56 protein-coding genes and 1 tRNA gene are annotated in these 55,308 nt (G+C 63.5%); 20 read left to right on the top strand and 37 right to left on the bottom strand.

The window, feature by feature from the left end:
• The first annotated feature begins 269 nt into the window (after positions 1-269).
• Complete coding sequence (locus ABDW49_RS00285; protein WP_343608809.1) at positions 270-3,287, top strand: TonB-dependent receptor; 3,018 nt, start codon at positions 270-272, stop codon at positions 3,285-3,287.
• A gap of 408 nt (positions 3,288-3,695) precedes the next feature.
• Here ABDW49_RS00285 and rpmB read toward each other — a convergent pair whose 3' ends face one another.
• Positions 3,696-3,986 (bottom strand): 50S ribosomal protein L28, encoded by a 291-nt coding sequence (rpmB, locus tag ABDW49_RS00280; RefSeq protein WP_343608807.1) that lies wholly within the window; start codon positions 3,984-3,986, stop codon positions 3,696-3,698.
• A 164-nt stretch (positions 3,987-4,150) separates the two neighbouring features.
• On the opposite strand from rpmB, the gene ABDW49_RS00275 reads away from it, so the two are divergent.
• Positions 4,151-4,609, top strand: coding sequence for a nucleoside deaminase (locus ABDW49_RS00275; RefSeq protein ID WP_343608806.1), 459 nt, complete (start codon positions 4,151-4,153; stop codon positions 4,607-4,609).
• Positions 4,610-4,806: 197 nt separating this feature from the next.
• Here the strand turns inward: ABDW49_RS00275 and nadC are convergent, their stop codons facing one another.
• The 15 genes from nadC to pstS form a co-directional block, all read right to left on the bottom strand.
• Positions 4,807-5,670 (bottom strand): carboxylating nicotinate-nucleotide diphosphorylase, encoded by an 864-nt coding sequence (gene nadC / locus ABDW49_RS00270; protein WP_343608805.1) that lies wholly within the window; start codon positions 5,668-5,670, stop codon positions 4,807-4,809.
• 296 nt (positions 5,671-5,966) lie between these two features.
• A complete protein-coding gene (locus ABDW49_RS00265) occupies positions 5,967-6,767 on the bottom strand; it encodes a LytTR family DNA-binding domain-containing protein (RefSeq protein WP_343608804.1) in 801 nt (266 codons plus the stop codon).
• A 25-nt stretch (positions 6,768-6,792) separates the two neighbouring features.
• The gene (locus ABDW49_RS00260) at positions 6,793-7,935 is read right to left on the bottom strand and encodes a histidine kinase (protein WP_343608803.1); all 1,143 of its coding nucleotides are present in this window, start codon (positions 7,933-7,935) and stop codon (positions 6,793-6,795) included.
• A gap of 59 nt (positions 7,936-7,994) precedes the next feature.
• Positions 7,995-8,765 carry a DsbA family protein gene (locus tag ABDW49_RS00255; RefSeq protein WP_343608801.1) on the bottom strand — a complete coding sequence of 257 codons (771 nt, stop codon included), beginning with the start codon at positions 8,763-8,765 and terminating at the stop codon, positions 7,995-7,997.
• Between the two features lie 10 nt (positions 8,766-8,775).
• A complete protein-coding gene (locus ABDW49_RS00250; RefSeq protein ID WP_343608799.1) occupies positions 8,776-10,176 on the bottom strand; it encodes a M48 family metalloprotease in 1,401 nt (466 codons plus the stop codon).
• Positions 10,177-10,233: 57 nt separating this feature from the next.
• Positions 10,234-11,673, bottom strand: a complete 1,440-nt coding sequence (locus ABDW49_RS00245; RefSeq protein WP_343608797.1) for a hypothetical protein — start codon at positions 11,671-11,673, stop codon at positions 10,234-10,236.
• Positions 11,674-11,755: 82 nt separating this feature from the next.
• A complete protein-coding gene (locus ABDW49_RS00240) occupies positions 11,756-12,556 on the bottom strand; it encodes a sterol desaturase family protein (protein ID WP_343608795.1) in 801 nt (266 codons plus the stop codon).
• A 480-nt stretch (positions 12,557-13,036) separates the two neighbouring features.
• Positions 13,037-13,531: an MmcB family DNA repair protein gene (locus ABDW49_RS00235; RefSeq protein WP_343608793.1), complete on the bottom strand. Its 495-nt coding sequence runs from the start codon at positions 13,529-13,531 to the stop codon at positions 13,037-13,039.
• Positions 13,532-13,574: 43 nt separating this feature from the next.
• Complete coding sequence (locus tag ABDW49_RS00230; RefSeq protein WP_343608791.1) at positions 13,575-13,940, bottom strand: hypothetical protein; 366 nt, start codon at positions 13,938-13,940, stop codon at positions 13,575-13,577.
• 195 nt (positions 13,941-14,135) lie between these two features.
• The gene (locus ABDW49_RS00225; protein ID WP_343608789.1) at positions 14,136-15,563 is read right to left on the bottom strand and encodes a hypothetical protein; all 1,428 of its coding nucleotides are present in this window, start codon (positions 15,561-15,563) and stop codon (positions 14,136-14,138) included.
• Between the two features lie 225 nt (positions 15,564-15,788).
• Positions 15,789-16,496, bottom strand: a complete 708-nt coding sequence (gene phoU / locus ABDW49_RS00220) for a phosphate signaling complex protein PhoU (protein WP_343608787.1) — start codon at positions 16,494-16,496, stop codon at positions 15,789-15,791.
• A gap of 12 nt (positions 16,497-16,508) precedes the next feature.
• Positions 16,509-17,321, bottom strand: coding sequence for a phosphate ABC transporter ATP-binding protein PstB (gene pstB, locus ABDW49_RS00215; RefSeq protein WP_343608786.1), 813 nt, complete (start codon positions 17,319-17,321; stop codon positions 16,509-16,511).
• The gene (gene pstA / locus ABDW49_RS00210; RefSeq protein WP_343608784.1) at positions 17,318-18,175 is read right to left on the bottom strand and encodes a phosphate ABC transporter permease PstA; all 858 of its coding nucleotides are present in this window, start codon (positions 18,173-18,175) and stop codon (positions 17,318-17,320) included. The genes pstB and pstA overlap by 4 nt, the downstream gene beginning before the upstream one ends.
• Positions 18,172-19,158: a phosphate ABC transporter permease subunit PstC gene (gene pstC, locus ABDW49_RS00205; protein WP_343608783.1), complete on the bottom strand. Its 987-nt coding sequence runs from the start codon at positions 19,156-19,158 to the stop codon at positions 18,172-18,174. Before pstC ends, pstA begins: the two co-directional genes overlap by 4 nt.
• 19 nt (positions 19,159-19,177) lie before the next feature.
• Positions 19,178-20,188, bottom strand: coding sequence for a phosphate ABC transporter substrate-binding protein PstS (gene pstS, locus ABDW49_RS00200; RefSeq protein WP_343608781.1), 1,011 nt, complete (start codon positions 20,186-20,188; stop codon positions 19,178-19,180).
• A 185-nt stretch (positions 20,189-20,373) separates the two neighbouring features.
• Here pstS and ppk2 point away from each other — a divergent pair, with 185 nt between their 5' ends.
• Positions 20,374-21,297, top strand: coding sequence for a polyphosphate kinase 2 (ppk2, locus tag ABDW49_RS00195; protein ID WP_343608780.1), 924 nt, complete (start codon positions 20,374-20,376; stop codon positions 21,295-21,297).
• 265 nt (positions 21,298-21,562) lie between these two features.
• On the opposite strand, the gene ABDW49_RS00190 is transcribed toward ppk2, so the two are convergent.
• The 4 genes from ABDW49_RS00190 to ABDW49_RS00175 all read right to left on the bottom strand — a co-directional run bounded on the left by ABDW49_RS00190 (position 21,563) and on the right by ABDW49_RS00175 (position 25,509).
• Positions 21,563-22,348: a CorA family divalent cation transporter gene (locus tag ABDW49_RS00190; RefSeq protein ID WP_343608779.1), complete on the bottom strand. Its 786-nt coding sequence runs from the start codon at positions 22,346-22,348 to the stop codon at positions 21,563-21,565.
• Complete coding sequence (locus ABDW49_RS00185) at positions 22,281-22,562, bottom strand: hypothetical protein (RefSeq protein WP_343608777.1); 282 nt, start codon at positions 22,560-22,562, stop codon at positions 22,281-22,283. Before ABDW49_RS00185 ends, ABDW49_RS00190 begins: the two co-directional genes overlap by 68 nt.
• A gap of 20 nt (positions 22,563-22,582) precedes the next feature.
• On the bottom strand, positions 22,583-24,190 hold the full coding sequence (locus tag ABDW49_RS00180) for an inorganic phosphate transporter (RefSeq protein WP_343608776.1): 1,608 nt from the start codon (positions 24,188-24,190) through the stop codon (positions 22,583-22,585).
• Positions 24,191-24,351: 161 nt separating this feature from the next.
• Positions 24,352-25,509: an MFS transporter gene (locus ABDW49_RS00175; RefSeq protein ID WP_343614072.1), complete on the bottom strand. Its 1,158-nt coding sequence runs from the start codon at positions 25,507-25,509 to the stop codon at positions 24,352-24,354.
• Positions 25,510-25,944: 435 nt separating this feature from the next.
• Here ABDW49_RS00175 and istA point away from each other — a divergent pair, with 435 nt between their 5' ends.
• The 3 genes from istA to ABDW49_RS00160 all read left to right on the top strand — a co-directional run bounded on the left by istA (position 25,945) and on the right by ABDW49_RS00160 (position 28,645).
• On the top strand, positions 25,945-27,465 hold the full coding sequence (istA, locus tag ABDW49_RS00170; RefSeq protein ID WP_343608774.1) for an IS21 family transposase: 1,521 nt from the start codon (positions 25,945-25,947) through the stop codon (positions 27,463-27,465).
• Positions 27,455-28,234, top strand: a complete 780-nt coding sequence (istB, locus tag ABDW49_RS00165; protein WP_343608772.1) for an IS21-like element helper ATPase IstB — start codon at positions 27,455-27,457, stop codon at positions 28,232-28,234. The genes istA and istB overlap by 11 nt, the downstream gene beginning before the upstream one ends.
• Before the next feature lie 174 nt (positions 28,235-28,408).
• Positions 28,409-28,645: a hypothetical protein gene (locus ABDW49_RS00160; RefSeq protein WP_343608771.1), complete on the top strand. Its 237-nt coding sequence runs from the start codon at positions 28,409-28,411 to the stop codon at positions 28,643-28,645.
• Positions 28,646-28,916: 271 nt separating this feature from the next.
• Here ABDW49_RS00160 and ABDW49_RS00155 read toward each other — a convergent pair whose 3' ends face one another.
• The 3 genes from ABDW49_RS00155 to ABDW49_RS00145 all read right to left on the bottom strand — a co-directional run bounded on the left by ABDW49_RS00155 (position 28,917) and on the right by ABDW49_RS00145 (position 30,000).
• Entirely contained in the window at positions 28,917-29,198 is a 282-nt protein-coding gene (locus ABDW49_RS00155) for a DUF3761 domain-containing protein (RefSeq protein WP_343608770.1), read from the bottom strand.
• Positions 29,195-29,644 (bottom strand): hypothetical protein, encoded by a 450-nt coding sequence (locus ABDW49_RS00150; protein WP_343608769.1) that lies wholly within the window; start codon positions 29,642-29,644, stop codon positions 29,195-29,197. Before ABDW49_RS00150 ends, ABDW49_RS00155 begins: the two co-directional genes overlap by 4 nt.
• A gap of 143 nt (positions 29,645-29,787) precedes the next feature.
• Positions 29,788-30,000 carry a helix-turn-helix domain-containing protein gene (locus ABDW49_RS00145; protein ID WP_343608767.1) on the bottom strand — a complete coding sequence of 71 codons (213 nt, stop codon included), beginning with the start codon at positions 29,998-30,000 and terminating at the stop codon, positions 29,788-29,790.
• 1,045 nt (positions 30,001-31,045) lie between these two features.
• Between ABDW49_RS00145 and ABDW49_RS00140 the strand changes: the two genes are divergently transcribed.
• Together ABDW49_RS00140 and ABDW49_RS00135 are read left to right on the top strand one after the other, a co-directional pair.
• Positions 31,046-32,599: an anti-phage dCTP deaminase gene (locus ABDW49_RS00140; protein ID WP_343608766.1), complete on the top strand. Its 1,554-nt coding sequence runs from the start codon at positions 31,046-31,048 to the stop codon at positions 32,597-32,599.
• Positions 32,592-32,750 carry a hypothetical protein gene (locus ABDW49_RS00135; protein WP_343608764.1) on the top strand — a complete coding sequence of 53 codons (159 nt, stop codon included), beginning with the start codon at positions 32,592-32,594 and terminating at the stop codon, positions 32,748-32,750. Before ABDW49_RS00140 ends, ABDW49_RS00135 begins: the two co-directional genes overlap by 8 nt.
• A gap of 219 nt (positions 32,751-32,969) precedes the next feature.
• On the opposite strand, the gene ABDW49_RS00130 is transcribed toward ABDW49_RS00135, so the two are convergent.
• The 3 genes from ABDW49_RS00130 to ABDW49_RS00120 all read right to left on the bottom strand — a co-directional run bounded on the left by ABDW49_RS00130 (position 32,970) and on the right by ABDW49_RS00120 (position 34,702).
• Entirely contained in the window at positions 32,970-34,085 is a 1,116-nt protein-coding gene (locus tag ABDW49_RS00130; protein ID WP_343608762.1) for a Fic/DOC family N-terminal domain-containing protein, read from the bottom strand.
• A gap of 258 nt (positions 34,086-34,343) precedes the next feature.
• A tRNA-Ser gene (locus ABDW49_RS00125) sits at positions 34,344-34,435 on the bottom strand.
• Complete coding sequence (locus tag ABDW49_RS00120) at positions 34,397-34,702, bottom strand: hypothetical protein (RefSeq protein ID WP_343608760.1); 306 nt, start codon at positions 34,700-34,702, stop codon at positions 34,397-34,399. The genes ABDW49_RS00125 and ABDW49_RS00120 overlap by 39 nt, the downstream gene beginning before the upstream one ends.
• Before the next feature lie 54 nt (positions 34,703-34,756).
• Here ABDW49_RS00120 and ABDW49_RS00115 point away from each other — a divergent pair, with 54 nt between their 5' ends.
• Positions 34,757-35,560: a DUF1134 domain-containing protein gene (locus ABDW49_RS00115; RefSeq protein ID WP_343608758.1), complete on the top strand. Its 804-nt coding sequence runs from the start codon at positions 34,757-34,759 to the stop codon at positions 35,558-35,560.
• A 117-nt stretch (positions 35,561-35,677) separates the two neighbouring features.
• Entirely contained in the window at positions 35,678-36,856 is a 1,179-nt protein-coding gene (locus ABDW49_RS00110; RefSeq protein ID WP_343608756.1) for an amino acid aminotransferase, read from the top strand.
• A gap of 260 nt (positions 36,857-37,116) precedes the next feature.
• Here the strand turns inward: ABDW49_RS00110 and ABDW49_RS00105 are convergent, their stop codons facing one another.
• The 6 genes from ABDW49_RS00105 to ABDW49_RS00080 are packed head-to-tail and all read right to left on the bottom strand — an operon-like array spanning position 37,117 to position 40,998.
• Entirely contained in the window at positions 37,117-37,734 is a 618-nt protein-coding gene (locus ABDW49_RS00105; RefSeq protein WP_343608754.1) for a riboflavin synthase, read from the bottom strand.
• Entirely contained in the window at positions 37,719-38,714 is a 996-nt protein-coding gene (gene ribD / locus ABDW49_RS00100) for a bifunctional diaminohydroxyphosphoribosylaminopyrimidine deaminase/5-amino-6-(5-phosphoribosylamino)uracil reductase RibD (RefSeq protein ID WP_343608752.1), read from the bottom strand. Before ribD ends, ABDW49_RS00105 begins: the two co-directional genes overlap by 16 nt.
• Positions 38,711-39,166: a hypothetical protein gene (locus ABDW49_RS00095; RefSeq protein WP_343608751.1), complete on the bottom strand. Its 456-nt coding sequence runs from the start codon at positions 39,164-39,166 to the stop codon at positions 38,711-38,713. The genes ribD and ABDW49_RS00095 overlap by 4 nt, the downstream gene beginning before the upstream one ends.
• A 56-nt stretch (positions 39,167-39,222) precedes the next feature.
• Positions 39,223-39,981, bottom strand: coding sequence for a SprT family zinc-dependent metalloprotease (locus ABDW49_RS00090; RefSeq protein WP_343608749.1), 759 nt, complete (start codon positions 39,979-39,981; stop codon positions 39,223-39,225).
• Positions 39,965-40,453 carry a YcgN family cysteine cluster protein gene (locus ABDW49_RS00085; protein ID WP_343608747.1) on the bottom strand — a complete coding sequence of 163 codons (489 nt, stop codon included), beginning with the start codon at positions 40,451-40,453 and terminating at the stop codon, positions 39,965-39,967. The genes ABDW49_RS00090 and ABDW49_RS00085 overlap by 17 nt, the downstream gene beginning before the upstream one ends.
• On the bottom strand, positions 40,441-40,998 hold the full coding sequence (locus tag ABDW49_RS00080; RefSeq protein ID WP_343608745.1) for an SCO family protein: 558 nt from the start codon (positions 40,996-40,998) through the stop codon (positions 40,441-40,443). Before ABDW49_RS00080 ends, ABDW49_RS00085 begins: the two co-directional genes overlap by 13 nt.
• A 215-nt stretch (positions 40,999-41,213) precedes the next feature.
• On the opposite strand from ABDW49_RS00080, the gene ABDW49_RS00075 reads away from it, so the two are divergent.
• The 5 genes from ABDW49_RS00075 to ssb all read left to right on the top strand — a co-directional run bounded on the left by ABDW49_RS00075 (position 41,214) and on the right by ssb (position 45,498).
• Positions 41,214-41,816 carry an ankyrin repeat domain-containing protein gene (locus tag ABDW49_RS00075; RefSeq protein WP_343608743.1) on the top strand — a complete coding sequence of 201 codons (603 nt, stop codon included), beginning with the start codon at positions 41,214-41,216 and terminating at the stop codon, positions 41,814-41,816.
• Positions 41,816-42,481, top strand: a complete 666-nt coding sequence (locus tag ABDW49_RS00070) for a COQ9 family protein (protein WP_343608741.1) — start codon at positions 41,816-41,818, stop codon at positions 42,479-42,481. The genes ABDW49_RS00075 and ABDW49_RS00070 overlap by 1 nt, the downstream gene beginning before the upstream one ends.
• An 83-nt stretch (positions 42,482-42,564) precedes the next feature.
• On the top strand, positions 42,565-42,831 hold the full coding sequence (locus ABDW49_RS00065; RefSeq protein WP_343608740.1) for a FeoA family protein: 267 nt from the start codon (positions 42,565-42,567) through the stop codon (positions 42,829-42,831).
• Positions 42,832-42,843: 12 nt separating this feature from the next.
• Positions 42,844-44,745 (top strand): ferrous iron transporter B, encoded by a 1,902-nt coding sequence (locus ABDW49_RS00060; protein ID WP_343614070.1) that lies wholly within the window; start codon positions 42,844-42,846, stop codon positions 44,743-44,745.
• Positions 44,746-44,889: 144 nt separating this feature from the next.
• The gene (gene ssb, locus ABDW49_RS00055; protein ID WP_343608739.1) at positions 44,890-45,498 is read left to right on the top strand and encodes a single-stranded DNA-binding protein; all 609 of its coding nucleotides are present in this window, start codon (positions 44,890-44,892) and stop codon (positions 45,496-45,498) included.
• Positions 45,499-45,574: 76 nt separating this feature from the next.
• Here the strand turns inward: ssb and ABDW49_RS00050 are convergent, their stop codons facing one another.
• Positions 45,575-46,102 carry a DUF177 domain-containing protein gene (locus ABDW49_RS00050; protein ID WP_343608737.1) on the bottom strand — a complete coding sequence of 176 codons (528 nt, stop codon included), beginning with the start codon at positions 46,100-46,102 and terminating at the stop codon, positions 45,575-45,577.
• On the bottom strand, positions 46,099-46,632 hold the full coding sequence (locus ABDW49_RS00045) for a ubiquinol-cytochrome C chaperone family protein (RefSeq protein ID WP_343608736.1): 534 nt from the start codon (positions 46,630-46,632) through the stop codon (positions 46,099-46,101). Before ABDW49_RS00045 ends, ABDW49_RS00050 begins: the two co-directional genes overlap by 4 nt.
• Positions 46,633-46,803: 171 nt before the next feature.
• Between ABDW49_RS00045 and bamE the strand changes: the two genes are divergently transcribed.
• From bamE to ABDW49_RS00020, 5 genes are all read left to right on the top strand, one after another.
• Positions 46,804-47,343: an outer membrane protein assembly factor BamE gene (gene bamE / locus ABDW49_RS00040; RefSeq protein ID WP_343608734.1), complete on the top strand. Its 540-nt coding sequence runs from the start codon at positions 46,804-46,806 to the stop codon at positions 47,341-47,343.
• Between the two features lie 57 nt (positions 47,344-47,400).
• The gene (gene hslV / locus ABDW49_RS00035; RefSeq protein ID WP_343608733.1) at positions 47,401-47,961 is read left to right on the top strand and encodes an ATP-dependent protease subunit HslV; all 561 of its coding nucleotides are present in this window, start codon (positions 47,401-47,403) and stop codon (positions 47,959-47,961) included.
• Positions 47,962-47,967: 6 nt separating this feature from the next.
• On the top strand, positions 47,968-49,269 hold the full coding sequence (gene hslU, locus ABDW49_RS00030) for an ATP-dependent protease ATPase subunit HslU (protein WP_343608732.1): 1,302 nt from the start codon (positions 47,968-47,970) through the stop codon (positions 49,267-49,269).
• Between the two features lie 312 nt (positions 49,270-49,581).
• Complete coding sequence (locus ABDW49_RS00025; RefSeq protein ID WP_343608730.1) at positions 49,582-49,773, top strand: DUF1737 domain-containing protein; 192 nt, start codon at positions 49,582-49,584, stop codon at positions 49,771-49,773.
• A gap of 216 nt (positions 49,774-49,989) precedes the next feature.
• Entirely contained in the window at positions 49,990-50,787 is a 798-nt protein-coding gene (locus ABDW49_RS00020; RefSeq protein WP_343608728.1) for a TorF family putative porin, read from the top strand.
• A gap of 105 nt (positions 50,788-50,892) precedes the next feature.
• Here the strand turns inward: ABDW49_RS00020 and ABDW49_RS00015 are convergent, their stop codons facing one another.
• From ABDW49_RS00015 to ABDW49_RS00005, 3 genes are all read right to left on the bottom strand, one after another.
• Positions 50,893-52,719, bottom strand: coding sequence for an ABC transporter ATP-binding protein/permease (locus tag ABDW49_RS00015; protein ID WP_343608727.1), 1,827 nt, complete (start codon positions 52,717-52,719; stop codon positions 50,893-50,895).
• Positions 52,720-52,826: 107 nt separating this feature from the next.
• Positions 52,827-53,765, bottom strand: coding sequence for a retroviral-like aspartic protease family protein (locus ABDW49_RS00010; protein ID WP_343608725.1), 939 nt, complete (start codon positions 53,763-53,765; stop codon positions 52,827-52,829).
• Positions 53,766-53,952: 187 nt separating this feature from the next.
• Positions 53,953-54,954, bottom strand: coding sequence for a glycosyltransferase (locus ABDW49_RS00005; RefSeq protein ID WP_343608723.1), 1,002 nt, complete (start codon positions 54,952-54,954; stop codon positions 53,953-53,955).
• Positions 54,955-55,308: the final 354 nt, after the last annotated feature.

Genomic DNA, 55,308 nt, shown 5'->3' with positions numbered 1-55,308 from the left:
GGATCGCCCTTTGCGCCAAATTCATGGCTCCTGTGTTTTCTGGGTGTCGTTGTGACAGTTTCGCAACATTGTGACTGTTTTTTGCTTACAACCATGTCAGCATCTTTTCGCGCCACACCGGCTTTGCCATGAATGCACATCGTTTTCACGCGGCTCCGGCCGCTTCGACTCCCAGGAAAGGGGGCGAGGCGAGGGCAACCGGAACCATAAGATCGTGAGAACCACAAAGTGAATGGCAGGGGCGCCATTCACTGGAACAGGGGTGAAACATGAAAGTAGCATTTAGCAATGCGCTGCTGATGAGCGCTGCGCCGCTGGTTCTGGGCGCTTGCCTGGCTTCCGGCACGGCTTTCGCACAAACTGCGGGCAAGCCGGACGAACCCAAGGCCGAAGAAAGCCAGACCATCGTGGTGACCGGCTCGCTGATCAAGCAGCGTACCGCCACCGAAACCATCTCGCCGATCACCACCGTCACCGCCGAGCAGCTCGATGCCCGCGGCATCAGCACGGTTCAGGAAGGCCTGCAGACGCTGGCCGCCAACAACGGCCCGGCGCTGACCAACAGCTTCACCGCCAATGGCGCTTTCGCCGCTGGTGCCTCGGCCATCTCGCTGCGCGGTCTCTCCACCAACTCGACCCTGGTGCTGTTCGACGGCCTGCGCGCTGCCTATTATCCACTGGCCGACGACGGTTCGCGCAACTTCGTCGACCTCAACACCATTCCCGATGACATCATCGAGAAGGTCGACGTTCTGAAGGACGGCGCCTCCTCGGCTTACGGTGCCGACGCCATCGCCGGCGTGGTCAACATCAAGACCAAGCGCCAGTTCAAGGGCGTGTCGCTGCGCGCCGAAGGCGGCATCTCGAGCCGCGCCGACGCCGGTTCGCAGCGTCTGAGCCTGACCGTGGGCAAGGGCGACATCGAGGAAAACGGCTACAACGCCTATTTCAGCACCTTCTACTTCCACCAGAATGCGCTGTATAACCGCGATCGGCCCTATCCGTTCAACACGCAGAACTATGCTGGCCTGGGTAACAACACCAATGCCGTGTATGGTGGCGTCAACGCGGACGGGACCTACACGCAGGGCACGCCGACGAACTCGATCTTCTACGTTCGTCCCTATGATGCGACGAACTCCACCGCGCAGGCAAGCCGCTTCACCGCGCTGAATGCCGCGCAGTGCCGTGGCAGCAGCTATACGCTGAACGCAGCGGATCTGGCTCGCAGCGCCAATGCCAATGCGCCGAGCTCGGTCTGCGCGACCGATTACACGGCGGCCTATGGCGTGATCCAGCCCGAGATCAAGCGTTTCGGTGGTTCGGCCAAGGTGACGGCCAAGGTCAACGACACGATCGAGGCCTATGCGGAATTCAACTTCCTGCAGACCACGACCGATTACACCGGATCGCCTGCCGTGATGCGCAGCACCGCGCCCGCTGGCATTTACTATCCGCAGTTCGCCACCTCGACCTCGGGCGGTATCTACGTGCCGGGCTCGGGCATTCTGGCGCTGCCGGTCTATGTCTGCAACCGCAACGGCGTTGCGGCGACCATGGTCAACGGCGTTCCCACCGTGCCGGGCTGCAATGCCAGCAACGGTACGCTGAACCCCAACAACCCCTTCGCCGCGCAGGGTTATGTCGCCCGTATCCAGGGCCGCGACATCAGCAGCACGACCTACAACGAAACGCGTAACCGCACCTATCGCGGCGCCTTCGGCGTGTCGGGCCAGATCACCGACACCATCACCTTCGACGTGGGTGGCACCGCCATGCATGACGATCTGCGTCGTACGCAGAAGGGTTATGTCTACATCCAGCATCTGCTGGATGCTGTCGCGGATGGTTCGTACAACTTCATCAATCCCTCGGCCAATTCGCAGGCTGTGAACGATTATGTGAAGCCCGACGCCATTACCAACGCCACCTCGGACCAGGTGCAGATCCAGGCCAACCTGGGCTTCAAGGTTGCCGATCTGCCCGGCGGTCCGCTGCAGGTCGCCATCGGCGGTTCGGAACGTTACGAAGCGGTTGACGCCCCCAGCGGCAACAGCGACATCAACGGCCCGACCCAGCGCTACTTCACCCTGAACGCCTTCGGCACCAAGGGTCATCGCTGGATTGGCTCGGCCTATGGCGAAGTCTCGGTGCCGGTGATCAAGGAACTCGAGCTGACGGCAGCGGGTCGTTATGACAGCTATTCCAGCGGTCAGAACGCCTTCTCGCCCAAGGCCGGCTTCAAGTTCAAGCCTGTCAAGCAGCTGATGATCCGCGGCACCTGGTCGAAGGGCTTCCGTATCCCGTCCTTCGGTGAGGCCAACTCACTGCCGACCACGGGCTATGTGGGCAACACCCAGGGCGTGTTCAACGACAAGTACCTGGCGCAGTACGGCTGTTCGGTGGCGACTTTCTCCACCTGCCCGAGCTATCTGACGGCGGGCAGCTATGGTTACACCCAGCTTGCTACCCCGACCCTGAAGTCGGAAAAGTCGCGCAGCTTCACGCTGGGCGCGGTGTTCGAGCCGGTGCGCAACCTGTCCTTCACCGTCGACTTCTACGACATCAAGAAGGACCAGCTGATCACGGCGCCTCTGGCCGCTCCGGCTCTGACGGCTTACTATGCCGGTGGGGCGATCCCCGCGGGCTACACCGTGACGGCTGACGCTCCCGATCCGAACTTCCCCAATGCGACACCCAAGGTTGCGCTGGTGCTGGCCAATCTGATCAACGCCAACAGCCAGACGGTGCGCGGCATGGACTTCGAGGCGGAGTTCCGTCACAAGTTCAGCAGCAATGTGACCTGGACCAGCTCGGCTGAGCTGGACTGGATCATGCTGCTCGAAACCAAGTTCGACGACGGCCATGTCGAGCGTTACGACGGCACGCTGGGTAACTACAACCTGACCGCCGGTTCGGGCACGCCCAGCGTGAAGGCCACCTGGATGAACACGCTGGAAATCGGCAAGTTCAAGATCACCGACACGCTGAACTACATCAGCGGCTACAACCTGTCGGCGATGGATCAGGGCGGCACCTACAAGGATTGCAGCCTGAAGCCCACCTATTGGGGGCCTTGCAACGTGAAGGGCTTCATCACCACGGACGTGAACGTGCAGGTGAAGGTCAACGACCAGTTTACCGTTTACGGCACGATCAACAACCTGCTCGACAAGATGCCTTCGATCGATCCGGTGACCTACGGCGCGCATGGCTACAACGCTGTGCAGGGCGGTACGGCCATTCTGGGCCGCTATTTCAAGGTTGGCGCGAAGGTGAACTTCTAAGGTTCGCTCTCAGCGTTGAAAGAATGGGGGGTGGCCTGAAAGGGTCGCCCCTTTTTCTTTTGGGGTTTGAAGGGATTGCAGCAGGGGGGCGCCCGCCCCCCCTGCACCCCCGTTACGTCTCCCGAGGATAGGGCAGTGGTTCCGCATCGAAGTGCGCCACCTCTCCACCTGCGCAAGGCCAAGGTGCGATTCATCGATCATACTGAATGTCAGCGTATTAAAGCCTGCTGCGGGGCGACATTGCTCCAAGGCTGAACCCGATGCGCAACGTAGACATGAACGGGAGCGCGAGGGGATAATCCCCTCGCTTGTCTGCTTGTTCTTCCGGAAGCCAGACACGCAAAAAGGCGCGGCAGGATCGAACCTGCCGCGCCTTTTGTGCCGGTGCTGAAACCTGCGTCAGGCCGCTTAGGCGGCGGCGACGGCAGCCTTCTTCACTTCGCGCTTCACCTTGAGGGCGTTGCGGCTCAGCTTGCAGTCGGCCGTCTTGAGCAGCCAGTTGTCGAGGCCGCCGACGTGCTCGACCGAGCGCAGGCCGTGCGTCGAAACGCGGAACTTGAAGCCACGATCCAGGGCTTCCGACAGCAGCGTGACGTTCTGCAGGTTGGGCAGGAAGACGCGCTTGGTCTTGTTGTTGGCGTGGCTGACATTGTGGCCAACCTGACGGCCCTTGCCAGTCAGTTCGCAAATACGGGACATGATTCTCGCCTTCGAATTTCGTTACCGTTGCCGGATGAATGGGCGCGCATAGCGATTCTTCCCGGCTTGGTCAAGGTTATGCACAGGCGAAGAATCGATTCGGTCCTCACGCCGCTGGTGCGCGCTCTTGCCATGATGGTGGCGCCCGCGCTAGCCCCCTTGGCATGACTCAATGGCCGCTTCCCGAACCCATGGCGCTGGCGCTGGAACAAGCTCGCCTGGGCGCGCAGGCCGGGGAAGTGCCCATCGGCGCCGTGGTGATGCGCGAGGGCAAGGTGATCGCTGCCGCCCACAACCGCCCCCGCGCCCTGTGCGATCCCACCGCCCATGCCGAGGTGCTGGCCATCCGTGCGGCTGCTCAGGTGCTGGGGCAGGAGCGGCTGGAGGGCTGCGACCTGTGGGTCTCGCTCGAGCCCTGCCCGATGTGCGCGGGGGCCATCGCCCATGCGCGAATCGCCCGGCTCTATTACGCGGCCAGCGATCCCAAGGGCGGCGCGGTGGAGCATGGGGCACGGGTTTTCGACCATCCGCAGTGTCTGCACCGGCCCGAGGTTTACAGCGGGCTGGGAGGGGATATGGCGGCAGAGATGTTGCGAGAGTTTTTTAAAGAACGAAGGGGGTGAATGCGAGGGGGTTACCCCCTCGCGCTCCCGGAACGTCTTCCGACGATAGGGTGGTGGCACCGCATCGTGGCGCCAAAACTATCCACCTGCGCACCCTATGGCGCCGCAAACTGTGCGCAAGGCCGAACCCAAGGCGCCAAGGCTGACAATAAAGGGAGCGCGAGGACGATGGCCCTCGCATCTTCTCTTTCCTTCAATCAGGCCAGAACGAAATCCAGCCCGATATCCGCCGCCGGGGCGCTTTGAGTCAGCCGCCCGACCGACACATAATCCACCCCGCTCGCCGCAATCGCCCCGATGGTGGAGAGGTTCACCCCCCCGCTTGCCTCGCAGGGTACGCGGCCAGCCACCAGCGCCACGGCCTCGCGCAGCATATCGGGCCCCATATTGTCGAGCAGCAGGTGAGTTGCCCCCGCAGCCAGCGCAGGCGCGATCTGGTCGAGGCGGTCCACCTCGCAGATGATGGTGGCCACGCCCGCCGCCCGGGCGCGCGATACCGCCTCGGCCACGCCGCCTGCCACGGCGACATGGTTGTCCTTGATCATCGCCGCATCCCACAGGCCCATGCGGTGGTTCTGCGCGCCGCCCATGCGGGTGGCATATTTCTCCAGATGGCGCAGGCCGGGGATGGTCTTGCGGGTGTCGAGCAGGCGCGCCTTGGTCACGCCCATGGCGTCCACATACTGGCGCGTCAGCGTAGCAATGCCCGAAAGGTGCTGCACCGTGTTCAGCGCCGAGCGCTCCGCCGTCAGCAGAGCGCGCGCCTTGCCGGTGATGCGTAGCAGATGCGTGCCCGGTGCGACCTGATCGCCATCCTGCACCAGAGTCTCGATGGCGATCTCCGGGTCGAGGTGGCGGAAGAAGGCCACCGCAATCGGCAGGCCCGCCACGGTGATCGCATCGCGGCTGTCCATCACGCCGGTGAAGCGCGCATCCGCGGGGATGACGCTCTCGCTCGTCACATCATGGCCGCCACCGGGGAGGCCTTCGCCGAGATCCTCGGCAAGGGTTTGCGTGACGAAAGTGTCGAGGTCGAAGGCGGGGAGGGTGAATTGGGTCATAAGGTCTGAGGTATAGGGGAGTGGGAAGAAGGGGGAAGGAGAAAAAGCGAGGGGGTTACCCCCTCGCGCTCCCATAACGTCTCCCGACGCGCGGGCAGTGGTCCCGCAACGCGGCGCTCAACCTCTCCACCTGCGCAAAGCATAGCGCCGCAGGCAGTGTTTTAATGTCATGGAGTGGTGCCTGCGTTTTAAAGCCTGCGGCGCGGCGGCGTTGCTCCAAGGCTGAACCCGATGCGCAACGTAGACATTCATGGGAGCGCGAGGGTGTAACACCCTCGCACCTTCCCTTTCATTCCTTAATGAACAAACCGAGCGACCACATCGCGATAGGACCGCGACACCTTCACATCGGCGCCCGATTCCAACACCAGGAAGCATTCGCCATTGGTATGCGGCTTCACCTGGCGTACCAGGTTCAGATTCACGATCCACGAGCGATGCACGCGCTGGAACACGCGCGGGTCCAGTCGGCGCTCCAGATCCTTCATCGTCTCGCGCAGGATCAGCGAATTGTCGGCGGTATAGATACACATGTAATCGCCGGCGGCTTCGATGCGCTCGATGGTGTCGACATCGACGCGGAAGATCTGGCCGCGATCCTTGATGTTGATGAGCTTCTCGAAACGGCCCGCATTGGGGTCGCTTGGTTCCTCATCCATGGCATCCATGGCGTCGGGTGCGACTTCGGCGAGCACGCTTTTCAGCTTCTCGGCCTCTTCCACCAGCTTCTTGTCCGACAGGCGCTGGCGCACGCGGTCCAGCGTGTCGGCCAGCTTGTCTTCATCGACCGGCTTCATCAGATAGGACACGGCGTTGGCCTCGAAGGCGCGCACGGCGTGTTCCTGATAGGCGGTGCAGAAGACGAAGAGCGGGGGTTCGATCTCCATCACGCCCTTGACCACGGAGAAGCCGTCGAAGCCGGGCATCTGGATGTCCAGAAACACCAGATCGGGCTTCTCGGTCTTGATCTTGCGGATGGCTTCGCGCCCGTTGGCGCAGGTATCGATGATTTCGATGTCGGGGAATTTCTGGAGCCGCAGTTGCAGGCCCTGGATGGCCAGTTTCTCATCGTCGACGAGGATGGTGCGGATGGTCATTGGGGCGTTTGCCTTCTCGCGTCAGTCAGGTTGCAGTGGCGGTGGCGGGGATATCCGCGTCGCGCCGCTCAAAGGGTATTTCGATGGTGACGGCAAAGCCGCCCTCAGAAGGTTCATAAGTCTCGAAACGATGGGCAGGTCCATAGGCCTGCGCCAGACGATCGCGAATATTTGCCAGCCCGACTCCGGTCGAAACCGTCTGCCCCCCGTCGAAACTGACGGCATTCAATCTGTGGTCGCCATCCTGGTTCTGCAAGCCGGGACCGGTATCGGAGACGGTGATGCGAAGGTTTTGCCCGACCAGTTGAGCGGCGATGGTGATTTCCGCGCCGCTCTCCTGAGTCGAAACGGCATATTTGATCGCGTTTTCAACAAGCGGCTGCAGCAGCAGCGAGGGCAGCAGGCCTGCCTCGACCGGCTCGTCGATGCGGAATGTGGTGCGCAGCCGCTCCTCGAATCGCATCCGTTCGATGTCGAGGTAGAGTTTGAGCGTCTCGACCTCCTTGGCCACCGTCACCCGCCCCTCGGGTTCGTTGACCAGCGTGTAGCGCAGGAAGGAGGACAGCCGTGTCAGCATGGCATTGGCGGGCTCGGTCTGGCCCAGCAGCACCAGCGTGGAGATCGAGTTCAGCGTGTTGAACAGGAAATGCGGGTTGAGCTGATAGCGCAGCATGGCCAGTTGCGCGCTGGTGGCCTGGTTCTCCAGCCGCAGCAGCGCATCGTTCTGCTCTTCCACCCGCAGGAAGAAGTTGATTGCGTAATACAGCGCCGACCACGCCCCCAGCAGCGCCGCATCATAGAAGAACACCTGCACGAAGAGCTGAGGAAAGCCCGATGTGCTGTCGGGCCGCGACAGATCGACCACCCAGGCGTCCATGAAGGCATAGAGGCACACCGCCAAAGGCAGCACCACCGCCGTCACGCCCCAGGTCAGCAGCGCCCTTTGACCCATCAACTGGCGATAGATGACCGCCAGCAGCAGGCTGATCGAAAAACCGTTGATGATCGCCACCACCACCAGCGCCAGCGACGACAAGGGCTGGCTTGCGGCCAGCAGCGACATGGTGCGCAGCACCATCGCGCCGAGCCAGCCCAGCAGTTGCAGCCGCCAGAAAGCGCGATTCTTGTTGGCGAAGAAGGGAGTGGGTTGGAAGGGAAGCACGGCCATGGCGGGGCTTTAACCCAAAAGCGCCATGGCTGCGATGGTTTTCCCGGTCCCCCGCGCCATCATCCCTTGGGCGTCTCCAGACCCTTTTTCAGCGCATCCTTGCCCACCGCGCCCAGCAGCAGATGGCCATTGGCGAGGAAAGTGGGGGTGGAGTTGATGCCCAACTGCTTGGTCAGTTCCAGATTGGTGGCGATCTCGGTCTTCACCGGCTCGCTTTCGGCGTCCTGTTTGGCGCGGGCCATATCAAGCCCGGCGGCCTTGGCGGCGGCCTGAATGCCGGTCTCATCGGGGCGTTCCTGCGCATACATCGCATGGTGGAAGGCGGGGAACTTGCCCTGTTTCGCGGCGGCCAGACCCATGGCTGCGGCCACCCGGCTGCCGGGCGAGAGGATCGGCAACTGCCGGATCACCACCTTCAGATCGGGATCGGCGGCGGTCAGGGCGATGATGTCGGCCTCGCTCTTGCGGCAGTAACCGCAGGCATAGTCCATGAACTCGACCAGCACCTTGTGGCCATTGGGGTTGCCCAGCACCGAGCCGGGGAAGGGCGCCTCGACCAGTTGGCGGACCTGACCGATCTGCGCCTCCGCCTCGCGCTGGCGCAGCACGTCCATGGCTTCGGGCAGGATTTCGGGATGGGCCATGATGTAGTCATGGATGGCTTTGTCACCGGTACCATGGCCGATGGGCAGCAGGCCCGAGACGATCAGCGCCGCCCCCGCCACGCCGCCCAGCAACCCCGCGCCAAAACCCGCAAGCAAACCGCGCAGGCGGGAGGGGGCGGCATGGGTGATGGCAGGGGGGGCGGGCTGGTTCACAATCTCGTTCATGCGCTGGCGCTTACTTGCGTTTCTTGCTCTTGGCCATGGCGGAGCGGGCCTCCATCGCAATGTCCTGAGCGCGCAGCCAGTCGGGCGTGCCCTGCTTCAGCCCCAGGGCAGCGGCTTCGGCATTGCGCAGCGCGCCGCCGACATTGCCGTTCAGCTCCTGCTGTTCAGCGCTGGCCAGTTCGGCATGGGGCGTGTCGCCCTGCGCGGCATAGACCATGCCCAGCACATACCAGGCGAAGGGATTCTCGCGGTCGCGCGACAGGGCGGCCTTCAGCACGCGCTCGGCCTCGGCCATATGCGGGTGCTTGGGGTCGCCCTCATCCTCGGCCAGCAGGGCATGGCCGAAGGTGGTGGCGATCAGCGGCTGATTGTTGGTCAATTGCGTGGCGCGGCGCAGCGGATCGATGGCATCGGTGGGCTTGCCCGCTTCCAGCAGGATCTGGCCCTTCAGCTCCAGGAAATAGGGATCGTCCGGCGCGTCTTTCAGCAAGGCGTCGGTCTCGCCCATCGCCTTGTCGAGGAAACCCTGCTTGTGCCAAGCATAGGCGCGGGCATAGCGCGCGGGCACGCCGGTCATATATTCGGGAAAGGCCTTGAGCGTGTCGGCAGGCTCGGCCAGATAGCCGTAAAGCTTGGCCTTCACGCGCTTGAAGCGTTCCTCCAGCACCGGATCGCTGGGCTTGTTCCAGGCCGGGTCCTTTTCATAGGTGTCCTGCAGGAACTGGATACGGTCGTCGGTCAGCGGGTGGGTCGACCAGAAGGCGGCCTCATCCCCGCGCGTGATGCCATAGCGGTTTTCCATCACCAGCAGCTTGTGGAAGAACTCCACCGAGCCGCGCCCGGACAGACCCGCACCTGAAAGGAACCGCGCGCCGGCGGCGTCCGCCGCCTCTTCCTCGCCGCGCGTGTAGGAGAGATAGGTGCCCATGGCGGCCTGCTGCCCGGCCATGAAGATGCCCATCGCCGCCTCGCCGCCGCCCGCCGCCGCAGCGGCTCCGGCCAGCAGCAGCGACAGGATCGAGATGTTGCTGGCCTGCTTCATGCCGCGCGTGTCGATGGCATGGCCGCCCACGACGTGGCCGAGTTCATGCGCCACCACGCCCTGCACCTCCAGCGCGGAATCGGCGGCGTTGATCAGGCCCGAATTGACATAGACCGCCTGACCGCCCGCGACGAAGGCGTTGATCTCCGGGTCGTTGACCAGAACGACATCGACATTGCGCGGGTCCAGCCCGGTCTGCTGCACCAGCGGTTGGGCCATGTCGCGAAACAGGGCTTCGGTTTCGGCGTCGCGCAGCACCGATTGCGCGCTGGCTGGCACCGCGACCAGCGCCAAGCAAAGCGTCAGCGCGCTGGCGAGAGAGTGCCGGATTCGGCGTCGTTTGGGCGAGAAGGGGGCAAGGTCACGCATGATTCAGCCAGCAGGCTAGCATGCCTGCCGCTGAACCATGCATGAAGAATGACGCGCCTAGTTTTTAACGCTGTCCTGCTCAAGAAGCGGCCGCAGCAGGCGCGACAGCGAGGCAGGCGGCGGGGTCAGCGTGCCCAGCGGTTCGATGCGGCCCTCGCGGCGGCGCACCAGCACCAGCGAGGCATCCTCCTCGATCACCAGATCGTCCCAGTCGCGCGCCTGCATGCGATCGAGCGCTTCGGCCTCGGGCAGCGGGGCGCGGCGGGGGGCGGCGCTGTTGCTGCGACGATGCGCGCGCTCGGCGGCGATCACCGCTTTCAGCCCGCCCGGCGTCGCGGTGAGGTAGGAGGGCAGCGCCCCCTTGCCCAGACCCAGACGGCGGGCATGCGCCAGCACCGAGGCATATTCGGTCAGCCGCGTCTTGTCATGCGCCGCGCCGAACACCAGCTTGACCACCGGCAGATCGGGCACGCGCGGCTGGGGCGCCAGCCCCTCGGCGGCGAGCAGCGCGGCGAGGCGTTCGGGCGCCTCGGCCCCGGCCAGCGCCAGATCATGCGCCGCGCCGATGGCGGCATAGAGCGCATGGTGATCGCGCGCGGGCGACAGGCGGGCGCCATCGACCAACTGCCGTGCAATCTGCAGCAAGCCGTCGAGGGAGCGCCCCGGAGCCCCCGGCGTCGAGGGCCAGAAGGACGGATCGGCGGGCTGGGCAAAGCCTTCCTCGCCCTGCGGCCACAGCGGATGGCGCGTGGGAGCGGGCTGAGCGACGGGATCGCGCCCGCCGGGCCCATCGGCCCAGCCCTGACGGCGCCATGGCTGGTCGGCCAGCTCTGCCGTCTCCAGCCGCGAGCGCGCACCGGGCGGCGGCACCGGGCGGGCCAGCGTGCCGGGCGCGGGGACGGAGGCCAGAGCGTTGCGCATCTCGTCCATCAGCTTCTCGCTGGACTTGGCGTCGAGCCGCTCCTTCCAGTTGATGACCCCCAGAATCTGGCTGATCTGGGCGCAATGGCTGGAATCCGGATCGTCGGAAAAGGGCAGCAGAATGCCGCGATAGAGCATGGTGGTGCCCGCGGGCGTGTCGAACTCCGCCTCGAAACCGATCGGCGCGCGGTTGGCGAAGATCTGCGCATAATGCTCGATAAAGCGCGAGAGCAGCGTGCCGCCCGGCACGGCCTTCAACGCGCGCGGTGCGGTGTCGATCCCTGCCTGATCGGCGAGCCTCTTGCCGATATGCGACAGATTGGGCGCCCCATCCGGGCCGGTGAACTCGATCAGCACCGCGCTGGGCGCGAAATCGGGCAGGGCATCCAGCTTCAACTGGCTGATCGAGGGAAACTCGCGCGAGCCCAGCAGGCTGGCCCAGTGATTATACGCATGGACCTGCATGCGCCGCTCATCGCGACCCGGCGTGACGGGCAGGATATCGCCCCCGACTTCATCCTCGTCGTAAGCGGAGGCGTGGCGGCTTTCGGCATAGGGGCTGCGCATCGTGTCCATGGGATGGCTCTCGCAATCGGGGAGGCGGCGGGGACTGCCGGTGATTCTGCGAGGATGATGGCGCAACTAAGTAAAAGGCCGGTTAAGTTGCGCCAGGGCTTCCCTGTGGATAATTGCGGGGGTAACCCGGTGGACGACCTTCAGCCTCAAAGCTTCCCAGCCCCTTGTCGGTGCCGCAAAGCCGGTCCCACACACGAAAATAAAGGCCGTAGTTGCAGCGATAGAGCTCATGATGCCGCTGATGATGCGTGGCCGTAATCAGCCAGCCGCCCAGCGGTCCCTCCACGAGTCGGCGTGGGAACACCTCCCACCCCATATGGTTGGTGACGCCCATCACCGTCATGATCGTCAGCACCAGCGCCAGCACGCCGACATGGATCGGCACGATGAACACCAGCGCCGGGATGATGACCGCGCCGGTCAGCGCCTCGATCGGGTGGAAGCTCATCGCCGCCCAGGCGGTCGGCGGTCGGCTGGCGTGGTGCACGCCATGGGCGAGGCGAAAGATGCGCGGGCGGTGCATCCAGCGATGCGTCCAGTAGAACCATGTATCATGCGCCAGCAGCACAATCACCAGCGACACCGGCATCCACCACAGAGGCATGGCATGCGGATCGCGATAGATCCGCGTCCACCCATGCACCTGCCAGCCCCAGGCAATGATGCCCGCAGGCAGGCCGAAAATCGCGCAGGAGAGCAGCGACCAGCCGATCTCGGCGCGAATCTGGCGGTTGAGCGGTTGGTAAAGGCCGGGCTTCTTCAGCGCCGTCGCCAGAGCAAAACCGCCGCTGGAGAGCAGATAGCGCAGGGCCACGATGGCGCTCATCACCAGCGCCGACAGGATTGCGGCTGTGAGCGTGGGCTGGGAGGTCAGCGAGGCCATGGGCGGGACTATAGGGCTTTGCGGCGGGATGGCCAGTTGCCGTGGCGCGCTGGCTGTGCTTGGCGGGGGCGATGAGCGATGATGTGCCTTCTCCCTGCGTGAATCTGTGCCGGATCGAGCGGGTCGGCGGGCTGTGCGCGGGGTGTTGGCGCAGTCTGGACGAGATCGCCGGGTGGGCGACGATGACTGGGGCGGAAAAGCTGGAAGTTTGGGGGAGGATTCGGGAAAGAAGGAAGTAGAAAGATGCGAGGGGGTTACCCCCTCGCGCTCCCATGACGTCTTCCGACGATGGGGCAGGGATGCCCGATCCTTGCGCCAAAGCTCTCCACCTGCTGGCGCCGCAGGCAGTCATCCTTTAAACGATGGGCTGTGCTGGAAAACCTAAAGCCTGCGGCGCGGCAAACCCAGCGTAACGTCGAACCCGATGCGCAACGTAGACAGTAAAGGGAGCGCGAGGGCGATGGCCCTCGCATCTATCTTCTAAAACCCTTCCCCACCCCACATTCCGATCCCAGGATCAGCCGCCACGGTCTGCCGCCGCAAGGAAGCGCGGGCCAGCCTCTCCACCTCGACCTTGCGGCGCGCGGCGGGAAGCGCATGCAGCGGCGCGGGGCGCAGCACTTCGGCGTCATAGCTGTCGGCCACGATCAGCCCGCAGCGTCCGGGCAGGAAGGCTTCGGTGTCCATGCAGGTGCGATCGAGATGGCTGGCCAGCCCCCAGTAGAATCGGTCGCAATGGTCGAGATAGTCGGTCCATTTGGCATCGCCCATCAGGTCGGCGCGGGCGACCTTGATCTCGACGATGATGACATGGCCCTTGGCGTCGATGCCCATCAGATCGGCGCGGCGACCGCCCCGCAGCGGCATTTCGGGCAGGCACCAGATGTCGTTGCGGGCGAACATGCGGGCGATGCCGCGCAGCGTGGCGGCGGCGTCAAGCTTCAGGGCGGTGTCGGACGACTCGGGCAGATCCATGCTCGCAAGGATACGAACAGATCGAGAACTTTCAAGGGGCGCGTCAGACCAGCGGGGCCAGCGCGGCCAGTCCATCCTTCGCGCGCAGGAACTCCTGCCACAGCGCCATGGCGGCTGGCGTGGTGACGCCCCCGCGCTGATGCACATTGAGCAGGGCGGTGAGGCCGGGCTCCATCACGGCGAGGAGGTCATCGATGGCCTGATCGACCAACGCCTGCCGTTTGCCGCTGGCCAGCGACAGGGCGAGGGGCGGGGCCACGGCCAGTTCGATCTCGCTCTGGCGGGAGAGGCCTGCCAGTTGGGCGATGATCCGCGCCGCGCCGGCCAGCGCTACCCAGCGCTGGGTGAGCGCGCCGGTCTCGACCGGAGCGCTGAAGGCGGCGTGAAAATCGGGCGGCATGGCATTCATGGTGGCGCAGCCTAGGCGGTCATGCCTTTCCAAATTGCTAACCATATCTTCGCGGGATCGCCCGGAGCAGGCACAAAAACGCGCCCGGACCATGAGGGGCGGGCGCGTCGGAGGTGTCGGGCCAATCGAAAAAGGGTGGTGGCCCGGATGGAGTGGCAGGCCCGATTCCTCGGGCCCGCCATGCCGTGTTCTCGATCAGAAGCGGATCTGACCGAAGATGCCGACTTCGTCGTAGGTGCCGTTGCAGGGCGCCGCCACCGTGGTGCCGCAGCCGATGCCGGTGGTGTAGGTGGGGCCATAGGAGCCGTTGTTGGTGGCGAAATTGCCGTTGTTGACGGTGTCGCGCTTGTAGACCAGCGCGATGTCGACGATCTTGATGGGCTCATACTGGATGCCCACGTTGAAGTAGTTCTGGCGCAGGGCAGGGTTGGTCCAGACGTTGGGCTGCACCCACTGATGCTCGCCGAACACCGACCACTTCTTGGCAAGGTTGACGCTGCCGAAAGCGGTGTAGCCCTTGGCCGAATCCTCGCCCGCGACGTTCACATTGTTCCAGTCCTTGGCGTAGAAATATTCGCCGCCCAGCGTGAACAGGTCGTTCTTGAAGCCGGCCATGGCGTTGAGGCGCTTGGCGGTGTGATAGATCGGCGTGCCTTCGATGGCGAGGCCGCGCTTGCCGACATAGCCGCCGATGGCTGCGAAGAAGCCGTTGTAATTGGTGCCGATACGGCCTTCGAAATCGACGTCCTTGCTGACCTTGACGTTGCGGTAGCCCGCGCCGTTCACAGCCGAGACCTGATAGTCGAAGTGCTTGCCCAGGTTACCCAGCACATGGACACCCCAGTCGGCCGAGGTGCCGAAGGGACCGTCGATGATGGTGTTCTCGATGTGGCGGTAGCCGTAGATGTTTTCATCATAGGGCACCCAGGGCATGTCGGCCGCACCGGCGCGGATGATCAGGGCCGGGTCGAGCTTGGCTTCCAGATAGGCCTTCTTGATGTAGAGGCCGCGACCCACCGGCGAGCCGAAGGTCGTCGGGTTGGCGTAGTTGTAGTTCGAGGTCGAACCCACGACGTTGCTGATGTCGGTCGTCACGTTGAACGCGAAGATGTCGTTAAACTTGTGATCGATGCCGATGTACAGACGCTTGATGTCGAAGCCGGTGCCGGTGCCGGTGGTCTTCTGACCGCTGGCCGACTGGTTCACATTGCTGAAGTTGAAGTACATGCGGCCCGAGATCTTGGTCTGGCCGGCCCAGCTCATCGCGGAGACGTTCTTCTCGGTCTTGGCTTCGGCGGTCTCGGTCTTGGCGGCGAGGGCCAGGGCCTGATCGGCCTTGGTGCTGGCGACCTGGGTCTGCTCCTGCTGGGCGGCGACCTGGGTCTGGGCCTGGGCGACCTGAGCCTGCTGGGTCACCTGGGCCTGCTGCTGGGTGGTCACGGCGTCATGCAGGGCGGCGACTTCGGCCTTCAGCGCGGCGATTTCGCTGCGCAGCTCGGCGCTGCTGTCGTGGGCGACGGCGCGATGCTTGACGGGGTGGTGCTTGGCTGTGGCGGCCTGGGCGGTAGGCACAACCAGACCGCCGGCAGCGACCGCTGCCAACAACAATACTTTCCGACTCATGAAATGTCCCCTGATGAGGTCTTGTGATCTGAACGCCCTCGGGGATTAAAAATATGCTATGACAGTTTCGAGACACTGACATAGTTTTTTGATAAAGTTTTTATTACATTGAAAATCAATATTTTCCTGCGGCAAAATAGCAACAAGGGCAGGAGGCGATGATGCCTTCTGCCCTTGTCTTTGTCACAATTGGCGGATCGAAGAATCGGTCCGCACGAATAGGGATCACACCGTGCCAGCGGTCGCCCTTGCGCCCATCGAGATGCCGGTGAGGCTGTAATAGGTGATCTCGGCAATGTTGGTGGCGTGGTCGCCCACGCGCTCCAGATTCTTGGCCACGAAAAGCAGATGCGCGCCATGGGCGATGCGCTCGACCTGATCGGCGCCGGTTTCGGTGATGTCCTGCAGGATCGCGCGCGACAGGGCGCTATAGGCCTCGTCCACCACGCCGTCGCGTTCGATCACATCGCGGGCCAGATCGGCGTCGCGCTCAATATAGGCGCGGATCGCATCCTCGACCATCACCGAAACCATGTCGGCGATGGTGGGAATGTCGCCTTCGGAGGGCGCCACCGGCGCCTCGGCCAGGGCGACGGTGCGCTTGGCGATGTTCTTGGCGTAGTCGCCCACGCGCTCCAGATCGCCGACGATCTTGATGGTCGAGAACAGCTCGCGCAGATCGTCGGCCTGGGGCGAACGGCGCGAGATGGTGTTGATCGCATCCAGCTCGACCGCCGACTGCAGGGCATCGAGCTGCCCGTCATTGGCGGCGATCTCGGCGGCGGATTCGATGTCGCGGCGCACCAGGGCTTCCACGGCATCGCTGATCTGGCGGGCGGCCAGATCGCCGCTGGTGCGGATCAGGTTGCGGATGCGCGAAATGTCGCTGTCGAAGGCGCGCAGCGTGTGCGGAGGCAGAATCTCTTCGCTCATGGTGCTGGTTCCTTAGCCGAAGCGACCGGTGACATAGTCACGGGTGCGCGGGTCATGCGGGTGGATGAACATCTGCTCGTGCGGGCCGACCTCGACCAGATCGCCGTTCAGCATGAAGGCGGTCTGGTCGGCGATGCGCGCGGCCTGCTGCAGGTTGTGAGTCACGATCACGAAGGTGAAGTTGCGGGCCTGTTCCAGCACGAACTCTTCGATGCGCGCGGTCGACTGCGGGTCGAGCGCCGAGGTGGGTTCGTCGAGCAGCACAACTTCGGGGCGCACGGCCAGGGTACGGGCGATGCACAGACGCTGCTGCTGACCGCCCGAAAGGGCGAGAGCCGAACGGTCCAGCTTGTCCTTGACCTCGTTCCACAGCGCGGCCTGAGTCAGCGCGATCTCGACGCGCTCCTGCATCTCGGCTTTCGACAGCTTCTCGTAATGGCGCAGCGGGAAGGCCACGTTTTCGAAGATCGACATGGCGAAGGGCGTGGGCTTCTGGAACACCATGCCGATGCGCGCGCGCAGATTGGCCAGCGAGTAATTGCTGGCCAGCACATTCTCGCCGTCCAGCAGGATCTCGCCGGTGGACTTCTGTTCGGGGTAGAGCTCGAACATGCGGTTGAAGGTGCGCAGCAGCGTGGACTTGCCACAACCCGAAGGGCCGATCAGCGCCGTGATGGCGTTGGCGGGCACATCGAAGTTGACGCCATGCAGGGCACGGGTCTTGCCATAGAAGAACTCAAGGTTGCGGACGGAAACCTTGGTGGGGCGCTGCGAGAGGTCTTGCGACCCGGTCTGCGCCGGACGATCGGTGATAAGAGCGCTCACTTGAAACTCCTTGGCCGCAGGAACAGGCGGACCGCAATGCTGAGGGCAAGAACGAAGGCTGTCACGACAAAGGCACCGGCCCAGGCAAGGGCGTGCCAGCTGTCATAGGGGCTCATCGCGTATTGGAAGATCACGACCGGCACGTTGGCCATCGGGGCCGAGAGGTCGGTGCTCCAATACTGGTTGTTGAGGGCGGTGAAGAGCAGGGGCGCCGTTTCGCCGCTGATGCGCGCCACGCCCAGCAGCACGCCGGTGGCGATGCCGGTCGATGCGCTGCGGTAGATCACATAGCCCACGACCTTCCACTGCGGCAGGCCCAGGGCCAGCCCGGCCTCACGCAACTGGTTGGGGATCAGGCGCAGCGCCTCGTCGGTGGTACGAACCACGACCGGCAGCAGGATCATGCCCAGCGCCAGACCGCCCGCATAGCCCGAGAAGTGGCCGGTCGTCGTCACCACCAGTTCGTAGATGAACAGGCCGACCACGATCGAGGGCGCGGAAAGCAGGATGTCGTTGATGAAGCGGATCGTCTCGGCCAGCGCCGAGGTCTTGCCGAATTCGGAGAGATAGGTGCCGGCCAGAATGCCGATGGGCGTACCCACCACAATGGCCAGCACGATCATCACCGCGCTGCCGTAGAAGGCGTTGAGCAGACCGCCCTCCTCACCCGGAGGCGGGGTCATCTGCGTGAAGAGCGCCGGGCTCAGCGCCGAGGCGCCCTGGGTGATGGTGGTCCACAGGATCCACACCAGCCACAGCAGGCCGAACAGCGTGGCGCCGGTGGCCAGCACCAGCGCGATGGCATTGGTGATCTGGCGACGGCGAACGATGGGGTTCATGGGTTGACGGCTCATCGACCCTTCCTTTCGATGCGGAGCAACATGAACTTGGCAATCGCCAGCACGATGAAGGTCACGACGAAGAGCAGGAAGCCAAGCGCGATCAGCGCGGAGTGATAGATCGGCGAATCGGCTTCGGTGAATTCATTGGCGATGGCCGCGGCAATCGAGTTGCCGGGCATCAGCAGCGAGAGCGAGAAATCATGGGCGTTGCCCAGCACGAAGGTCACGGCCATCGTCTCGCCCAGCGCGCGGCCCAGGCCCAGGAAGATGGCGCCCATCACGGCGGAACGCGTGTGAGGCAGGGTGACCTTGCAGACCACTTCCCACGGCGTGGCGCCCAGCGCAAAGGCCGATTCGCGCAGCGCGGGCGGGATCGCCTGGAACACGTCGCGCATCACCGAGGAGATGAAGGGGATCGTCATGATGCCCAGGATGATCCCGGCGGTCAGCATGCCGATGCCGATCGGCGGGCCGTCGAACAGCACGCCGACGAGGGGCAGGGTGGCCCAGTGCTCGGTCAGCCAGGGTTCGACATGCTCGCTCATGAAGGGCGCGAAGACGAACAGGCCCCACATGCCGTAGATGATGCTGGGCACGGCGGCCAGCAGCTCGATGGCCATGCCGATGGGGCCGCGCATCCAGCGCGGGGCCACTTCGGCCAGGAAGGTGGCGATGCCGAAGCTGATCGGCACGGCCACGATCATGGCGATCAGCGAGGAGACGATGGTGCCGTAGATCGGCACCAGAGCGCCGAACTGATGGCCGACAGCGTCCCAGTCCTTGCTGGTGATGAAGCTCCAGCCGAAGGTCTGGAAGGCCTCGCGGCCTCCCCATGCCATCGAGCCGGCGGCTCCCAGCAGCAGGATGAGGACCAGCCATGCCGCTCCGCCCGTCAGCAGCCGGAAAAGCCTGTCGCCAAGGGCGGCGGCGGGTTGTCCGGCACGGTCTGGCTGGGCCAGACCGTCCTGATCGGACGTGTGTAGAGCGGTTGACATTGCTGGTCCTCTGTCCGGCTTACTTGATGTTGGCGGCCATATAGGTTTCGATCTGCTTCACCAGCGCGCTGGGCAGCGGAACGTACTGCAGGTTGATCGCCTGCTGGCCACCATGCTCAAGCGCCCACTTGAAGAACTTGATCGCCGAGGCCGACTGGGCGGGGTTCTTGGGGTGCTTGTACATCAGCGCGAAGGTGGTCGCGGTGATCGGGTAGGAGGTGGCGCCCGGCGCGTTGGTCATGACAAGGTAGAAGTCCTTGGCATGGGCCCAGTCGGCGTGGCTGGCAGCGGCCTGGAAGCTGGCGCCATTGGGCGACACGAACTTGCCGGCGGCGTTCTGCACCTGCGTGTAGACCATCTTGTTCTGCACGACATAGGCATACTCGACGTAACCGATCGAGTTGTTGACCTGGTTCACGTAAGCGGCGACGCCTTCGTTACCCTTGCCACCGATGCCGGCGGGCCAGGAAACGGCGGTGCCGTCCTTGCCCTTCCACTGCGGGCTGACCTGGCTGAGGTAGTGGGTGAAGTTGAAGGTGGTGCCCGAACCGTCCGAACGGTGCACGACGGTGATCGCGGCGTTGGGCAGGTTGACGCCGGGGTTCAGCGCCTTGATCTTGGGGTCGTTCCAGCTCTTGATCTGGCCGCCATAGATGTCACCGAGCACCGAGCCCGAGAAACGCAGCTGGCCGGGGCGGATGCCCGCCAGGTGAACCACGGGAACCACACCGCCGATGACGACGGGGAACTGGGCCAGACCGGCAGCGTCGAGCTCGCTGGCTTCCAGCGGCTTGTCGGTGGCGCCAAAGGTCACGGTGCCGGCCTTGATCTGGGCGATACCGCCGCCCGAACCGATCGACTGATAGTTGATCTTCTCGCCGCCGTGGCTCGAATAGTCAGCCGACCACTTCGACAGGATCGGATAGACGAAGGTGGAACCGGCACCGGTGATGTCGGCCAGGGCTGCCCCGCCCGTGGCCAGCGCGGCGACCGCGGCAACGACCGTCAACGACTTGGAAAACTTGTTCATCGAAACCCCCATGGGTGAAAGGCGCAAAGCGCCCGCTCGGACGACACGATTCCGTCCTCACCAGCCGCCCTAGATTTGCTTCGTGACAGATTGGTGACACTTGTCACGATCGGGCAAAGATGCATTTAAATTGGCTGATTTCCGCCTGTCACGGTTCGGACACAAGGGGGCGATAGGCTGCCTGCATGACAGACTATGTGACAGACATCGCCCGGATCAAGGCCGAACTTGCCGACAGCTTCGATGAAGAGCTGGAGATGGAGCTGGAAGAGCGCCGACTCGATGCCTTGATGGAGCAGATGCCCTCCGAGCAGGATGGCGAGGTGATGGACCGGGCGCTCGACCGCCGCATCTATTTCCGCGAGCTGTTCCGCCTGCAGCACGAACTGGTGCGCCTGCAGGACTGGGTGCAGAGCCAGGGCCTGAAGGTCGTGGTGCTGTTCGAAGGCCGTGACTCGGCCGGCAAGGGCGGCGCGATCAAGCGCATCACCCAGCGCCTCAATCCGCGCGTCTGCCGCGTCGCCGCTTTGCCCGCCCCCAACGATCGCGAAAAGACGCAGTGGTACTTCCAGCGCTATGCCGCGCATCTTCCAGCGGCTGGCGAAATCGTCCTCTTCGACCGTAGCTGGTACAACCGCGCGGGCGTCGAGCGCGTGATGGGCTTCTGCTCCAAGGACGATGTCGAGGAGTTTTTCCGCTCCGTGCCGGAGTTCGAGCGCATGCTGATCCGCTCGGGCATCATCCTGATCAAATACTGGTTCTCGATCACCGACGAGGAGCAGCAGTTCCGCTTCAACATGCGTATCGAGGACCCCCTCAAGCAGTGGAAGCTCTCCCCCATGGACGTGGAATCGCGCCGCCGCTGGGAGGACTACACCGCCGCCAAGGAAGAGATGCTGGAGCGCACCCATATCCCCGAAGCCCCGTGGTGGGTGGTCGAGGCCGTGGACAAGAAGAAGGCCCGCCTCAACTGCATCGCCCATCTGCTGGAGCAGATCCCCTATGGCGACGTCGAGCGCGCGCCGGTGGTGCTGCCCCCGCGCGTGAGACATGACGATTATGAGCGCCATCCGGTGCCGCGCGAGATGTATGTGCCGGAGCGGTATTGAGGGTTTAGGGTAGGAAGAAAGATGCGAGGGGGTTACCCCCTCGCGCTCCCATAACGTCTTCCGACGAAGCGGCAGTGGCGCCGCATTGTGGTGCCCAGCCTCTCCACCTGCGCATGATCAGGCGCCGCAGGCAGGAAAGCATGGCGCCTGATCTGTCGTTTAATGCCTGCGGCGCGGCAAGCTGGGCGCAAGGCTGAACCCGTAGTGCTGAGGCAGACATTAAAGGGAGCGCGAGGGCGATGGCCCTCGCATTCTCTTTTCAGCCTTACTTCCGCCTGACCAACCCCATAATCCGCAACAGCCACCAGGTCAGCGCACCGGCCAGCAGGGCCACCAGCGTGGCCATAAACGTCCCGGATGGCCCTTGGGCGAAAGGCAGTCCCCCGGTGTTCATCCCGAAGAAACCGGTCACCAAAGTCGCGGGCATCATCAAAGCCGTCAGCACCGAGAGCAGATAGACGTTCTCATTGGTGCGCTGAGCCGCCTGCAGGTCCAGCTCATCGCGCAACTGGCGCAGATGGAGCTGCGCCGCGACGATATCGGTGTCCATATCCACAATCCGCGGCAGCAGATCGCGCGCGATGGCGCAGACCGCTGGGGGCAGGCGGGGTTCGCGCTCCATGCGCTGCATGGTGGCGCGCAGGCCCACGGTCATGCGGTGGAGCTGGGCCGAGAGGCGGCGCGCGCTCATCAGCTCGCGGGAGTCGGGCATGTGATCATGCTCCATCAGCTCGGTCTCGGCTTCGAGGAGCTGGGTGCCCAGGTCCGCGACCAGCCCGGCCATGCCCTCGACATAGGTGTCGAGCAGCAGAGACAGGGCATCCACGGCATTGTCCAGCGGATCGCTCTGTTCCAGCCGGGCGCGCACCAGATCGGCGCCGCGCAGGGGGCGGGTGCGGCCGGTGATCAGCAGGCCGGGGCGCATCAGCACATGGAGCGCGCCGACGCGGTTGCTGATGTTCGCGCCGAAATCGCGCTCGAAATCATGGATGGTGAAGGCCATCGCATCGCCGACCACATCGAAGCGCGGCGCGCCCTCGCGGCCATGCATCACCGACAGCAGGGGGGGCGGGCAGGTCGGCCTGCGTGTCGAGCCAGCGCAGGCTGCGCTGGTCGGCCAGATTGAGGTGGAGCCAGCGGAAGGGCAAATCGGCCGAGGGCTCGCGGTGGTCCAGCTTTGGAACGCCTTGGGCGGTCTGGCTGTAACACCAGACCGCCCCCGGTTGCCGCACGGTTTCGTGCAGCGTTTCGTAGTCTTCGCTCATGCGTCTTGGCGGCCTAACCTTTAGAAGATGGCCGACAGGATAACATAAAGCACGCCCGCGATCACGATCGAGGCGGGCAGGGTCAGGATCCAGGCCAGCGCCATGTTGCGCAGCGTGCTGGCCTGCAGGCCCGAGCCGTTGGCGGCCATGGTGCCGGCCACGCCCGAGGACAGGACGTGGGTGGTGGAAACCGGCAGGCCGAAGGCGTCGGCCATGCCGATGGTGGCCATGGCGGTGATTTCGGCGGCGGCGCCCTGAGCATAGGTCAGGTGGGTCTTGCCGATCTTTTCGCCCACGGTGACGACGATGCGCTTCCAGCCGACCATCGTACCCAGGCCCAGCGCGAGGGCGACGGCGACCTTCACCCAGGTGGGAATGAAGCGCGTGCCCTTGTCGAGCGAGCCCTTGTAGCCGGTGAGGGCCTTGGTCTCGGCGTCCGAGAAACCGAGGCTCTTGTCAGCGGTGATCAGCTTGAGGCCTTCGGAGGCCAGATACATGTCGTTGCGCATGTTGCGGGTGGCGGTGGCCGGCACGCGCGACAGCGAGCCATAGCCCTTCACCTGATTGTCGATGTCGCTGACCAGAGCGCCCAGCGAGGCGACAGTGTCGGGGGCCTTTTCCTTGGTGGCGATATAGGCCTCGATGGCCTTTTCGCTGTTGGCGGCGGGCTTGGCCCCACCGGCATGGGCGTTGAGGGCGGCGGCGGCGGCGGCCGAGCCGGTGTGGAACTGCGCTTCATAGGCCGAGGGCACGGCGCGGTTCAGGGCATAGGCGGTGGGGACGGTGCCGATCAGGATCAGCATGATCAGGCCCATGCCCTTCTGGCCGTCGTTCGAACCGTGGAAGAAGCTGACGCCGGTGCAGGTGCCGATCAGCAGCACGCGGATCCACAGCGGCGGCGGGTTGCCGTTCTGGGGCTCGCGGTAGAGGGCGGGGACGCGCACCAGGGCGCGGGCCAGGAAGAACAGCGCGCCGGCCATGATGAAGCCGATGATGGGCGAGAACAGCAGGGCGCGGCCGATGTTGGCGGCCTGCGACCAGTCCACGCCCGAGGTGCCGCTGCGGCCATGCATCAGGGCGTTGGCGACGCCGACGCCGATCACCGAACCGATCAGCGTGTGCGAGCTGGAGTTGGGGATGCCGAAGAACCAGGTGGCCAGGTTCCACAGGATCGCCGCGATCAGCAGGGCGAAGACCATGGCAAAGCCCTGACCCGCGCCGACCTGCAGGATCAGCTCGACCGGCAGCAGCGAGATGATGCCGAAAGCCACCGTGCCGGTGGAGACCAGCACACCCAGAAAGTTGAAGAAGCCCGACCACACCACAGCCACATTGGCGGGCATGGAGTTGGTGTAGATCACCGTGGCCACGGCATTGGCGGTGTCGTGGAAGCCGTTCACGAATTCAAAGCCCAGCGCGATCAGCAGGGCGAGGAACAGCAGCGCATAGGGCAGGAAGGCGGTGGCATGAACGCCCGCCGCGCTGGCATCGGAATAGACGCTGGTGGCGACATAACCGATGCCGACCAGAACGGCGGCCAGAAAGCCCAGCTTTCCGGCGGTGCCCAACCCCTTGTCGAGGTCGGCACGCGCCACGGGCGTGGTTGGGGTGGCTAGGGTGGCATTCATCGGGCGATCTCCTTCGGGCCGGAAGGATAAGCCTCGCATGTGACAGATTCGCGAGAATCGAAAAGGGGTGTCTTAAAAAGACGTTAAATCACCATCCCGCAAAGACTTCGTGCCATTTCGATGCGAATCATCGTCGTTACAAAAGGGCTTCTTGGCCGCGATTATGACGCTTCGCACATCTCTCTTTCATGATGCTGCGGCGCGGCATCGCGCGCCTCCAGCCGCATGGCCAGAATGAGGATCAGCAGGCCGCCCAGCGCCAGCGCCGCCCCGACAAAACCCGTCGAGGCCCAGCCATAGCCTTGCGTGATCGCCATGCCGCCCAGCAAGGGCCCCAGCGCATTGGCGGTGTTGAAGGCCGAATGGTTGAGCGCGGCGGCCAGACTCTGGGCCTCGCCCGCGACATCCATCAGGCGGGTCTGCAGGATGGTGCCCATCGCCCCACCGCAGCCGATGGCGAAGATCACCACGGACACCGCCCAGAGGTGATGCACCGCCAGCGGATAAAGCGCGAGGCACAGCGCGCTCCACACCAGCAGCGCGGCGGCGGTGGGCATCAGCGCGCGGTCGGCAAAGCGCGGCACGAACATGTTGCCCAGAGTCATGCCCAGACCGAAGATCGCGAAGACCAGCGAAATGCCGGTCGGTGAGGCATGGGTCACATTCTCCAGCGCCGAGGCGAGATAGGTGTAGACGCAGAACATGCCGCCAAAGCCGATGGCGCCCACGCCCAGCGTCAGCCAGACCTGCCCGTTCTTGAGTGCATCGAGCTCGCGCAGCGGGTTGATGTCGGCGTCGGGCTTGTCATGCGGCACGAAGATGGCGACCATCGTCGCGCAGAGCAGCGCCAGAATGGCGACCACGCCAAAGCCCCAGCGCCAGCTCATCACCTGACCCAGCCAGCTTGCCACGGGCACGCCGATGGTGGTGGCGATGGTCAGCCCCAGCATGATCCGCCCCACGGCCTGCGCGCGCTTGTCCTGCGGCACCAGCGAGGCGGCGACCAGCGCGGCCACGCCGAAATAGGCGCCATGCGGCAGGCCGGAAAGGAAGCGGAAGGCCAGCATCCAGTGATAGTCCGGCGCAATGGCGCTGAGCGCATTGCACAGGCAGAAGGCGGCCATCAGCAGGATCAGCAGCGTGCGCCGCGCCAGCTTCGCCCCCAGCACCGCCAGCAGCGGCGCGCCGATCACCACGCCCGATGCATAGGCGCTGATGACATGGCCCGCGGTGGGCGCGTCGACATGCAGCCCGGCGGCCATGGGGGGCAGCAGGCTCATGGTGGCGAATTCGGTGGTGCCGATGGCGAAGCCGCCCATCGCCAGCGCGAGATGCACCAGCCCCACCGGGACATTGCGCGCATCGACCTGCGGGGCGGGGCTGCTGGAAAGCACGGGGCCGGCCATGGTCAGCGCTCCCCTGTCAGAAGGGCCGAGGGCTGCTGTCCGGAGACGGCATGGCCAGGAACCTCAGGACACAGTCCCGCGGAGGAAAAAAGATCAAAAATCACCAGCTATCCGTTCATCGAGCGAATGGGGGGAATTCGCAGGCACCGCGATTCTGCCGGTCTGGCAGACCGGCCCCACCGGGGCAGCCTCCTTCGAGTGAGGCTCTTATAGCCTTCTTCGCGGTTGCAGCATAGGCTGTTGATTGCCACTGAGATGTGACCCGGGGAGCTGATAAGTTTCCACTGAGAATTGACCCATGTTTCCCTCCCCTCCGGCTGTCAGTCGGAGGGTCTCGGAGTGATCGACATGGACTTACTCAGTGTGATCCGCCGATGGCATTTTCGGCAGGATATCCCCATTCGGGAGATCAAGCGACGGACCGGCCTGTCGCGCAACACCATCCGCAAATATCTGCGTTCCGATACGGTGGAGCCCAGTTTCAAGGTGCCGGTGCGCCCCAGCAAGCTCGATCCCTTCGCCGAGAAGCTGACGGCGTGGCTGCGGGTGGAATCCAAGAAATCCCGCAAGCAGAAGCGGACCGCCAAGCAGTTGTATGTCGACCTTGTGAAGCTGGGGTACGAAGGCTCGTATAACCGGGTGGCTGCCTTTGCCCGGCGATGGCGGAGCGATCTTCAGTATGAACAGCAAACCAGCGGGCGCGGGACATTCGTGCCGTTGGTTTTCCAACCCGGCGAGGCCTTCCAGTTCGACTGGAGCGAGGATTATGCCGTGCTGGACGGCAAGGTGACCAAGCTGCAGGTTGCCCATACCAAGCTGGCCCACAGCCGCGCCTTTATCGTGCGGGCCTACTTGCTCCAAACCCATGAGATGCTGTTTGACGCGCTGACGCAGGCCTTTCGGGTGCTGGGCGGCGTGCCCCAGCGCGGGATCTTCGACAATATGAGGACCGCCGTCGACAAGATCGGGACGGGCAAGGCGCGACAGGTCAACGCCAGGTTCGCCGCCATGGCCAGCCATTACCTGTTCGAGACTGATTTCTGCAATCCAGCGTCAGGCTGGGAGAAGGGGCAGGTCGAGAAGAACGTGCAGGATGCCCGGCGGCGGTTGTGGCAGCCGATGCCCAGCTTTGGGGATTTGGCGGCGCTGAACGCCTGGCTGGAAGAACGATGTATCGCGCAATGGGGCGAGATCCAGCACGGCCTTATGCCCGGCACCGTGGCTGATGTGCATGCTGAGGAAGCCTCCTGTCTGATGCCGCTGGGCAGGCCCTTCGATGGCTTTGTCGAACAGACCAAGCGCGTGTCGCCCACTTGCCTGATCGCCTTCGAGCGCAACCGTTACAGCGTGCCCGCTTCCTTTGCGAACCGGCCAGTCAGCCTGCGGGTCTATCCCGATCGCCTGGTCATCGCCGCCGAGGGCCAGATCGTGTGCGAGCACGTCCGGCTCATCGACCGTTCCCACCACAAACCCGGTCGCACGATCTATGACTGGCGGCATTATCTGGCGGTGGTCCAGCGCAAACCCGGTGCCCTGCGCAATGGTGCGCCCTTCCTGGACATGCCTGAAGCCTTCCGGCACTTGCAGAGCCACCTCCTCAAGCGCTCCGGCGGAGACAGGGAAATGGTGGAGATCCTGTCCCTGGTGCTGCACCACGACGAGCAGGCGGTCCTGAGTGCGGTCGAGCTGGCCTTGGAAGCTGGTGTCGCCACCAAGACCCACATTCTCAACGTGTTGCACCGACTGATTGACGGCAAGGCACCTCCGGCATCGCCCATTGATGCGCCTCAGGCCTTGCGCCTGACGCAGGAGCCCAAGGCCAATGTCGATCGCTATGATATGCTCAGGGAGATCCGCCATGCGTCATGACCCCGCCAGCGCCGCAGTCGTCGTCATGCTGCGCGGCCTCAAGATGTTCGGCATGGCTCAGGCCGCAGGCGAACTGATCGAGCAGGGCGCGCCTGCCTTCGATACTGCCGTGCCGATGCTGGCCCAATTGCTCAAGGCAGAGATGGCTGAGCGGGAGGTCAGGTCCATCTCCTATCAGATCAAGGCCGCCCGCTTCCCGGCTTACAAGGATCTGGCCGGCTACGACTTTGCTGCCAGCGAGATCAACGAGGCACTCGTGCGCCAGCTTCACCAGGGCGACTTCATGGAAAACGCCGACAATGTCGTGCTGATCGGCGGCCCGGGCACGGGTAAAAGCCATATCGCCACGGCGCTGGGCGTTCAGGCTGTCGAGCATCACCGCAAGAAGGTGCGCTTCTACTCCACGGTCGATCTGGTCAACGCGCTGGAGCAGGAGAAGACAGCCAACCGGACCGGCCAACTGGCGGAACGCCTGCTGCGCCTCGATCTGCTTATCCTCGACGAGTTGGGCTATCTGCCCTTCAGCCCATCAGGAGGGGCCATGCTCTTCCATCTGCTGAGCAAGTTATACGAGCGCACCAGTGTCGTGATCACCACCAACCTGAGCTTCAGCGAATGGTCCGGCGTGTTCGGCGACGCCAAGATGACCACCGCGCTGCTCGACCGGCTCACTCATCACTGCCACATCCTGGAAACTGGAAACGACAGCTTCCGCTTCCGCGCCAGCACCGCTGCGCCCAAAGCCAAAAAGGAGAAGCCGGCATCTTGAACCTGCCCGCCAGAGGCAGCACATAACCCACACCCACCCGGGTCAATTCTCAATGGAAACCCCGGGTCACATCTCAGTGGCAATCAACAACCAGTCCTCGCGGTGTCTGACGATACCATGAAAAGGGCTAGATCATTAACTGAGATGCGAGGTTGGGAAGCAGGAGTAATTGCCATGGACGAAATCCTGGGATCAGTGAAGATCAGCGAAAAGCGGTTCCTTCATCTTGGCCAACTTTCTTCACAGAGTCTATCTGCCTATGAAGCGGAGCATCTCGGCTTCGATGGGTACTTTTTGTTTGAAGCATCTGATGAGCCTGGAGACAAGGGAATAAACATCCTTGGAAAGATGCCAACCCTTGAAGCCGCTTTTCGCCTGATGGATATTTGGCAAGCACGTGCAGCAGCTTAATTATCCCCACTACCGCCATCGCCGCTGAGATATAGCTCTCCCACATAGGCCGCCCCTCAAACTGAGGGTCCCCTGGCACGCCATGGAAGCGGGACAGGGCGCGGCAGGCTAGTTCGCGAGCGGGGGTTTGGGCTTCTGGCTTATGGCATCAGGCCCCGCTGCATCAGGAAGCCGACCGCAGCAGATCCGATGCCCAGCAAGATGAGGGCGCCAAGGGCTATCGCCTCAAGCCGCAAATTCCGATCCGTGCGGCAATGTGATCGCCGCGACTTCACCATGAAGCCACCCCGCCATGATGCGAGCATGTCCCGCGATGATGCTGGCTGAAGCTCCATGATCCGTCCCGGCAATGGGCTGTGGCACCGTCTGGCCGCGAACTGGCCTGCATCGGGCTATGGATCGAATTGCCATCGACGTTGCGATAATGGCGCCCGCCCGCCGGGCCATAGCTGTGATAGGTCGCGTGACGCGCGTAATGATGGGTGGCCCGGGCGTCGGCTTGTGTGGCCAGTGCCAGCGACGCCAGTGCTAGGGCGGTGAATAGGCGCTTCACTTCGCCACCTCTGCCATCGACTTGTCCAGCACCACAGCAAACGCCCCATGCTCAGCTTGATCGACATCGGCCCCGACCAGCTCAACGATCAAAGCATCGGGCATGTTCGGGTTATTGGCCTCGGCATCGATGATCTTAAATTTCTTGGTGGTGGGCAGCATGACGCAGCGCAGGCCTCCATCGGAATCAGGCGAGAAATAGGCCTTCATCTTGGTCGAGTGTCCAGATAGCCCCAGCGCCATGACCTCCTGCAAATCGTCTCGCTTCATGCAAGCGACCATGCTTTGCGGAAAGCGCACAATGTCCTCGGGCTTCAGCCAGGGCTTGATCTGCGGAGCCTCAGCCGCTGATGAGGAAGATGACGCCTCTGAAGTGGACGGTCCAGACGCTTCGCTTCCACACCCAGATAACGCCATCGCAGCGGCAAGACCCATAATCCAACGCATGAATGCAACAGCCCCCTGATTGCTTTCCGATGGCATGGTATAATCAGAGATGCGTTCGGATCTCTACGGAGAATTTTGGTCGGGCGCAGAATAACCCAGCCGATCAGGCCGCCCGCAGTTCTTAAGCCATCATCAATCCGGCCTTATAACCGCGATCCTTGCTCCAGCAGAGCCTCCAGACTTTTCATTGGTATGAGCGTGGCGCCGCCAATCTTGACCTTGGTCAGATCCCCAGACGCGATCAGGGCATAGAGCTTGGTCTTGCCCAACCCGGTCAATCGGCTGGCTTCAGAGATACGCACGGCAATAGGCAGCGGCACGGCGGTGTCTGGATAGATATGCTTCGGCGTCGTCATATGGGCAGTCCATTGTTCCTGGTCTGCCCGCCACGTCATTAGGATAGCACCGAACCGCTAGCCAGATAATCCCCCTTTCCGGCGTTCGAGGACAATGCTGGAATGCACGGTCAGCGCCGGCCCCAGAAATATGCGCGTGGGCCGTGTGGTACAGAATAACGAGGACATTCCATATGGTTGAAAGCGGCTTGCCTTAGCTCGTGTGCCATGTGTGCCCCAGATGGATGTTTTTGTGTGCCGTGGGACACAGGCGCAACATCTTGCTCTACAATGGAAAATTGCCCGCAGCACCTGTGCGTACGGTGCATTACATCTTACGCCCTTTCCGGCGTGCGTCTGGCTTTCCGCATGAGCTTGCGAATGCGCCAATTGAGGTCCGAATCGCGGTGGACCCCATCAAGCTCTTTTCCGCCTGTCGGTCCGTTGCCTTGCTCGGAGGGAAGCACTGGCCGCGCTTTGAACGCTGTGGTGCGCAGCGGGCCTATGCCGCTGACCTGCGCAGCCGATTTTCTTTGAATTTCAACCCTTCTCAATTTGAGCAGGCGCGGTAGGGGATGGGAGCAGGCTTGACGCTTCCCAGCTTGTATTATGTATTCACGACATGGAGAACCGTTTCGAATGCATGGTTCCCAGCGCCCTTGGTTCCCCAACCCGATTGGTGGCGCTGGGAGGATTGGCTCGGTAAGGATGCGTGATGAGCATACAGATGCTGATTATCCTTAAGTTTTTGCTGCTGGCAGCGCTCCTGGCACTGGTGATAGCAGTCAGGGTCTGGCCCCCGCTCTAGGGGAGTGATCCCATTTACAAACCAAGGCTGGTTGCGGTTTGCGCCATTAAGCGCGCCGGCTGGTGCCGGGAAGGGCCAAAGCCAGCCGACGCGCGCCCGCCTAGATCGGTGGCCTGGGCGCAGATTGTTCGGCTGGCGCTTCGATCCTGCCGGAGACATCCGATTTGATTAGCTATAGATGAAATATTTGTATTTAAGTAATGGATCGAATTGACGGTAGATATGTGGGCAGGTCTAAGTTTGTAGGAGGGGGTAAGCATGGCGAGTGAGCAGACACCAAGGCCGGACATTTACATCGGGTTGGTGGGCGCCGCAGGTTCGGACCTGGAAAGCGTTAAATTACAGCTTCGTGCGCAGCTTGCAGCCCTTGATTATTCCTACGAAGAAATAAAGCTTAGCCAGATCATCGGCGCATTTTGCGGTACGAATACGTCTGGAATGCCCGAGAATAAGCGTATTGCCGCCCTTATGAATGCCGGGGATGAGATACGCCGCGCTCAAAAACAGGGAGATGGTGTGATCTGCCTTGCGGCGGCTGAGATTCGACGCATTCGAAAGGGTTCGCAGCAGGAGACGCCTGAAACGGCAGGCTCAACTGCGTTCGTCATCGATTCTCTCAAAAATCCAGCCGAGGTCCGCACTCTGCGCCGCGTCTACGGAAGAAATTTTCTTCTTATATCAGTATATTGTCCAAAAACCGATAGAATTTCAAAACTGGCGAAGCGTATCGCTGCCAGTCAGCATACCACCACCCGAGATGAGCATTATCAGGCTGCAAGGCAGGTAATCGAGGAAGATGAAAAAAGGGACGCCACCGACCTGTCTCAGGATGTCCAATCCACCTTTCCTCTTGCCGATCTTTTTGTCAGCCATGAGGAAAACACAGAGGTTCAGATCAAGCGGTTCGTCGAGTTGATCTTTGGGGAGCCATTTTCTACGCCGACCCTGGCAGAATACCTGATGTTTGTGGCCAAGGCGGCGGCATTGCGCTCTTGCGATCTGTCGCGACAGGTCGGGGCCGTCATAGCCGAAAAATCAGGGGCGATCATTTCCTCTGGCTGCAATGATGTGCCCTATCCTGGCGGGGGAATTTTTTTCGAAGGCAGGGAGGGTGCAAAAGACAATCGGGATCACACCGTCGAGTATGACCCTAATGCATCGGAAATTCAGAATGCCATCCGGGAGGTTGTAAAGGCATTTCGGCACGCCGGGCTTCTCGAAAAAGAGATCGCACAGCGCTCAGATGAGGATTTGGCAGCAGCCCTCGTCCATGGCGAGTGGAAACCCCATCTGGGCGATGCAAGGGTTCGCAATCTCATTGAGTTCGGGCGAGTGGTCCATGCGGAGATGAATGCATTGGCTGAGGCTGCGCGATTTGGACGCGCGACCCAGGATGCGACGCTTTATTGCACGACCTTCCCCTGCCATATCTGCGCTAGGCATATCATCGCGGCTGGTGTGGCAAAGGTTGTGTTTATCGAGCCTTATCCGAAAAGCATGACGCAAACCTTATACAGCGCTGAGATTAAGACCGACGATAGCACTGGTACGCTCCCACACACGGTCGAGTTCAAGCCCTTCACCGGCGTTGCTCCGCGCTTGTATCAGCGCGTTTTTGAGTATCGGCCTCGGAAGAATCGTGCCGGGAATATCGTTCATTGGAACCGTAACGAAGCCATACCCGTTGATGGAGTGCTGGGTGTGAGTGACTTCAGCTTGGAGGAAAATCTTTCCGGCCGGGTTGCGGAGCTTGCATCCATGATTCATAAGGACGCCGTTGTTGAAGAAGCCCAGGGAGACAGAAATGGCTGATCAGACATTCCTCCGGCAGGCACAGCAAGATGCTGAAAATTTAAAGAAACTTTCTGAATCCACCAAGCGCCGCTTGGATAGCGAGACAGATTGGAATGGCTATCGCATGCGCGGATACGAGTTCCCGCAGCGCGTGATGCGGATGGGCTAATTTCCGCTCTAGCTTGATCAAAACTTTAGTGCGTTCTTTGCTGCTGGCCGTTTGCGCTGCTGGCAGCTAGGCTTTTGCGATACCGTTATCGCAATGGCATGATGCGGCTTTGCCGTTGGCGTTTCAAATTTGTTGAGCGTACACTCAACACAATGCACTTTGTTGATCGTGAGTAAGCGTTTCGCTTACATCAAACTCGTAGATGTGATTCCACGATCATCAAAATGCGGTGCGGCCTTCCGCGATGTTGAGCAGTTCGGAAAACGCCAGGGTGGCAGGTGCCCGACCTGAGGCTGCAACCAATTCCGTGAGCATCCCTTGATCTCGCAGAACGCGAATGATCGAGCGAGCTGTGGCTCCTGGGATCTGCGCTGACTCAATGAAGTCTGGCGTTTTGAAGATCGGGCGCTGAAAGATCCAATCCAGTGCGCGCACTGCATACTGAGAATGGGTAACTTCCGCGACCCAATCGCGCTTTTCCTCATGCAACCGCAGGATGGCCAAGGCCTTGCGTGTGTTCACGTCTGCCTGGGCAATGATCCCCTGAAGGAAAAAGCGTACCCAGCCGGTCCAATCGCCATCACGGGAAACGCTCAGCAAACGGTCATAATATTCGTCCCGGTTGGCTTCTAGGTACTCTGATAGATAGAAGTTGGGGCGGGACAGCAGCCCATGCGAAAACAGGAACAGCGGAATGACCAGGCGGCCAAGCCTGCCGTTTCCATCCAGGAAGGGGTGAATGGCTTCAAACTCAGCATGGACGATTGCCAACTGGACCAGGCGATCTGGCGCATCGGCGTGGATATAGGCCTCCCAAGCCGACATGCAGCCGTCCAAAGCATCGGCACCCGGCGGAACGAATCTGGCTTGCTCAACGGTGCAGCCTTCCGGGCCGATCCAGTTGGGGATACGGCGGTACTCCCCAGGGTCTTTATTTCTGCCCCGGACGCCATTCATCAAAACCCTATGCGTTGCTTTGATCAAGCGCTGGGACAGGGGGAGTTCGGCCATGAGGTTGGTCGCTTCATGGAGTGCGGCCCGGTAATTCAAAACCTCGCGGGCATCGGCCTTCTTTGGCGTGCTTTCGTCAAACAGGTGGCCTTGCGCCTCAAATTCCAGCACTTCGCCCAGGGTGACCTGCGTTCCTTCGATCTTGCTGGACAGCACGGCTTCCCGCGAGGTCAGCGGTGACAGAAGGACATTGGGATTGGGAATACCTGCCAGCACACCCTCGTAACGGGCGACTGCTGCGTTAGCGGGGCCGACGAGCGGAAAGAGGGCTGCAAGATCAAGCTCTGCCGGAGGGAAGCTACCTGTATGGTAATGGACCGGCACGCAATGAGACTCCCTGTGTTAGGCGCGGTTTAGCCGCCTGCGTCGTCATTCGGCAAGTCGTCGGCTATCAGGCCATGGGGATAGAGTTGCGGATGCACGCGCCTGACAGGGTAGGCTGCTGGATTGGTGGCTGTGAAGATTGAGGTCGATGATCGCCATCATCCGCCTGCGTCCGTTCCCAGCCGTCAACCCTTTAAGGGGACTATTAGGGGAACCGAACAGCGGGTTGAAATAAAATGCTTATATTTCAACCCGCGATGGCGGAGACGGAGGGATTCGAACCCTCGGTGCCGAATTCTCAGCACGACGGTTTAGCAAACCGTTGGTTTCAGCCACTCACCCACGTCTCCGGATCGCAGCGGCGAGGGGGCGCTATAACCATGCCTTTTCACCTCGGCAAGAGGGGGTAAGGCTTTTCTTTCAACTTTTCCGTGTTGCGCGGCTTGCCCCTCGTTCAGCTTGGCGTTCATCAAGCCGGTGCTATCGGTCACGCTTCGATTGGTCGCATCAGCGACTCCGCCTGCCGAAGCGGGTGGATGGGTGGTCTTCCCGAATGGCGGGATCATCTGCGATGCGGCATAGTTACAGGCCTTGCCTGCGGATCGGGCAAGCATCATGGCTCTTGCCATGCAGGAAACGGATGGGATGCAATGGTGCTGAATGTGCGAAAGATGAAGCGCTCTGTCGCGCTGGTGGCCGGAGTGGTCGCACTGAGCCTGGTGAGCGGCCCGGTGATGGCGCAATCCTCGCAGCAGGGGATCGATTCCGATCTGGTCAGGCCCGGTCAGGATGACACGCAGGCCCAGCAGCCTCTGCCGCCTGCCAGCCCGTCGCCGCAAGGCGGCTATAATCAGGGCGGCTATACCAGCCCCACCTACAACAATGCCTCGCCCAACGCTGCGGCCAGTTCGGGCGCGCCCTATGCTCCGGCGCCGCAGGCGCCCGGTCAGGCCATGCCGCCCGCCAATCCCACTGGGCCGCAGACCCCCGGCGGCACCTATCACGAGGACGATCTGATCGGCGCGGCCACCGGCGTTTTCGGCACCGGCGCCAAGGGCCTTGCCGAAATCATCCGCGGCATCCTGAAAAAGCAGGGCGAGCCCAACGGCTACATCGTCGGGCGCGAGGCGGGCGGCGCCTTCGTGGCCGGTCTGCGCTATGGCTCGGGCACGCTCTATCACAAGATCGAGGGTGAGCGTCCCGTCTATTGGGCCGGGCCCTCGATCGGCTTCGATGCCGGGGCCAGTGCGGGCAAGACCTTCGTGCTGGTCTACAACCTCAACAACACCGACGACCTCTTCCACCGCTATGGCGCGGGCGAGGGGCAGGCCTATTTGGTGGGCGGCTTCCACGTCTCCTACCTGCGCCGTGGCGATGTGGTGCTGATCCCGGTGCGCATGGGCGTTGGCCTGCGGCTGGGCGTCAACGGCGGCTATATGAAGTTCACGCCAAAGCAGACCTGGTTGCCTTTCTGAGGCTTACATCGGCGCTGGAACAAGATTGCGCTGTTAAGGTCACGAATTGAGAGAAACTTGCGCGGGGGTGAGCCTTCAGGCTTGCCCCTTTCGCCCCCCGAGGCTAAGGGCGCGCGCATGCTTACGAACCTCCAGCAACAGCCCGCCGACGCGCTTCTGGCGCTGATCAAGCTCCATAATGCGGACCCCCGCCAGGACAAGATTGACCTGGGCGTGGGCGTCTACCGCACCGACACCGGCGCCACGCCCGTGTTCGAGGCGGTGAAGGCCGCCGAGAAAAAGCTGCTGGAGATTCAGGACTCCAAAGCCTACCTCGGCCCCGAGGGCGACATGGGCTTCGTCCATGCCCTGATGCCCTACATCTTCGGCAAGAACGATCCCAGCATGGGCGGCCGGATTGACGGCATGCAGGCCCCCGGCGGCACCGGTGCGGTGCGCCTCGCCGTGGCGCTGGCCAAGAAGGCCGGCATCAAGCGCATCTGGATGGGCACGCCGAGCTGGCCCAACCACGCCCAGATCGCCGCCGACGTCGGTGTCGAGATCAAGGGCTACAACCACGCCACCAAGACTGGCGTTGCCGACATGCAGGCCCTGCGCGACGCCATCGCCGCCGCCGAGCCGACCGATGCCATCATGCTGCATGGCTGCTGCCACAACCCCACCGGCATCGACTACACTAATGCCGAATGGGACGAGATCGCTGGCCTGATCAAGGCCAAGGGCATCCTCCCCATCCTCGATCTGGCCTATCAGGGCCTTGGTCAGGGCATGGAAGAGGACGCCTATGGCATCCGCACCGTGCTGGCCGCCGTGCCCGAAGCGCTGATCGCCTATAGCTGCGACAAGAACTTCGGCTACTACCGCGACCGCGTTGGCGCGCTCTATGCGCTGGCGGCTCAGGCTGACCAGATCGGCGCGATCCTGTCGAACGGCTCCGCGCTGGCCCGCGCCAACTGGTCGATGCCGCCCGATCACGGCGGCGCGGTGGTACGCCTGATCCTTGAGGACGAGGCACTGACCGCCTCGTGGCTGAACGAGCTGGACGTGATGCGCGCGCGCATGAGCGAAGTCCGCGCCAAGCTGGGCGGTGCGGGCACGCAGGGCTCGGTGGATTTCACCCCCTTCGGCACGCAGAACGGCCTGTTCTCGATCGTTCCGCTGAATGGCGAGCAGGTGCTGGCGATGCGCGAAAAGCACGGCGTCTATATGGCCGGCTCGGGCCGCATCAACGTGGCGGGGCTGACGATGGGCAACATCGACAAGTTCATCGCTGCGGTTGCGGATGTGACTGCCTAAGAACTTAAGGGAGGAAAGCAGGGGGCGTTACGCCCCCTGCACCCCCGGTAACGTCTTCCGGCGATAAGGCAGTGGTTCCGCATCGTGGTGCGGGAACTCTCCACCAGCACAGAAAAGGCGCCGCAGGCAGGAATGCCCCGGCGCCTTTTTCGCGTTTAAAGGCCTGCGGCGCGGCGAGGTCGCTCTGCGGCTGAACCTTTAGCGCCCACGCTGACAAGTCATGGGAGCGCGAGGGGGTAACCCCCTCGCATCTTCTCCCTTTACCCCTTCAAGGCCTGCATCCGCTTGAGATACCGGGCCAAAACATCGATCTCCAGATTCACCTGATCCCCGACAGCCAGCGCGCCGATGGTCGTCACGGCGGCGGTGTGCGGGATGATGTTCAAGGCGAAATGGCAGGTGCCGTCTGCCTGATCGACCACTTCATTGACCGTCAGGGACACGCCATTGACCGTGATCGAGCCCTTGGCGGCGATATAGGGCGCCAGATCCCGAGGCGCGGCGATCTCGAAGCGCAGCGAATCGCCGATGGGGGTGATGGAGACCACCGACCCCACGCCATCGACATGGCCGGTCACGATATGGCCGCCCAGTTCGTCGCCCAGTTTCAGCGCGGTTTCGAGGTTGAGCCTTGCGCCTTCAACCCAATGCGCGGGCACCGAGCGGGCCAGAGTCTCGCCCGAGATGTTGACGGTGAACCAGCCGTCGCCTTCGACGCCGCCCTTGTCCACCACGGTCAGGCACACGCCCGAGCAGGCGATCGATGCGCCGATGGCGATGCCTTCGGGATCGTAGGGGCAGGTGATGATGGCGGTCAGGTCGCCTTCCTGCTTGGCCTCGCGGATGGTGCCGATGGCGGTGACTATGCCGGTGAACATGGGTTTGCCTCGTAAATGTCGAGCGTGTCTTTGCCGAGTTGGCGACGCGATGAAAACTGCCAGCGGTCGTGGGCATCGGCAAGGCGGGTGAGGCCTATGTCGCCGATGGAGGGGCGCCCGCCGCCGATGACGATGGGGGCGCGGTAAAGCAGGATGCGGTCCACCAGATTGGTGCGCAGGAAGGCGCTGGCGGCACCCGCGCCGCCCTCGATGAAGAGGTTCTGCACATGGGCCATGCCGGTGATGGCCTCGGGCGAGGGCAGAGCGTTCCAGCCTGCCGCGACCGCGCCATGGGTCAGCACCCAGCGCTCGGGGCTGCGGTCCTCAAGGCCGGGCAGGCGCACATCCAGACGCGGCGTATCGGCGCGGTATGTACCGCCACCCACCAGAATCGCATCGGCGCGGGCGCGCATCGCGTGGGTATGGGCGCGGGCTTCGGGCCCGGTGATCCACTGCGATTCACCGCTGGCCAGCGCGATGCAGCCGTCGAGCGAAGTGGCCAGCTTCAGCGTCACATGCGGGCGGCCATGGCGCCGCTGCATCAGATAGCCTTCGAGGCTGGCGCGCGATTCAGGCGAATCGGCCAGCTCGGCGGCGATTCCGGTGGCACGGATGCGCTCCATGCCAAAGCCTGCCGTGCGCGGGTCGGGATCGGCGCAGCCCACCACCACACGGGCCAGCCCCGAGGCGGAGACCAGATCGGCGCAGGCCGGGCCGCGCGCCGATATGTGAGCGCAGGGTTCCAGCGTGACGAACATCGTGGCGCCGCGCGCCAGTTCCCCGGCTGCGGCCAGCGCGATCGCTTCGGCATGAGGGCGCCCGCCGGGCTGGGTCCAGCCCCGCGCGATCACACGGCCATTCTTGACGATCAGCGCGGCCACGCCGGGGTTGGGCGCGCACAAGGGCCGCGCGCGCATGGCCAGCCTTGCCGTGGCGGTCAGCCAGCGCCTGTCCTCAACCTTTACGCCTTCAGGGGTCACTTGGCCTTGGGAGCGGGCTGGGTGTTCCAGGCAGCGGCCTTGGCTTTGGCTGCAGCAGCATCGTCAGCCTTGGCCTTGGCCTCGATGGCGTCGACATCCATGCCCGAGGCCCGGCCCAGCGCCTTGTAAAGGTCGCGGGTTTCCTGAGCGTCGCGCTCGGCCTCGGCCTTTTCCTTTTCTTTCAGCTTCTGGTTGGCGACGTTGCTGGCCTTGATCTCGGCATCGCTGCGGCCATCCTGCCAACTGGTGATATAGGTGATGTAGGGCAGGCGCTGAGGCACGCGATGTTCCTCGCGCGTCAGCATCGAGAAGGTGAGGGCGGTGCAACTGGCGGCCAGCAGCGCGATTTTCCAGCGCGCCGTGCCCGCATCGCGGAACACCGTGACAAAGTCCTTCACGGCGCCGGAGGGGCTGACATCCTTCCACATCGAGTTCTTGCGCGAAAACAGCATGGGCTAGCAGATAGTGCGAGTCCGCGCGCGGCGCCAGTGTTTGCTTGCCCTAAATCTCAGCCAAGGATGGCGTAGAGCCCGCGCCCATGGGGTTTCAACCAGCGATTGGCCTCTTCGATGTCACCCTCGAACAGCTTGCCGAGGCAGGCGTGGAAGCGCGGCGAATGGTCGAAATGCAGCAGATGGGCGACCTCATGGGCGACCACGCTGCGCCGCACGGCATCGGGCGCCATGATGAGTCGCCAGTTGAGCCTGATGATTCCCTTGCCCGAGCAACTGCCCCAGCGCGACCGCGCATTGGTCAGCGCCAGGGTGGGAATCGCCACCTTGGCGCGCGCGCAGTAAAAGGCCAGATCCTGAGCGAAGAGCGCCTTGGCCTCGGCCTGAAGCCAGCGGCGGATGCGGGTGTCGAGCCCCTCGGCGGGGCCGCCCAGGCGCAGCGTGCTCTCGATCACGGCAGGGCGGCGCGGCGCCGAAACCACATGATCGACTCGCAGCAGCGCGCCGCGAAAGGGCAGGGTGGAGCCATCGCCCAGCGGCGCGGGCGGAACATGGCGCGCCAGTTGCGTTTCCAGCCAGACCGCGCGGCTCCGGGCGAAGGCCAAAGCCTCGGCGGTGCGGCCCCAGCGCGGCATGGAGATGCGGATCTCGCTGCCATCGGGGGCCAGGCGCATCACCATGCGGCGGGACTGGGCCAGACGACGGATGGTGATGGGAATCTGCTGCCCGCCGATCTCGATCACCGGCGGGACATTGGCCTCCCGCTCGGCGCTTTTGCCGAAAGGGTGGCGCAGGAAATCAGGCAGACCGGCCATTATCCTCCTCATCCTCGACCACTTCGATCTCCATCGGTTCGCCTTCCCAGATGATATGCTGGTGCAGCGGCCCGGCAATCTCCTCGCTGATCGCCTTGCCGATCACGGAAAAGCCCGCGCGATGCACCGCATCCCGATCGCCGCAGACCAGATAGTGCCATTCGGGCAGCGGCAGATCCTCTGCGCGCAGGCGATAGGCACAGCTGTCGGGCAGCCAGGGCAGCGTATGGGCCAGGCGCGGGGTCAGCCGCACGCAGTCTGGCACGAAATTGCGACGGTTTTTGTAATCCGAACAGCGCGCGCTGCGCAGGTCGAGCAGCTTGCAGGCGACATTGGTGTGATAGATGTCGCCGGTGTCGTCATCCTCGACCTTGTGCAGGCAGCACTGGCCGCAGCCGTCACACAGGGCTTCCCATTCGTCACGCTTCAGCGTGGAGAGCGGCTGCTCCCAGAAGGGTTTTACTTCACCCATTTCACGATCTCGGCGGCCATGGAGTCGGGGCCCTTGTCGGCGGGCAGGATGGCGACGGGCTCGCCCTTGGGCCCCATCAGCAGCACGGTGCGGCTGTGGTCGATCAGATAGCCTCCGCCCGGCGTCGAGGCGCCGCGGGCGTGATAGACGGCAAATTCCTGAGCGGCCTTGTCGATCTCGGCCTTCGGCCCGGTCAGGCCCACCACGCGCGGCGAGAAGGCGGCGGCGAACTGGCCGACGATCTGCGGTGTATCGCGCTCGGGATCGACGGTGATGAAGATCGGCACCACGCGCGGCGTGAGCGCGGGATGGCTCTTTTCAAGCTGGTCCAGCGCATGGCCGATCACCGCCATGTCGGTGGGGCAGGCATCGGGGCAGTAGGTGTAGCCGAAATAGACGATGCGATAGCGCCCGTCGAAATCGGACCAGCGCACCTGTTTGTTGTTCTTGTCCACCAGCGTGAAAGGCCCGCCCACCTGGGCATCGGCCAGCGGTGGCTTGCCGGCCTGTGTTCCGCTTGGCCCGCAGGCAGCAAGTGAGAGCATCGCGGCCCCCAGCAAAAGGGCGAGTGCGGACTTGTGTCGGGGGTGGGCGTTCGTCATGGCGCGCCGGTTCATGCTCTGCTAAAGCCTCTCGCGCAAGGTGCCAGCTCGCCTTGATCTGTTTGCTTGCGACGACTGGAAGGCGGGGGCTGTCATCGCGGCGCATGAGGAGATTGACGAAGGTGATGAGGTCGCGGATTTCGCAGAAGGGCGCCCGCATGGCGCGACATGCCCTGTTTGGCGCTCTGGCGCTGGCGATGGTGGCAGGCGGGGCTCAGGCCCAGAATTTCTCCAAGGGTTACAAGTTCCTCGAATCGGTTCGTAACAATGAGATGAGCGATGTGAACAACACGCTCTCCGAGCCGGGCAACCAGATCATCAACACCCATGACGTTTCCACCGGCGACACCGCGCTGCACATTCTGGTGGCACGGCGCGACACGCCCTGGATCAACTATTTCCTGGCGCGCGGTGCCGATCCGAACGCCAAGAACAACAAGGGCGAGACGCCTTTGGTGACCGCCGCCAACATCGGTTATGGCGAAGGCATGGAACTGCTGCTCAATTCCGGCGCGCGCCCTGACGAGAGCAATGCGACCGGCGAAACCCCGCTGATCTCGGCGGTGCATCGCCGCGATGTGGCCATGGTGCGCCTGCTGCTGAAGGCCGGTGCCAACCCTGACCGTTCGGACAGCGCGGGCCGCACCGCGCGCGACTATGCCAAGATCGAGGATCGTTCGGGCAATCTGACCAACGAAATCAACACCAACGCCAAGACCAAGGCCAATGGCGGGCGTTCGTCTTACGGCCCCAGCCTGTGATGAGCGCTACCGCCAAATCTGACCTGCCGCTCGACGATCTGCGGCTGCTGCTGGCCCCCGCCATCGCCGATGCCGCCACCTTCGACGGCTGGAGCGAGGTGGCGGTGCGCGCTGCCGCCCAGCAGCTTGGCGTGAACGGCGATGTCGCGGCCTATGCCTTTGGCGAAGGACCGATGGCGATGATCGAGGCGCTGGCCGCCTCGGTCGATGTGGCGATGGCGCAGGCGCTGCCGCCCGAGGTGCTGGCGACGATGAAGATCCGCGCGCGGATCCGCGCGCTGGTCGCCTTCCGCCTCGAGGCACAGGCGGGGCGCGAGGAAGCGCTGCGCCGCGCGCTCTCGATCATGGCCGGGCCGCGCCATCTGGCGGCGGCTGCCAAGCTGGGCTGGCGCAGTGCCGATGCCATGTGGCGTCTGGCGGGCGATACGGCGGTGGACATCAACCATTACACCAAGCGCGCCACGCTGTGGGGCGTCTATGCCGCGACTCTGGCGGTGTGGGTGGATGACCATAGCGAGGGCAAGGCCGAGACCTTGGCCTTCCTCGATCGCCGGATCGACGGCATCATGCGGTTCGAAAAGGCCAAGGCCCAACTGTTCCGCGCGGATCGTGAGCATTTCAGCCTGGTGCGCCTGCTGGGCCGCCTGCGTTATCCCGCGCCCTGAGGGGCGGCCTTAAACATTATTAAGGCCATGGTGTTATTGCGAGCCAGTTGCAATCCGCTCTGACTTCTGGCAGCGCGGAAAGCATGGATGCCGTCACGACTCTGCCGCCTGTCACGTTGGACAATCTGCCGCTGGAAACGCCGGCCCGCATCGTGGCTGTCGACTGGGCGGCGCTGGTGGCGGAAGAGGCGCAGCGCCTGCGGGCGCTGGGCATCGATGTGGGCGCGCGCATCACCGTGGCGCATCGCGGAGTCTGGGCCGGGCGCGATCCTCTGGCCATCATGGTCGGGCGCATGACGGTGGCCTTGCGCCGGGTCCATGCCAAAGCCATGACGGTTGAGGCGATCTGAGCCATGGCCACGATGACGCCCGACGCGACGATCGATCCCGTGGACACTGCCCGCCCTGCCGTTCGCCTTCAGCGCGCCGCGCTGGTCGGCAACCCCAATGCGGGCAAGAGTGCGCTGTTCAACGCGCTGACCGGCGCGCGGCAGAAGATCGCCAACTATCCCGGCGTCACCGTGGAGCGCAAGGCGGGTCGCCTGCCGCTGCCGACGGGCGAGACCATCGAACTGACCGATCTGCCCGGCTCCTATGGGCTGAACGCTACCAGCCCCGATGAGGAGGTCACCCGCCGCGTCATTCTGGGCGAACTGGCCGGAGAGGCCGCGCCCGATGTGCTGATCGTCGTGCTCGATGCCAGCAATCTGGAGCAGCATCTGGTCTTCGCTCAGGAGGTGATCGCGCTGGGCCGCCCCTGCGTGGTGGCGCTCAACATGATCGATCTGGCCGAGCGCGACGGGCTGACGCTCGATCCTGCCGCTCTGGCACAGGCGCTGGGCGTGCCGGTGATCCCCACCGTGGCGGTGCGTCGCCGGGGCCTCACCGAACTGGCCGAGGCCATCGCCGAGGCGCATGCGCGCGTCGGCAACAGCCCGGTGCATCCCCGCGCCCATCTCGATATGGCTGAGCGCCGGATGGAGGCCCATGCCATCGCCGGTGCCGCCATCATTTCCGAAAGCGCCAAGCATCGCCTGCATTCGCGGCTGGATCAGGTGCTGCTGCATCCCTGGCTGGGCCCGGTGATCCTGTTCGCGCTGCTCTTTGTGGTGTTTCAGGCGGTGTTCTCCTGGGCCAAGCCGTTTCAGGACGGTTTGCAGAGCGTGGTCGATCTCATCGTCGGTTTTGTGAAGGCCGAGATGCCCGCCGGGTTGCTGCGCGACTTTATCACCGATGGCGCGCTCAAGGGCGTGGGCGCGGTGGTGGTGTTCCTGCCGCAGATCATCATCCTGTTCTTCTTCATCCTCAGCCTTGAGGCTTCGGGCTATATGGCGCGCGCCGCCTTCCTGATGGACCGGCTGATGGCGGGCGTGGGCCTGTCGGGTCGCAGCTTTATTCCGCTGCTGTCATCCTTTGCCTGCGCCGTGCCGGGGATCATGGCGACGCGCAGCATCACCGATCCCAAGGATCGCCTCACCACCATCCTCATCGCTCCGCTGATGACCTGCTCGGCGCGTCTGCCGGTCTATGGCGTGATCATCGCGGCGGTGATCCCCAACACGCCGATGGGGCCGGGCGGGATCATCGGCCTGCAGGGGCTGGTGCTGTTTGCGCTTTATGTCGCGGGGATCGTCGGGGCGATGGTGGTGGCGCTGCTGCTGCGCGGCACGATCACCAAGGGCCAAGCCAGCGGCTTTATCATGGAGATGCCCAAGTACCAGATGCCGCGCGCGCGCGATCTGGCCTTGGGCCTGTTCCAGCGCGCCTGGATCTTCCTGCGCCGTGCGGGCACGATCATCTTCCAGGTGGCGGTGATCCTGTGGCTGCTGCTCAACTTTCCCCGCGCCGAGCCGGGCAAGGATCAGGTCGATGCCTCTTTCGCGGGGCATATCGCCAATGGGCTGGCGGTGGTGGTCAAACCCATCGGCTTCAACCGCGATATCGCTCTGGCGCTGATCCCCTCGATGGCGGCGCGCGAGGTGGCGGTCTCCTCGCTGGCGACCACCTATGCCGTTTCCAGCGGCGACGAGGCCAACACCGACGAGGCTCTGTCCGCGCAGCTCAAAAAGAACTGGCCGCTGCCCACCGCGCTGGCCTTTCTGGCATGGTTCGTCTTCGCGCCGCAGTGCATGTCGACCATCGCTGTCACGCGCCGGGAAACCAATGGCTGGAAATGGCCCAGCTTCATGCTGGGCTACCTCTTCGCGTTGGCCTATGTCTTCGCGGGCATCACCTATTGGACGGCGCTGGCCTTCGGGCTTTGAGGCGGATCGCCTGCCGTATCGTGCATAAGTGACCTTTCACCGCTTGGCGAAAGGCCGGGCGGAGACTACCCTTGTGCCCAATCTGTTTTCGGAGCGTGCTCGCCTCAGGTCTGAAGCCGCTCCCGTCACGCGCAAGAGGAAGAGATGGCAGGCAGCGTCAACAAGGTCATTCTGGTCGGCAACCTTGGTGCCGACCCGGAAGTGAAGTCGTTCCAGAACGGCGGGCGCATCGCCAATCTGCGCATCGCCACCTCGGAAAACTGGAAGGACAAGAACACCGGTGAGCGCAAGGAGCGCACCGAGTGGCATCAGGTTGTGCTCCAGTCCGACGGTCTGGTCGGCGTGGCCGAGCGTTTTCTGCGCAAGGGTTCCAAGATCTACATCGAGGGCAGCCTGCGCACCCGCAAGTGGCAGGACCAGAGCGGCAATGACCGTTACACCACCGAGATCTCGGTGGGCGTCGGCGGCGTGCTGACCATGCTGGATGGCGCGCCCGGTGGCGGCGCTGGCGGCGGCGGCATGGGCGGTGGCGGTGGCCAGCGTTCGGGCGGCGGTGACTGGGGTGGCGGTTCGGGCGGCGGCGCGCGCTCGGGCGGTTCCTCGGGCGGTGGCGACTGGGGCCGGACCTCGGGCGGCGGCTCTGGCGGCGGTTCGGGAAGCGGCGGCAGCGACTGGGGCCGCACCGGCGGCGGTTCGAGCGGTGGTTCGGGCGGCGGCTATGCCGAGGATCTGGACGACGACATTCCGTTCTGAGCCGGATCGTCACGATACAGAAAAACGCCCCGCAGTTGGTTCTGCGGGGCGTTTTCGTATCAGCGTCTGGGGTTTTTCAGCTTTTAGGGTTTTTCAGCGCGGCCAGTGCCGCGAAAGGCCCGGTCTTGTCCTCACCCAGCAAGCCCGATTCCTGCCTCACACGATTGGCCTGAGGGCCGGTGGCGAAGGGATCGATGGCCAGACCCAGACTCTGCGCCACGGCCTCGCCCAGATCGAAGCGTTCGCCGGTGTATTCGATCTCGTCGCAATCGTCGCTGGTGATCTCGATCTCCTGATCGGCGGAGAGGTCTTCGGTCTCGATGCTGGTGGCGGGGACGAAGCGGAACTCCAGCGCCTCATCGACCTTCATCGGCAGATCCTCGCCCGAGACGGCGCAGCTTTGCACGAAATCGGCCTTGAGGCGGCCCTTGGCATTCACCACCGGCCCATCACGGGTGAGGGTGACGGTGGCCTCAAGCTCATTCACCGCCACCAGCAGGAAGCGCTTGGCCAGCGCCTTGGCCTCCTCCGCACTGGCGGTGATGGTGACTGGCTTGGCCTCCAGATGGCGGATATCGATGATGCGGGTAAATTCGGGGGTCATTCAATCTCTCCTGCCAGCAGGGCGGAGGCAGGTTTGCTCTCCAGCCGCTGGAACAGGGCGCGCACGGCAGCGGCAAGGCCTGCCGTATCCGCGCCCTCAATCATGGTCATGTTGCGGGCCAGCGCCTGCGCCAGCGCGGTGTCATCGCCTTCCTGCAGGGCGCTGCGATAGGCCCCCAGGCGGCCGCCCAGCACGCTCATCAAGCGGCCGATATGCTTGCCCACCACCATGTCGCCCACGCCGGTCTCGCGAAGCTGGCCGTCCATATCGGTGACGAACAGCTCGGTCAGCAGCACCGAAGGGCCCTTGAGCGGCTCCTCATGCTCCATCCGCAGCAGGGCGAGGCTGAGCACCAGCGTGATCGCGTCGAAGCGGCCCGGCAGCGTATCGGCCACGCCGAGGTCGGCATACCAGGCCTTCTCGCGTGCGGTGCCCACCAGCGCATGCCACAGCGGGCGCACGGCGGCATGGTCATCCGCGCGGGGGCCCAGCAGGCGGGAAAGAAGCGATGTGCGGGCCTCAGGTTGCATGGCGGCGGTTCCTGTCGTTGAGCGGCATGATGCCGGAACGCCTTGGCGCTGGGCCTTGCGCGCGGCGCCTGTTCAGCGCCGGTTCAATGGCTTCGCGCGAAGCGCCATTGCGATATGGGGCAAGGGCGCCTAAGGCTGGCCCTGCCTACAGGATCGATCCGGGCGCTGGCAATGGGGAGCGATGGCGCTGCCCTGGCCAGTCGGGGACAGTTGGAGCAGAAGACGGTGATGCGGGTCAAGACGGTGGGACTGATGATGGGCGCCGCGGCGCTGAGCCTGCTGGCAGGCGGTTGCACCGCGATCAAGGATCATCGCGGCTATCTGGTGGATACGGCGCTGGTCGATTCGGTGATGGTGGGAATCGATAACCGCCAGTCGGTCGAGCATACGCTGGGCCGCCCGACCTTCGTGTCGCAATATGGCAAGGAAGCCTGGTATTACGTGTCGATCGACACCAAGCAGACCGCTTTCCACCGCCCGCGTCCGACCGCCGAGACCGTGTTGCGCGTCAGCTTCGACCCTCAGGGCAATGTCGCCCGCCTCGATCGTGCCGGCACCGAGAAGGTCGTGCGGCTCAATCCCGATGGCAGCTTCACCCCGACCCTGGGCAAGAAGCGCAGCTTCTTCGAGGATCTGTTCGGCAACATCGGCACCGTGGGCACCGGCATGGGCGGCGGTGGCGCGCCCGGCAGCAACACCGGCGGCACCTGACGTTCTTGAGGCATCGGTGGTCTGGACAATTGCGGACGGGCCACCATATGCCTCTTCATGGATAACACGAAAGCTGGCCACGGGCTGATCCAGTGGCATGGCACCACCATCGTCGGCGTGAAGAAGGGCGGCAAGACCGTCATCGCGGGCGATGGACAGGTGTCGATGGGCAACACGGTGATGAAGCCCAATGCGCGCAAGGTGCGGCGGATTGGCGATGGCAAGGTCATTGCCGGTTTCGCGGGCGCCACCGCCGACGCCTTCACCCTCTTCGAACGCCTTGAACGCAAGCTGGAAGCGCATCGCGGCCAGTTGATGCGCGCTGCTGTCGAACTCGCCAAGGACTGGCGCACCGACAAATATCTGCGCAACCTCGAAGCGCTGATGATCGTCGCGGATGAGGAAACCATGCTGGTGCTCACCGGCAATGGCGATGTGCTGGAGCCCGAGGGCGGCATCACCGCCATCGGCTCGGGCGGCAATTACGCTCTGGCCGCCGCGCGCGCTGTCTCCGATTACGAGGAAGATGCCGAAAAGATCGCCCGCCGCGCCATGGCCGTGGCCGCCGAGATCTGCGTCTTCACCAATGACCGCGTGACGGTCGAAGCGATTGGTTGAACCGACATGAATGACAGTCTGACTCCCAAGATGATCGTCCGCGCGCTGGACGAGCACATCATCGGCCAGCAGGACGCCAAGCGCGCTGTGGCCGTGGCCCTGCGCAACCGCTGGCGCCGCCAGCATCTCGCCGCCGATCTGCGCGATGAGGTCTCCCCCAAGAACATTCTGATGATCGGGCCCACGGGTTGCGGCAAGACCGAAATCAGCCGCCGTCTGGCGCGGCTGGCCGATGCGCCCTTCGTGAAGGTGGAAGCCACCAAGTTCACCGAAGTCGGCTATGTCGGGCGCGATGTCGAGCAGATCGGCCGCGATCTGGCCGAGGAAGCGATTCGCCTCGAAAAGGCGCGCCGCCGCGAGGCTGTGCGCGAAACCGCCGCCAAGGCCGCCATGGAGCGCCTGCTGAAAGTGCTGGTGGGCGACAATGCCAGCGAGGCGACCCGCGAAAGCTTCCGCCAGCGCATCGAGGAAGGCGCGATGGCCGATGTCGAGGTCGAGATCGAGGTGGAGGATTCCCCCGCCGCCCCGATGGAGATCCCCGGCATGGGCGGCGGCATCGGCATGATCAACCTGTCGGACATGATGGGCAAGGCGCTGGGCCAGAAGCCCACCAAGCGCCGCAAGATGCGCGTTGGCGATGCCTGGGAAAAGCTGCTCGACGAGGAAGCCGAGAAGCGCATGGATCAGGATGACGTTGCCCGCGTGGCTCTGGCCAATGCCGAGAGCAACGGCATCGTCTTCATCGACGAGATCGACAAGATCGCGGTCAGCGATGTGCGCGGCGGTTCGGTGAGCCGGGAAGGCGTGCAGCGCGATCTGCTGCCGCTGATCGAGGGCACCACCATCGCCACCAAATACGGGCCGATGAAGACCGACCATGTACTGTTCATCGCCAGCGGTGCCTTCCATGTCGCCAAGCCCAGCGACATGCTGCCCGAGCTTCAGGGCCGTCTGCCGATTCGCGTCGAGCTGAAGGCGCTGTCGGAAGATGACTTCGTGCGCATCCTTTCGGAAACGCGGGCGAATCTGGTGGCGCAGTATCGCGCCCTGATGGGCACCGAGCAGGTCTCGCTGGATTTCACCCCCGAGGCCGTCCGCGCCATCGCCCGCATCGCCGCTCAGGTGAACGAGGCGGTGGAGAACATCGGCGCCCGCCGTCTGCAGACGGTGATGGAAAAGCTGCTGGAGGAACTGTCCTTCGAGGCCGAGGATCGTCGCGGGGAAACCATCGTGATCGATGAGGCCTATGTCAGCGAGAAGCTGGAAGGGCTGGCGCGGGATACCGATCTGTCGAAGTATATCCTTTGAAGAAAAGGGAAAGTGCGAGGGTGTTACACCCTCGCGCTCCCATGAGTGTCTGCGTTGCGCATCGGGTTCGGCCACAAAGCTAAGGTCGCTGCGCCGCAGGCTGTAAAACGATAGAGGGCGCCGGGGCTTCCTGCCTGCGGCGCCTTTTCATTGCGCTGGTGGAGAGTTCACGCACCACGATCGTGTGCCTCTGCCCATGCGTCGGAAGACGTTCTGGGAGCGCGAGGGGGTAACCCCCTCGCATCTTCTCTTCCCCCTTGCTGCTGAATCGCTAGGACTGGATGCCCAAACAACCCGAAGGAGCCTATCGCCATGTCCACTCCACCCGATGGCAAGCCCGTGTACCGCCTGCTGACCGGCAAGGACGACCACGCCTTTTGCGAGCGCGTGTCTGAAGCTCTGGCGCAGGGATGGCAGCTTTACGGCTCTCCAGCGATCACCTGGGATGTGGAGGGCAGCTATGCCAAGGTCGCGCAGGCCGTGGTCTGGCCGGATACTATGTAAATTATATGTCGCGACCTCGCACAGCAACATAATGTTGCGTTGCGGAAATGGCACAGTAACATTCGAATATGGCGGGTCGGCCACGGAGGCTGTTGTGCGCTGCAAACTGGACTGATAGCTCTTGGGCATCCGGAAGAACGGCTCCCGAAAAAAGGGAGAGCCGGCGCCGGATGCGCAGGATGGAACCCAATTCATAAAAACGGAAAAGGGCTCCTTATGAAGATCAAGTTTGCTTGTGCCGCTGCGGCTTTGGCTGTGGCTTTTGCCAGCAATGTCGCTTTTGCTGACGATGCTCCGGCGCCTACTCCTGATTTCACTGTAACGGGCAGCGCGGCGATCGTTTCGCAGTACCGCTTCCGTGGTATTTCGCAGTCGGACAACAAGGCGACGGGTCAGGCCTCGATCACGCTGAGCCACAAGTCTGGCTTCTATGTCGCGACCTGGGCTTCGGGCGCCACTGCGGGCAATTCGACCGTGAACATCGGCGGCAGCGAGATCGACGTTTACGGCGGCTACACCCATGCCATCGGCAAGACCGGCCTGACCTTCGACGGCGGCCTGTACGGCTATCTTTATCCCGGCAACGATCTGAACGAATATTACGAGCTCTATGGCTCGCTGACCAAGGCCTATGGTCCGATCACGGCCAAGGCTGGCCTGAACTGGGCGCCCAAGCAGAGCTACTTCACCTATTGGAACACCGCCACGAAATACAACATGTATGAGTATTTCGAGCTGGGCCTCGCGGTGCCCAAGACGCCGATCACCGTGCACGCCCATATCGGCCACACCGGCGGCGGCTTCAACTATGTGAAGGAATATCTCGATTACACGGCGGGCGTCTCCTACAAGTGGAAGAACCTGACGCTGGATCTCTCGGCTGTGGGCACCAACATCGGCAAGTCGGATGCTTTCAAGGCGCCGCTGACCGATCAGACGGGCACCCCCAATCCGGATCAGACCTTCCGCGCGGCCAAGTCGGTGGCGGTGCTGTCGCTGACTGCGAGCTTCTGATGACGCATTAACGCGTCATGCTTCACGTGAAACATGGCGCCTTGAAAACATGACGCCGTAAAAACAATTAGGGCCGGAAAGTCTCCCAGCTTTCCGGCCATTTTCTTATTCTGCGGCCTGGTTGAGCTGTTCCATCTCATGGGCCTGACGCGACCACATTTCGGCATAGAGTCCATCGTGGCGCAGAAGCTGGGTGTGGGTGCCGCTTTCCACCATGCGGCCCTCGGCCAGCACGAAGATGCGGTCGGCATCGGCAATGGTCGAGAGGCGGTGCGCGATCGAGAGGCTGGTTCGCTTGGCCGAAAGATCGCGCAGGGTGGAGAGGATCTCCTGCTCGGTGCGGGTGTCGAGTGCGCTGGTGGCTTCGTCCAGCAGCAGGATCGGCGGGTTCTTCAGCAAGGTGCGGGCGATGGCGACGCGCTGCTTCTCGCCGCCCGAGAGTTTCAGGCCGCGTTCGCCCACTTCGGTGTCGAAGCGCTTGGGCAGGCGGTCGATCAGCGGCATCAGTGCGGCGGCGCGGGCGGCTTCGTGAATCTCGGCCTCGCTGGCGCCGTCGCGGCCATAGGCGATGTTGTAGCCCAGCGTGTCGTTGAACAGCACCGAATCCTGCGGCACGATCCCCAGATGGGCGCGCAGCGAGGCTTGGGTCACCTGCGCAATATCCTGCCCGTCGATCAGGATGCGGCCCGACCATGGGTCATAGAAGCGGAAGATCAGCCGGGCGATGGTGCTCTTGCCCGCGCCCGAGGGGCCGACCAGCGCGATATGCTGCCCGGCGGGCACCTCGAAGGAGAGGCCGTGCAGGATGGTGCGGTCCCGCTCATAGCCGAAGACCACATTGTCGAAGACCACGCCGGGGCGCTGCACCAGCAGGGCGGGGGCGCCGGGGGCATCGGCCACCTCGACGGGCGTGTCGATCAGGGCGAACATGCTCGACATGTCGATCAGCCCCTGACGGATGGTGCGATAGACCATCCCCAGCATGTCGAGCGGGCGGAAGAGCTGCACCAGATAGGTGTTGACGAAAACCATGTCGCCCACGGTGAAGCGGCCATGCGCCCAGCCCCACACCGTATAGCCCATGGCGCCAGCCATCAGCAGGTTGATGATCGCCCCCTGCACGATGTTGAGCAGCCCCAGCGAGTTCTCCGAAGCCACCGCCGCGCGGGCATAGGCGCGGGCAGACTGGCCATAGCGCTGCAGCTCGCGCTGTTCGGCGCCGAAGTATTTCACCGTCTCGTAATTCAGCAGCGAATCGACGGCGCGGGCCAGCGCCTGCCCGTCGAGCCGGTTCATCGTGGCGCGCAGATGGGTGCGCCATTCGGTGATCCAGCGCGTGGCCACCACATAGGCCGCGATCGCCAGCGCGGTGGAGAGCACCAGCCCCCATCCGAAATGCAGGTAGAAGATCAAAGCCACCGCCGCCAGCTCCAGCACCGTGGGGGCGATGTTGAACAGCAGGAAATAGAGCATGTTGTCGATGCTCTTGGTGCCGCGTTCGATCACCTTGGTCACTTCGCCGGTGCGGCGGGCGAGGTGGAAGCGCAGCGAGAGATTGTGCAGCCGCTGGAACACATCCTCGGCCAGGGCGCGGGTGGCCTCCTGCCCGACGCGCTCAAAGATGATGTTGCGCAGATTGTCGAAGCCGGTGCTGGCGAAGCGGCCCAGCGCATAGGCCATCACCAGTACGAAGGCGGCGGTGAAGGCGTTGGGGCCCTGCGCCGGGCGGGTCATCAGATCGACCGCCTGCTTATAGGCATAAGGCAAGGCGAGGGTGATCGCCTTGGCCGCCAGAATCATCGCGCAGGCGCCAAGGATGCGCAGGCGCAGCCCCGGCTGATCGCGCGGCCACAGATAGGGCATGAAGCGGCGCAGGGTTGCCCAGCCATCATGGCGAATCGGGGCGGAGGAGGTGGGTGTTTCTGGCGGCATAGGGCTCCATGTAGGGGCGCAAGGGGCAAACAAAAACCCCGGCCACCTGCGAAGGCCGGGGTTTCTGCCACAAGGCTCCCTTGGCGTTCGTGTCTTCAGCTCATGCGCTAGCCATCGACATCGAACAGGACCTTGCGTTGCGGGAAGTCGATCGCCACCCGCCCGAAGCCGCGCAACTCACGCATGCCCAGCAGCAGGGCGGGGTGCTTCGTCAGCTTGAGCGCCTGGAAGGCAGGCGAATCGACGAAAGCGATCTCCACCTGACTCATCTGGATGCGGCCGATGCGCAGATGGGTGGCCACGCCCAGTTCGGCGGCGATGGTCTGGCCGGTGACGCTGGTCAGCGTGACGGCCGCGCCCGGATGCGTGGACAGCGCATGCTGCAGCGCGCGGTTGCCCACGGCGGCATCAGCACCGGTGTCGATGATGATGTCGGTATCGACGCCATCGACCATGGCGTGGCTCATCACCAGTTGCCCACCCTTGCGACGCGCCGAGACGACGATCTCATAGCCATCGCCCGCTTGCGGCTTGGCCGAATCCTCGATCGACATGCGCTTGCCCCGGAAGTCGAGCAGCACGCGCTGGTTCTTCAGCCCGTCGATCCCGACGATGCCCTGCGTGTCCATGGTGTTGTCAGGAAAGACCGGCACCTCGATCGTTTCGATGGCGCGTTTGCCCAACTGCATGCCGGCGAGCTGCACGGTGCCGACCGATCGCGTTCCGGCAAGCCCTGTCACCCGCAGCGGATCGCCTGCCGCCATGCCAAGGCGCATGGCCAATCCGCTCGACAGCACCGAGCGTTGCGCGCCTGTGTCGATCAGGAAATCGAAGGTGCCGTGGCCTGCGATGGTGATCGGCATGGTCATGCGATCGAAACGATCGCTGGCCAGCGTGATGCTCTCGCTGGTGGTGGGGGTCTGTGATGCCAGGCCCGGTTGCGTGACGTCGGCACGCGCAGGTAGATCTCCCGCGACGGCGTAACTTGCCGCGGTGCTTGCCAGGGATGCGATGCCCAACGCCAGGGCGGCTGAAAGCGTGCCCATGGCTATCCTCTCCTATGTAGCGGCTGATTACCGCCTGGTTGGAAGGATACAGGATTTTGCGGCGTTTGGCCATGGTGTGTTTGACGCAGGTCGGCCAGTCAGCACTGTGCCGCGGTGGGACGGTTGCAGCATGCCAGGCGGCGCTTTTCCGCCGGTCGCAGAGCTGCTTCGACGATGTGTCAGGGGGTCAGGAGGTGATCAGCGCCAGTGCGAGTCTGGCGGCGCGCCATGGCGAGCCGAAGCGGATCAGCCGCAGCACGGTGCGCCACATGCCCGTACGATCGCCGCCATCGGCGATATGGCGCAGCAGCAGGTCAAAACCTTCGCCGCGCAGGCTGGGGATGGAATAGAGCACGCCATGGGCGACCTTGGCGCGCACGGCCTGCTCCAGCCCTGTGCCGCCGAACATGGCGTCAAGCTGGTCCAGCGGGGGGAGCTGGTCGAGATGCTCGGTCGGATCGGGGCGGCCCTCCTTGCGCGCGTGATAGGCCAGCTTGGCGATGGCCGCGCCCAGCCCTTGCTGAGTCGCGTGGCGGCTGGAGACCTGTCCGGCATAATGGCGATAGCGGATCAGCCGCTCTGGCAGATTGCCGATGTGCGTGACCGAGGCCAGGCGCAGCCAGAGGTCGAGATCCTCACAATGCTTGAAGGCGGCATGATAGCCGCCGACCGAGAGGACCACATCGCGACGGTACATCACGGCGGGGTGGCACAGCAGCGGCTCGTCGGCATCGATGGCCTGAAGGAAGGCCTCATGGGTGAGGGGGTGGACATTCATGCACAGCGGCCATGGAGAGCCATGCTCGTCCATCTCGTCGGTCCAGCAGCCGACCACGCCGTAATCGGGGTTCTCCTGCAGGAAGGCATATTGCCGGGCGAAGCGTTCGGGCAGCGAGATGTCATCGGCATCCATGCGGGCGATGATCGGGGCGCGGGCTTCGGCCAGGAGCTGGTTGAGGCTGACGATCAGCCCCTTGTTGGCGCGGAAGATCGGGCGGATGCGGGAATCGCGGGCGGCATAATCTTCGATGATCGCGCGTGAGCCGTCGTTCGACCCGTCGTCGAGAATCAGCAATTCGAAGTCGGAGAAGTTTTGAGTGAGGATGCTGTTGATGGCGGAGGGCAGGAATTGCTCTGCGTTATAGACGCTCATGGCGACGCTGATGGCTGGTATGGGAGCGTTGTTCATCGAGATTGCGTCCGTGAGAGCCTGCTTTTGCAGACGTTCTGCGAGGAGATGGGATAGGTCGAGCGGGTAAAGAAAGCGTGTGGTCACTATGGGGTGGTTGGGTGCTGTGCGGAAAGGGGAAAAGGGGGTTTTGGGGTGGGTTTTGTTTAAATATGACAGATAATCAGTGATTTATGCGGTAGCGCAACAAAATTGCAAAAATGCGGTTGACCGACTCGAATACCCCCCATATATGCCGCTCCACCGAAGCGGTGCTGACGCTGAAACGCTGATTTAGCTCGCTTTAGTCGCCAAACAGATAAGGTGATCGATCACTGGCTCAGGCCGGTTGGGGGTCGCTTTTCTCGATGGTTT

The sequence above is a fragment of the Novosphingobium sp. genome, from assembly GCF_039595395.1.
Classification (GTDB): domain Bacteria; phylum Pseudomonadota; class Alphaproteobacteria; order Sphingomonadales; family Sphingomonadaceae; genus Novosphingobium.
Note: the sequence above shows the minus strand (reverse complement) of the source record. Positions and strands in the feature narration are given on the sequence as shown.

Coding starts and splice junctions, on each gene's coding strand:
- ABDW49_RS00285 (WP_343608809.1), top strand. CDS start 270: ATGAAAGTAGCATTTAGCAATGCGCTGCTGATGAGCGCTGCGCCGCTG.
- rpmB (WP_343608807.1), bottom strand. CDS start 3,986: ATGTCCCGTATTTGCGAACTGACTGGCAAGGGCCGTCAGGTTGGCCAC.
- ABDW49_RS00275 (WP_343608806.1), top strand. CDS start 4,151: ATGACTCAATGGCCGCTTCCCGAACCCATGGCGCTGGCGCTGGAACAA.
- nadC (WP_343608805.1), bottom strand. CDS start 5,670: ATGACCCAATTCACCCTCCCCGCCTTCGACCTCGACACTTTCGTCACG.
- ABDW49_RS00265 (WP_343608804.1), bottom strand. CDS start 6,767: ATGACCATCCGCACCATCCTCGTCGACGATGAGAAACTGGCCATCCAG.
- ABDW49_RS00260 (WP_343608803.1), bottom strand. CDS start 7,935: ATGGCCGTGCTTCCCTTCCAACCCACTCCCTTCTTCGCCAACAAGAAT.
- ABDW49_RS00255 (WP_343608801.1), bottom strand. CDS start 8,765: ATGAACGAGATTGTGAACCAGCCCGCCCCCCCTGCCATCACCCATGCC.
- ABDW49_RS00250 (WP_343608799.1), bottom strand. CDS start 10,176: ATGCGTGACCTTGCCCCCTTCTCGCCCAAACGACGCCGAATCCGGCAC.
- ABDW49_RS00245 (WP_343608797.1), bottom strand. CDS start 11,673: ATGGACACGATGCGCAGCCCCTATGCCGAAAGCCGCCACGCCTCCGCT.
- ABDW49_RS00240 (WP_343608795.1), bottom strand. CDS start 12,556: ATGGCCTCGCTGACCTCCCAGCCCACGCTCACAGCCGCAATCCTGTCG.
- ABDW49_RS00235 (WP_343608793.1), bottom strand. CDS start 13,531: ATGGATCTGCCCGAGTCGTCCGACACCGCCCTGAAGCTTGACGCCGCC.
- ABDW49_RS00230 (WP_343608791.1), bottom strand. CDS start 13,940: ATGAATGCCATGCCGCCCGATTTTCACGCCGCCTTCAGCGCTCCGGTC.
- ABDW49_RS00225 (WP_343608789.1), bottom strand. CDS start 15,563: ATGAGTCGGAAAGTATTGTTGTTGGCAGCGGTCGCTGCCGGCGGTCTG.
- phoU (WP_343608787.1), bottom strand. CDS start 16,496: ATGAGCGAAGAGATTCTGCCTCCGCACACGCTGCGCGCCTTCGACAGC.
- pstA (WP_343608784.1), bottom strand. CDS start 18,175: ATGAGCCGTCAACCCATGAACCCCATCGTTCGCCGTCGCCAGATCACC.
- pstC (WP_343608783.1), bottom strand. CDS start 19,158: ATGTCAACCGCTCTACACACGTCCGATCAGGACGGTCTGGCCCAGCCA.
- pstS (WP_343608781.1), bottom strand. CDS start 20,188: ATGAACAAGTTTTCCAAGTCGTTGACGGTCGTTGCCGCGGTCGCCGCG.
- ppk2 (WP_343608780.1), top strand. CDS start 20,374: ATGACAGACTATGTGACAGACATCGCCCGGATCAAGGCCGAACTTGCC.
- ABDW49_RS00190 (WP_343608779.1), bottom strand. CDS start 22,348: ATGCATGGCCGCGAGGGCGCGCCGCGCTTCGATGTGGTCGGCGATGCG.
- ABDW49_RS00185 (WP_343608777.1), bottom strand. CDS start 22,562: ATGAGCGAAGACTACGAAACGCTGCACGAAACCGTGCGGCAACCGGGG.
- ABDW49_RS00180 (WP_343608776.1), bottom strand. CDS start 24,190: ATGAATGCCACCCTAGCCACCCCAACCACGCCCGTGGCGCGTGCCGAC.
- ABDW49_RS00175 (WP_343614072.1), bottom strand. CDS start 25,509: ATGGGCGGCTTCGCCATCGGCACCACCGAATTCGCCACCATGAGCCTG.
- istA (WP_343608774.1), top strand. CDS start 25,945: ATGGACTTACTCAGTGTGATCCGCCGATGGCATTTTCGGCAGGATATC.
- istB (WP_343608772.1), top strand. CDS start 27,455: ATGCGTCATGACCCCGCCAGCGCCGCAGTCGTCGTCATGCTGCGCGGC.
- ABDW49_RS00160 (WP_343608771.1), top strand. CDS start 28,409: ATGGACGAAATCCTGGGATCAGTGAAGATCAGCGAAAAGCGGTTCCTT.
- ABDW49_RS00150 (WP_343608769.1), bottom strand. CDS start 29,644: ATGCGTTGGATTATGGGTCTTGCCGCTGCGATGGCGTTATCTGGGTGT.
- ABDW49_RS00145 (WP_343608767.1), bottom strand. CDS start 30,000: ATGACGACGCCGAAGCATATCTATCCAGACACCGCCGTGCCGCTGCCT.
- ABDW49_RS00140 (WP_343608766.1), top strand. CDS start 31,046: ATGGCGAGTGAGCAGACACCAAGGCCGGACATTTACATCGGGTTGGTG.
- ABDW49_RS00135 (WP_343608764.1), top strand. CDS start 32,592: ATGGCTGATCAGACATTCCTCCGGCAGGCACAGCAAGATGCTGAAAAT.
- ABDW49_RS00120 (WP_343608760.1), bottom strand. CDS start 34,702: ATGATGCTTGCCCGATCCGCAGGCAAGGCCTGTAACTATGCCGCATCG.
- ABDW49_RS00115 (WP_343608758.1), top strand. CDS start 34,757: ATGAAGCGCTCTGTCGCGCTGGTGGCCGGAGTGGTCGCACTGAGCCTG.
- ABDW49_RS00110 (WP_343608756.1), top strand. CDS start 35,678: ATGCTTACGAACCTCCAGCAACAGCCCGCCGACGCGCTTCTGGCGCTG.
- ABDW49_RS00105 (WP_343608754.1), bottom strand. CDS start 37,734: ATGTTCACCGGCATAGTCACCGCCATCGGCACCATCCGCGAGGCCAAG.
- ABDW49_RS00095 (WP_343608751.1), bottom strand. CDS start 39,166: ATGCTGTTTTCGCGCAAGAACTCGATGTGGAAGGATGTCAGCCCCTCC.
- ABDW49_RS00090 (WP_343608749.1), bottom strand. CDS start 39,981: ATGGCCGGTCTGCCTGATTTCCTGCGCCACCCTTTCGGCAAAAGCGCC.
- ABDW49_RS00085 (WP_343608747.1), bottom strand. CDS start 40,453: ATGGGTGAAGTAAAACCCTTCTGGGAGCAGCCGCTCTCCACGCTGAAG.
- ABDW49_RS00080 (WP_343608745.1), bottom strand. CDS start 40,998: ATGCTCTCACTTGCTGCCTGCGGGCCAAGCGGAACACAGGCCGGCAAG.
- ABDW49_RS00075 (WP_343608743.1), top strand. CDS start 41,214: ATGGCGCGACATGCCCTGTTTGGCGCTCTGGCGCTGGCGATGGTGGCA.
- ABDW49_RS00070 (WP_343608741.1), top strand. CDS start 41,816: ATGAGCGCTACCGCCAAATCTGACCTGCCGCTCGACGATCTGCGGCTG.
- ABDW49_RS00065 (WP_343608740.1), top strand. CDS start 42,565: ATGGATGCCGTCACGACTCTGCCGCCTGTCACGTTGGACAATCTGCCG.
- ABDW49_RS00060 (WP_343614070.1), top strand. CDS start 42,844: ATGACGCCCGACGCGACGATCGATCCCGTGGACACTGCCCGCCCTGCC.
- ssb (WP_343608739.1), top strand. CDS start 44,890: ATGGCAGGCAGCGTCAACAAGGTCATTCTGGTCGGCAACCTTGGTGCC.
- ABDW49_RS00050 (WP_343608737.1), bottom strand. CDS start 46,102: ATGACCCCCGAATTTACCCGCATCATCGATATCCGCCATCTGGAGGCC.
- ABDW49_RS00045 (WP_343608736.1), bottom strand. CDS start 46,632: ATGCAACCTGAGGCCCGCACATCGCTTCTTTCCCGCCTGCTGGGCCCC.
- bamE (WP_343608734.1), top strand. CDS start 46,804: ATGGGGAGCGATGGCGCTGCCCTGGCCAGTCGGGGACAGTTGGAGCAG.
- hslV (WP_343608733.1), top strand. CDS start 47,401: ATGGATAACACGAAAGCTGGCCACGGGCTGATCCAGTGGCATGGCACC.
- hslU (WP_343608732.1), top strand. CDS start 47,968: ATGAATGACAGTCTGACTCCCAAGATGATCGTCCGCGCGCTGGACGAG.
- ABDW49_RS00025 (WP_343608730.1), top strand. CDS start 49,582: ATGTCCACTCCACCCGATGGCAAGCCCGTGTACCGCCTGCTGACCGGC.
- ABDW49_RS00020 (WP_343608728.1), top strand. CDS start 49,990: ATGAAGATCAAGTTTGCTTGTGCCGCTGCGGCTTTGGCTGTGGCTTTT.
- ABDW49_RS00015 (WP_343608727.1), bottom strand. CDS start 52,719: ATGCCGCCAGAAACACCCACCTCCTCCGCCCCGATTCGCCATGATGGC.
- ABDW49_RS00010 (WP_343608725.1), bottom strand. CDS start 53,765: ATGGGCACGCTTTCAGCCGCCCTGGCGTTGGGCATCGCATCCCTGGCA.
- ABDW49_RS00005 (WP_343608723.1), bottom strand. CDS start 54,954: ATGAACAACGCTCCCATACCAGCCATCAGCGTCGCCATGAGCGTCTAT.